Source organism: Brevibacillus brevis (genome assembly GCF_900637055.1).
Taxonomy (GTDB): domain Bacteria; phylum Bacillota; class Bacilli; order Brevibacillales; family Brevibacillaceae; genus Brevibacillus; species Brevibacillus brevis.
This window is the reverse complement of sequence record NZ_LR134338.1, coordinates 6611886-6669064: the sequence shown is the minus strand read 5'-3', so window position 1 is coordinate 6669064 and position 57179 is coordinate 6611886. Positions and strand designations below refer to the sequence as shown.

Below are 57179 nucleotides of genomic sequence, written 5' to 3'. Positions count from 1 at the left end.
CTTCTAAAGCGCATTTTCGCGCAGCATGGCATTCCCGTTGGGGGCATAGGAGCAATGCCTGCCGTGGAAAAACAAGTCATTCGCGGAAAGAGTGTATGGGATGCAGTTGTAGACGTCCTCAATCAAGTGTTTCGCTCTACTGGTGTTCGGTATTGGTGCTGGATTGACCAAGGGAAGATTTATGTGGGAACACAGCGAGGGCAAACAATTCAGTGGAAAGTACAGCAAGGAAGCAATCTATTAAACGCGGAACGTAAACGATCAATTGCAGAAATGAGAACAGTTGTAAGAGTGGTCGGGAGCGACAGTGAATACATTTCTGTTTTACATGATGAAGTTGAAACTACCAACGCTAAACGGTACGGCCATCTTGTTAAGGTGATAGAAATACAAGATGAAGACCGGGGAAACAAAATTGAAGTGGCTAAGCAAGAATTGCAGAATCTAAGCCGGGTCAAAGAGCAGGCTTCCGTTACTTCCTTGGGGATCGATGACGTCATTGCTGGGACGAAAATTGAAGTCTACGAGGAGATCACGAAACTTCAAGGGGTGTTTACTGTTTTCGGCGACAGCCATACGATACGACCTGGTTACCATGAAATGAAACTCGATTTGCAGATGGAGGTGAATGGAAGGTGAATGGCTTTCAAAAGCTTGCTCACGTACTTTCAGGTGCCAATCAAAAACAAGGAACTGGTGGGACAAATCCACCCCCAAAGGATATACGGATAGAGTTGGCAACTGTCATTAAGCCACCACCCGATTTGAAAATCTTGATAGATGGTATGACAGAACCAATTGGGAAAGAGTTTATTACTGTCTTAGAACACTTGACGAGACATACACGAATTGTCACGATTACCCATCAAGAAAAAGCAGAACGTGATCTGGGTGACATGAAAAAGGAAGATTTTTTAGACACGGATGACTTGGCTGCGCCGTTTACCTCGTTCAAACATAACTATTTGTTACTGCAATTTGAGGACGTGCTGAAGGTAAACGATAAAGTACACGTGTTATCTGTGGACTCTGCCTATTACATCCTTGATAGGGTGAAACGCCCATGAGTATTTTTCCGGTTTTCCCAGTGAAAGAGGCTAGTCCCACACAAGAACTACGGCCCATTAAAAATGTTCTCAGAACGTATAAGTTTGATTTCGAAACAGGGCAGTTTACCGTGCGGCCTGACGGCAAGTCAGTAATGATTGATGGAGAAGAAGCATTGCTCCAAAAAGCTACAAAAGCATTACGTACCGATCGCTATATGTTTTCTATTTATTCCTCAGATTATGGGAATGAATTGAAAGAAGTGATTAGGAGTGATGGAACGAGAGCGTGGAAGCAGGCAGAGGCTAAGCGATTAGTCCGCGAGGCTTTGGAATATTTGCATGGGATAGAACGGTGTGAAAAATTCTCCTTTCTGTGGGAAAGTAACATCTTGAAAATTTTCTTTGAAATCATTACTGAGGAAGGGGTGTTGGAGATGGTGATCGATGTCTGAAATTGATCTTAGCTTTTTGGAAAGCTCAACTTTCGAACGAATTTTATATGACATGCTTCTAACTGTCAAAGAAGATGTAGACAGAAGTGAAGGCTCGATTATATACGATGCTCTTGCTCCGATTGCAAAAGCGCTTTTTAAGCATCAGACGGAACGAGGCAAGATTATCGAACAAGCATTTGCTGTAACTGCAACGAGGAAGTACCTAGAGCTCATGGCAATAGATTATGGGTTAGCTCTGGATAAAAACGAGCCTACGGAGGATTTACGCAACCGAATATTGCGCCATAAACGTAATCCTGAGCGTGGTGGAGCGCTAACTGACTATGAGCGCTGGGCGCTGTCAATACCTGGTGTAAACTACGCAAGGGGACTGAACTTGATAAGAGGGATCGGAACTGCTGACCTAGTTGTTGGCGGCACCATTCCTAACTTATTGGAGACAGTTCGAGAATTAATTGATCGCCGTAAAACACCAGGGCTTGATCTTGTCGTTAGACATGTCAGTAGACAAACTGTACCTATTGAAGTTGTGGTAACGGGAATAGACAAAGAAAAAGCCAGACAAACAATATTGGCATATACCAATTCGATTGGAGTCGGAGGAACGCTATTTTTAGCGCAGATATTTGCTGTATTAGTTGGGGCTGGCGCAACGGATGCCAAAATTATAGTACCAACAACGAGCATTACACTAAGGCCAGATGCTCAAATTGATCCGGTGGTGACTATCGTATGAGCGAAGAGCAAGTCAATGCTCTAATGAGTGAACTACCTAGTTACTATAAAAAAAGTCGGCATATGCGCACGATTATGAGTGCCGCTGCCGACTTTTTGCCAATGGATAGCGACATTTGGAAGGCGTTTTTTCTTCATCTGATGCATAAGGACTCACTAGAACTTTGGAGGCGTGAACTTGACGCTGCCGATGATGAGGACCTGCTTGCAAAGCTAAGAGCAACTAATGGAAGAATGACAGTTGAATCCATTCTTTCACAAGGATATGGCTTACAAGAATCTTATCGCCTCATGCCTGAGGATGGTGTTGAACTCTCTGAGTTTGGAGTAATGGCAGATGGCTGGGAATTTGCCCCGTTAACAGCAGTCATCTTTACAACGCCTGAGACACTTGGTGTAGCACAAGGAATTGTCAAATTAATGGGACCAGCAGGCTTTCGATATTTATTTTCGATTGCGTTATCTCACAAGATCGAATATGAACGAGGATCGGCAAGTCAAAGCATGGATAGATATGGGGCAATCCTTACCACTGACCATGGGGATGATGAGCTGAGCGGTAAGGAAAAAATGACAACCCACTCGCGAACCTATTATTCATTTCAAAACAGCAAACATGACCGTAAGAGTTGGTGGTCACCGAATGTATTTTTTACGAATGACGTAACGTTTGCTGACGAAGTGTTCTATATTCAACAATCAAAGGTTACGAAAACAATATAGGGGGTGTAGGAGTTGCCTTCAAAAACAAGTGATGTAAAAAGCATGAAAACGTATCAGACCTTTAATCTGTTCAAGGACAAGAATATATTTATCGCTGTGGGAAAAACGTCTCCGTGGAATCCTGAAAACCCTGAGAAGGTTCCAGATGTCTCCTATGGTCAGACGATGACAGAGATTGTTGCGTTGAAGCGAGCTGACCAAGTGAGGTTTGTAATGCCAGACGATACAAATGGAACGATTATACAACTTGGTCAGAAGTGGCGCATCATCGAGGAAGTTGAAGCGCGGGCAATGGATTGCCGTTGGCTATATGTACAGGCATGGTTGAGGTATGACGAGTTTCCGATATGTAATTATCGTCAAACAGGAGTATATGCGGGTACGATCTTGGTAGATGGGTTACCAGTAAATAAACAAGTCGTCAAACCGGATGAAGTGAAGGATATGGGTTTCCTGTTAGCTGTGACGAATCAGTCGCCACTGCAACGGGAAGTCACCCATCGCGAAAGCATTGAGTATATCTTGGAGCTGTAAGGAGGGTAACGATGGCAAAGGAAGTATACAACCGATTCGATCCTAGGAATAGGTGGAAGTCTGTTGATTTTGTCGGCGGTCGCCGGGTTCAAACTGCTGAGCTGAACGAACTACAAGCCATGTCACTCTATCGGGATAAGCAAATAGGGGACGTAATCTTCGGATCAGGTCACATCTTAGAGGGCGGGCAGTTATTGATTAATAAGGAGAAAACGCTTGTCATCGTATCAGCAGCACGGGTATATCTAGGGGGAATCATTCACGATGTACCGGAAACAACACTGACGATAAAGGGAACGGGAGAGGAAAGCATTGGGTTGCGGGTCAATCCAGAAACAATCACATATGAAGATGACCCAACCCTGTATGATCCTGCGGTTGGGTTTTTTAATTATGGCATGCCTGGTGCTCAGCGAACCATTTTGAATCCGACTTGGGTAGTAGATGATCCAGAAGCAACTCATATGTATCGTCTGGTGAACGGGGATCTCATCACATCCAAATTACCGCCTGAGCTCGAAGGATTTACCCCGATTCTAGCTCGTAGAAGCTACGACACAAATGGTTCATTCTTGGTCTCAGGAATGGATGGATATATAGAGCCAAGGGATGCAGCGAACGTAACGCTCGTAATCGACGCAGGCAGAGCCTATGTTCTTGGATATCAAATTGATAAGCTGGTTCCCCTGCGACTTGCCATTCCCAAAGCACTGGACACCCGTGTGGTTATTAATGAAACGAAGACGTATCTGTCTAATACATCCTTTTACCCGCTAAATTCAAAGCCTGTGAAAGCTTTACAGACGGTTACAGCAACCGTAGAGAAAACACAGACAATTACTCGGGGAAATGTGGCAGGAACCTCAGACCTTTTACCAATGACACCTGTTGTAGATATTGTCTCGATACAGGCGGGCAACACAAGTTATGTCAAAGGGACAGACTTTCAACTCTCAGGCGATGCCGTAGACTGGTCATTGGCAGGTGCTGAACCTTCAGGTGGGACATCGTATACAGTCACGTATCGCTATACAAAAATTATGGTTATTGGGACAGATGTAACGTTGGATAACAACGGGGTAAAGTGGCTTGGTAGTGATCGGCCTGTACCGAACTCGACTTTCCAGACGACCTATGAGTTTTTTCTCGGGCGGAAAGATGTTTACTACCTTACTTACCAAGGCGAGGTTCATGTCATACATGGTCAATCGGACGTGCATCCTTACCCGCCTTCATCTCCACCGGATGTATTGGAATTGGGTGAATTGTATCTCCCACCGAACAGTGATGCTGTGGTCGTAACCAATCGAAAGCCAAAACGATTGACGATGCTCGAGCTGCGTTCTCTCCTTGATCGTTTAGAACGTGCAGAATACAACCAAGCGTTGGCAGACCTGGATCGGGCGGCGCAAAACTCTGATCCGTCACTAGCGAAAAAGGGTGTTTTTACAGACAACTTTACCAATTTTGAACGCTCCGATGTTACTCATCCTGACTTTGATGCCATGATTAACCCGCGTGAAAAAACGGTACAGTTAGCCGTTGAGAACAGTTTTATAGAAATGCAAGTAAATCAGGCTGCATCTACCGTGCGATTCCATGAGCGGTTAATTACCTTGCCATATACCGAAGAGGTGCTCATTGATCAACCTTTTGCAACAGAAACCATGAATGTGAATCCCTATCAAGTCTTCGGGAATTTGGCCACAATTCGTTTGACCCCTTCTCATGATACATGGGTGGAGACGTCAACTGTTACACAATCCGTTTGGGGATGGTGGGCTGACTGGAGATCGACGGGAACGACTCGGACTGAAACAAAGGTCATTTTAGATGAACAAGTTCCATTTATTCGGCAGCGTGAGGTAACAGTGGTCGGGGAAGGTTTTGAACCGAACAGTGACAATATCAAAGCGACATTTGATGGCATCCCAGTAAACCTTACTCCGATAAACGGATCGGCAGCCGGCACGCTGCCCAACACAGTGAGAGCGAATGCCCAAGGACGATTCAGTTGCACATTTATGATCCCAGCGAATGTACGCACAGGAACCCGCGAAGTCTATTTCTGGAACGAGGTGTAAGGATGGTTACCAAACAAAATGAAGCGAAAGCGTCTTATGTAGGGACTGGTAGGAAGCAGGTGGTCGAGCAGACGTTTTGGCAGATTCCATCTTGGCGACTGACTGATCCACTTGCACAAACTTTTATGCTTACAGAAGAACGGTTTGTTACCGCTGTTGATTTGTATTTGGGAACGAAGGACCCTGTTGCAGATTTAACCGTACAACTTCGCACAGTAGTGAATGGTTATCCTTCTATGACGATCTTATCTTCAGTCGCGATCAATTCTTCTCAGGTGAACGTATCCAATGATAGTAGTAGGGCAACAAAGGTAAGGTTTCCTGAGCCGATCTTACTACAGGCGAATACGGAGTATGCGATCGTGCTTCTGACGCCTTCTAGTCAATATAGAGCGTTTGTAGCGCGAATGAGTGCACAAGACCTCCTGTCTAGGAAAACTGTTTCACGCCAGCCATATGACGTGGGTGTCCTGTTTTCAAGCTCCAACGGTTCGGCATGGACAGCACACCAAGACTCCGATTTAAAGTTTAAGCTTTACGGAGCCAAATTTATGAACGATGCAAAGCTCCAATTTAATCCGGTGTCTGCCAACCAAGTGACTCAACTTGTCCTTTCAGCAAGTCAACTTGTACCTCGAAATTCGGCGCTGTTGTGGCAATACTCCATAGATGAGCGAAATTGGTATGCACTTGATGATCTGGATGTGACATGGTTAACGCAGCCAACGAACAAGATACATGTGCGGGCTTTATTTAAGACATCTGGTTCGTCACCAGTCGTCCAGTCGAGTGTAAGTCTAATCCCGATGGCCTATAAAAAGAATGGCGTATATATGAGTCGAGAAATTTCAGCAACAGCCCCATTTACGAAAGTTACTGTATACGTGGAGTTGAGTACACCAAGTGGTACGTCACAAACTGTTGAATACTCCATTGATGGTGGGAAGACGTGGGCGGCTATGGGATCGGCAACCGAACAAACGCCTATTGATGACGAGTTTACGCGATTGAAGTTTGAACGCACTGTTTCATCCTCCACAAAGCTGAGAATTCGAATAAAGCAGAACACGACTGTAATGACAATAACTCCGAAAGCGCGGGCATTGATGGTGCATACCTCATAAGGATGTGACGTAAATGAAGAATCGTATATCTATCGATCCAAGCGCCCCTGACAGTCTTTTGACAGGGGCTAAAAAAATTAACGAAAACTTTGATCAGATAGATTCAAACTTTGATCAGATCGATTCAAAAATAGAGCAATTAGAAACTGTAGCAAAGTCAGAGATAGCTCATCTGCATTGGAGGGCAGATATTAATGAAAAAAACATTTTGGAAATGGCTCTTGAGTTGGAGACGGTAAAAGGGGCAGTTTTAAATGGATTGACAAGCAATATTTATATTGAATCCTTTATAGATGTAGAAGATGTAACCCTATTGAACGGGGCTACAAAGCATGACAGCAAGAATAAGAAAGTGTATCTGGTATAGAAGGGAGGAATAATCTTGTCAATTATTTCAAAAGCCTACGAAGCCCTGGGAGTTGGGGCGGTAATATCAAACGCTGTTTTGAAAAAGGGTGACGTAGTAGTAACCTTTGCTACATCTGGGAGCAGCGGGGTGGACGCAACCGCTACACTAAGTGCAGGAAGTATGACCCAGAAGTATACCCACGCGTACAACACCGCTGGGGCTTCACCCGATTCGGTTTGTGCCAGAGTATATACCGTAGATAATGACGTAACAGCCAACATTACGGTGAGCGGAAACAGCCAGTCGCAAGTTACAGTAGTATTCAGGAATGCCCAAATTGTGGACTGGGATAGTACAGGCTATGCGTCTGGTTCACCCATCCAGTCTATTCCAACAGGGTATTCTACACCTGGTATGGGCGTTCTGCTGGTAAACCGCTATACTTCACCTTCAAATCCGCCCAATTATACGTGGCTGACGAATGGGTCAGCTTCTGTTGGTTACTTGGACAATATTTCTACTCAGTTGGCTCAGCCTCCAGCGTTATCACATGGCGGGGGGGCCTATTCTGCGATTATGGCCCTTATGCTTGCACCAGTAAATGTAGCCCCACACGTGCCTTCAATGAACCCCACAGGGACTCTTGCTGCTCCAGCAGTACTAGCGACGTTGACTCCTACACTGAACTGGTCATTTTCTGACCCAGACGTTGGGAACAGCCAGAAGGCGCGACAACTGAAAATATACGACGGGGCAACACTTATTTATGACAGTGGTAAAGTAACCACAGGCAGCACGACCTTTACGTATCCATCTAGCGGGGTAACAGCTTTGCAGCCTGACAAAGTATACGGTTGGGAAGTTATCGTATGGGACAACCACGACGCCGCAAGCCCTTATGCTACTCGTCAATACTTTAAAACAACAAAAGCACCAACGGTAACGCCTAAGAGCCCGTTAGGGACAAGTGCCTTACCTTTAATGATAAGCCAAACGCCACGCGTACAATGGACATATTCAGACACTGAAAATCATGTGCAAAACGCCTTTCAGGTAAGGATAAAAAGAGCGTCTGATAACGGTATTGTTCACGACAGCGGACCTATCGTTTCTACGAATGTGTATTACGACGTACCAGATGGTGTACTTGCAGCAGGAGTAGCATACTACTGGGAGGTACAAGTAAGCGATTCGACTGGCATGGTTAGTGGATTTTCGAAAGGGCAGTTTTTCGTTATCAACGTACCTCCAGGTAAGCCGATACCCGATCATATTCCAGATATGCTGCGGGTAGGGAAGCGGCCCGTTTTCGAAGCAACAATAAATGACGACGTAGAAAACAACGCCCAGGCGTTCGTGTTGCAGTTGTCGTCCGAAGCCGAAATTTATACATTCACCAGCAACGTAGACGCTACAGGCTGGGAGGTATTCGACGGTACAGCTTGGGAGTGGCAAGGTATTACGACAGGCAAGGTACGGCCTGCACAATTGGTGAAAGATGGGGGATTTGAAAGCCCTGCGGGTACCTATTGGAAGCCAATGCACAGCAATCTTGTTGATGGGGAGTTCGCGGGAACAGACACAGAGGTAAAACGCAAAGGGAACAGCGCTCTAAAATTGGTAAGCAAAACGTCCAAAGCAATAGGTTTTTACCAAGACCTGAAGGGTTGGAAACCCGGTGATGTAATTGTTGTAGAAGGCTATATGAAAATAACGCAACACAACAAGGGAAAATTGCAGATAGATATTATTACCGATACGGGATTAGATACGAGCTCTATGTGGTACGACGCTACAATAAGTGGTTGGCTAAAGTTTACTGAAACCATAACAATTCCAGCGAAAACTACTCTCGTACAAATTCGTGCGTTTACTGACGAAACGGCAGACCTTACGGGGTATATAGACGACATATCAGTAAAAATACAAGGCTTGAAAGAATATACGAAGGTACGCTACACGCCACAAGTTGACCTGGAAGAAGGGAAGACGTACTACTGGCGTATGGCAGCCATTGACGGTACTACGGGTGCGTACTCCGAATGGACAGACCAGCAGACGCTTACGAACCTGTTAGGCGTAGCTGGTAAGATGGAGGACGCCAGCCTATGGGGCGACTATCAAACAACGCACGCCCTGGACGCAGGGAATAAGGTAGAGGGCAGCTACGGTATGAAAGTAACCATAGTAGCAGGTAATACCTTTGGTTCTGCCTTCAAAACAGGGATGAACTGGAAAAAAGGTAAGTATTATCTGCTGCTGGGCTTTATAAAGAATGGTAACAGCAGCGGTGGTGCCCGTTTGAACATTCCAGGTATGGTTAATTCCGACTTTATTACAGACACTACTAAATTTAATTTTATCTGGGTGAAAGTGCAGGCAATGACTGATGGCAATAGTAACGTAGACCTAAACGTAAACGGTGAAGCTGGGCAATACGCCTTCTTTGACCAGGTACGCTGCTACGAAATCACAAAGGCAGAATACGACCTCATTGGCACAGACCCCCGTTATAGCGGGGATATGCTGGCAGTCATGTACCCGTATGTCGATAATACCCAGACCATCCAACGTAAAACACGGATACGCTGCGGAACAACACTGGCACTACAAACAAAGCCAATCAAAACGACAGCACCTGTAGACCGAAGCGTATTTTCAAAATTTGCGACGCTACCTATTCACGTACCAGCAGTGAAACGGGTAGAAAACAACGATCCAAGAATCACGTACAGCAGCGGCGGGCTTGCCTGGAACAACATTAACTATGTAGACGCTGGAAGCAGCCAGGGCACAATTGCATACGTAGCAGGGGTAGCCGGGGCCTGGGCCGAGCTGTCATTTATCGGTACAGGCATTCGTTTCGGAAGTTGGTTAAGCCCTTGGTACGGGCTGGTAGATATTTATATAGACGATGTACTGGTTAAAACCGTAAGTCAGTATGTACCTGCGGGGTACGTAGGCGATACCAAGCAGCAAATCGTTTATGAAAACACGAAATTACCCTATGGGCCGCACAAAATTAAAATCGTCAACCGAAACGAAAAAGTAGACCCCGCAGCACTAGGGATGAGCTGCGCCCTGGACTTCTTCGAAATCTTGGACACAAAGGCTCCAGCCGTCTTAACTGTCCAATCTTCAAATAATGCAAATGACGCAAAACCGACCTGGGAGGATGTAACGGACGTCTTTTTATCTGGAGACTATTTCAGATACAAGAACCTGATTAAAACCGCACCTGACTGGGGCTTGGCGCTAAAAATTACGGTAGATGCAAAAGAACGGCTAGGTCCGATAGAAATTGACGGTTTCGGGATCAGTTACGAATAGGAAGGTGCGAAGCCATGGGCAGACACTTAAAACAAACCGATTTGGCTCAACTCCGTGCAAGTGAGCAAACAAAGGTAAATCCAGAGCTACAATCGGCTTATGAAGCGATAGCTGCATTACATGAGACTGTCGAGGTATTGCAAAAAGAAGTTCAAACATTAAAAGGGGGTGATAAATGATGGTGGTAAAATATATGATTCCGGTTTATGCCTACTTAGTAAAATGCGGCTGGTCACTAGAACCGAATGGGATGGAAGCAGAAAAAGTAATTCCGGAACCCTACCGCTTACCTGTTGCTGAACACTTAGCTACAACACAAACAACTTAACGCCTTCTCTCAAAAGAGCGAAGGTGTTTTTTTATGGGGAGCTGCTCCTTCTCCTTTGAGACTTTCCCGGAACCCAGAGCGTCTTATCTTTTAAGAATGAATCAGGGGAGGACATTACATGAATGGTGATATTGGATTCACATGGGACTGGGGAAGTTTTCTTTGGTTAATCATTTTCGTATGGCTGCCAGTGAGTGTAGTCACTTATCTTCTCATACGAACATGGTTCAAGAAAAAAATGAGCGAACTAGAGAAACGAATCGAGAAACTTGAACAAGAAGGTTCAACAAAATAAGGATTTCATAGGGGAGCTGCTAACGCGGCTCCTTTAATTTTTGCCCCGTGGGGGTGAGGAGAAGATGAGCTGATGAAATTTCTTCAAAGCCTAGAAAACGTAGCAACCCCAGCAAACGCTTGGGCGACAACAGCGGGTGCAATCGTATCGCCCGTTTTTCATTATCTATATGGAACGAACCGCCAAGACATCCTGATTGTGCTCTTTTTCATGATTGTCTTGGATTGGATCACAGGCATTTCCGCAGCAAAAAAAGATCAATCCTACTCATCTGATTATGGGTTGTCCAGAATCCCACGCACAATGTTCCTCTTTGCTCTACCAGCCTTAGCAAATCTCTTAGATCGCGTCATGGGCACGCCAGGTTTTTTGTTTTATGGAGTAACGTTCGGTCTCATTTACCACACGTGGACAAGCCTGACAGCAAATGCACATCGAGCTGGCTGGCCAATGCCAAGGTCGGTTGAAAAATTGGTAGGATCGGAAATCAAAGCGAAAGCAGAGCGAGCTGCAAGAAAGGAGCAGAAATAAAAATGAATATGACTATTAAAGGCGCGCGCGTCGTCGACGTTCGCGCCTCTTTACCACGCCACAAAACACTAAAGTATGGACGGCGTAAGCTGACTGATATCCGATCAGCAGCTATGCATCATTCAGCTACAAAAAGTGGGTCGCCAGAGGCGTTCGCACGCTATCATGTTGGAACTAACGGATGGCCGGGAATTGCCTATCATTTTGTGATTCAAAAAGATGGGGTGATTTACTGGTGTAACGATCCAGAAACAATTTCCTACCACGTAGGCAATAGCAACCGTCATGCACTTGGCATTTGTCTCGTAGGTGATTTCCGGACACAGCAACCAACCGCAGCACAACTTGATGCAGCGAATCGCCTGATCCAGCACTTGCAGGTACAGATTCCTACCATGAAACAGGTGTTTGGTCACCAGGAGTACCCCGGCTACGCGTGGAAAAACTGTCCTGCATTCCCGATGGGCACATTCCGAACAAATTACTCACAATTCTTGCAAAAAGCTGTGGGTAAAGTGGATAAGATCAAGCAAGTCCAGGTTGCAATCAGCCTGAATGGATCGTTGTTATCAGTGACTGGTTTCCTACAGGATGGTGTATCCATGCTACCTGTCAGAGCGGTAGCCAATGCTGCTGGTGGAAAAGTGGATTGGATCGCGGCTACCCAAGATGTGCGTGTTAACGGCAAAGACCTAAACGAAAAGCTCATTTCGGGATCGGCATACGCTCCAGCTCGTGAGCTAGCTACTGCACTTGGCTTACAAGTGGAATGGAATGGTCAGAATAAAATAGTAAAGCTGACAGGGGGCGCATAATCGTGAAAGATTTTTTTTAAAAGCATTTGTTGCTTATCTTAACGGGCACGCTAGCTATCGCTGGCGCGTCTCTTGGTATTGATGAGGAGGCGCAAATGTAGATTCTATATGCAATAGAAATGCTCTTTTAAACTATAGTGGCCTCTGCCCAAATCTACCCGGGTACTTTTGTTTTTGAAATAAAATGGTAAAATCGTGAATAAAGTCATAGAACAAGGTGATGTAATGAATCAAATAAGGTGTGGTCGAAATCTAACATCTATTGAGGATATTCACGATTGGCTTAATAAATGCAGTAGTTTATCTGATAATAATGACCCTGGGGATACTGTGAACATAGATTTAAGTAAGTTAGGCCGTATTTCACCTGCTGGGTGTATCGCACTCCTTACTAGTCTCAAATCGTTAGACCGATACTTTTTTCTAAATGTCACCATCCCTGAACGTGATGGCGTCATAGGATATATGGAAAGAATGGACTTTTTTAAACATTGTCCTGATGATGTGAAAATTGATTTTGAGCTGCAATTAGATATGGAGACTATTTACAATAGGCAACGACATAATACGAAAAATAAACTGTTAGAAATTCACAAAGCTACCAAATATTCGGAAGTAGGGGAATTGTGTAGGTCGATAAAAAGAATAATAGGTAACTCGCTCGTACATGGAAGAGTTTCCGACTTGACAAGCATAGCATCTGAATTAGCAAACAATGCGATAGAACATGGTAAATCTTATTGTTTGTCATGTATTCAATACTATCCATCAAAGAGAACTGTAGAAATTGCTATAGGTGATGAAGGTATCGGTATTTTTAATAGCATTTCAAAAGTTGTTATCGGGGGTAAACATCATGTTATCAAGAGAGCAATACTTACTCGGGATTCCAGACACAAAGACCAAGAAAGAGGTAAGGGGTTACTTGACGTCAAAGCTAGGGCGTTTGACTGGTCAGAGGAGGCTGAAATATATTTACGTACCCATGATAGTGCCTATCGTCTTCATCAGACTCAACTACAACTACTAAGTGAAGGTTCTTATTTCAGAGGAACTTTTTACTATTTAGTAATCTATTTGTAGAAAAAACTTGACAAGCATTTCTTGCTATAATATTCTACCAATAGGTTTCAAAAATCATTTTGAAATCAAAGGGAGGCGAAAGTCATGGACCTGCTGGCGCTATTGGGAAGTACGGTGGTATCAGACTGGCTTCATAGGCCAACCTTAAGACCAATGAGAGACAAGCTTATGAAGGAAATAATTGAAGCACCAAAAGGAACTATTTTCAAACTTGAAATGACCCCAATCGAGCTCCTTAATAGTTCAGGTGTCGATGAAATACTTGTAAAAACGATGCTTTGGTTACGAGAAAATAAAGATCAGGAAAAATTCTTGTACTTACAAAATCTAAGCAGTGAAGAAGAGTACGATCATGCTTATAACATCGGTAAAGGATTATCAGAAACGGATGTTTCTATTTTAGTGCGAGAAGAAAATGGATACCAGTTACTCGGTAGTTTAGGTACCAAGCTCGTAGAAGTTCTTGACATCGTATATAAACACAAGAGCGTAACTGCCCGTGAAGTAGCAGAGCAACTAGACAAAAAGTTAAACCTTGCAAGCACTCAACTATCTGATCTTTATAGCATGCGTTTAATAGAGCGTGTAGAAGAACTGATGCCTGAGGGCGGGAGGCAGTTTGTTTACAAAAGTTTATTCTAAAGGGGGGAGCCTCCCCCTTTAGAAAACGAAAGACTTCAATTTTAAAATTGAAAGCAAAAAGGGGGATTTTATATGTGGATGTGCAAAAAAATATGCCATCGCTCTTGTAGAGAGCCGACGGCAGTGTAGAAATACCTCACTGTCACCAGTGAAGCCGCACTACAATTAACGTACAAAAATAATCGCAACGTAATTGTAGCATACGCTGGTGCTCTCTTCAAGGACAAACCTAGAGGAGAGATTTAGAATGACACATAATGGAAAAGCTTTAAAATGGTCTGAGTATCACCAATCATACGGAATTTTCCGAGCATGGCGCAAGCACCCAAAGTCCCAACAAATTTTATGGGCTAGAGCTTATGGGAAAAAAGCATGGTTTATTCCAATTGAAGAACTAGAAAAAGAAGAAGAGTCCGCATAATAAATGTGGAGACCCGTGCGGCTCGGGTTTCCAATAAATAATCTTGGATGGTGATAACATGAGTTTTCTAGAAACATTCCAGCATCGTGTTGGAATGACAGCATTTGTACTGGTTTCAATTTTTGTAGGTGCATTTACTCAGTTTTACTATCAAGTCGTCAAAGTTCCTACATTGACATCTTTCGTTAACACGATAATTGAAAACAAAAACAATGATGAATTACTACTTACATGGGGACTAAATTTGTTTTCAGGTGCACTTCTTGCGTTAGCAGGTTTTTTGTGGGCAAAAGAGGCAATAACCGGGGATTTCTACTACGATAGCTCAGAAGTAGCTGCTCGGATTACATGCGGTGCAGTAGCAATACTGTGTTTTGTATATGCTACTGTGTTTGTAGGATATGTATTTACCGCTTTGCTTGGGATTGTTATTGCTTGTGTGATAGTGTGGATCTTGATTAATAGCAAAAAATAGACATACTTGAGCAACTAGTATGTCCTTCTTCGGAGCATTGCCTTACCCCTGTCAAGTGGACAATTGTAAGAAATGTAAGATAAGGTAAGCCAAGTAAACATTACACTTAATTACAGAAGTTTACATTGCAGGATTATTAAGCAAACAAACTGGATAGTTTAGTAAAATGGATAGAGTGGTTAGGGACGTGCCAGTGAGAACTGGTGCGTCTATTTTTTTAATAAAGAAACGAACGTATGATCTGGTTTGGGAGTGATGTTGTAGTTGTGATTCTCAACTAATTAGAAAGTAGGTGAGCGTTTGACGAAAGAGGAATGTAGAAAAATACTACGACGCATTGCTTGGAACCTGAACTATCGAGAGAGAAAGCGGCTCCGAAATGAGTGCCCTATCTTGGACGACTTTGGTCAACAACAAAGAACGAAAGATAACGACAATAGTCTTTTTGTTGAGGAACTGTTACAGCAACTATCTAGTGAAAAGGAAAGATACGTAATTCGAAAGGTTGTATTGGAAGGGTTCACAGCAAGAGAAGTCGGAGGAAAACTAAACATGGGAGAAAGAGGCGTGAATCAATGCAAAAGTCGAAGCCTAAAGAAGCTGCACAATTATCTAATCACGCATTCACTTTAATGGTTGATCAGGCAAAAAATGGGGACAACGAGGCGCTACTGATGGTCTTGGAAGAAATGGAACCTGAAATTAACAACTTGGCAAGCTTTCTTAAACTTCCAAAGGAAGAGGGGATTCAAGAGATTACGACGCGGTTTATTGAGAAAATTAGAGGGTGAAGAGCATTAAATATTTTTTTGAGGAAAACTGTTCCGTTTTACCGCTGTTTTTTTCCTAGATAGGTGAAAGCGACAATGACCGGTCAAACACTGTTGCTTATCCATTAAACTAAGAGGAGAATGTATAATGGCACGAAAAACTCACTATGTACCAGGAACAAACATCACCTTCACGATGAAGCCAGGAAGCGTTCATATTGACAATGACTCTTATCTTCGAACTGTACTAGAAAATGAGGTTATGACAGGGAAAGAGATCGCAAGAGAAATTAAAGATATTTACTATGATGTGTATGGTGTAAATCTTGATATTTCTACGAAATCTCTCGGCATTGAAATTTTAGGTCACGTATATCCAGGTGAAATGGCCAAACTTGTTAAGGCAGAGTTCGATCCTCCTAAGTGGGTCACTAGAGAACTCGATAAAATTGTTAGTCGAACAAAAGTAATTGATTGTGGAGAGAATAATGAAGGAAGCGAAGATACCAACCGTAGACTTTGGGATTTTTTAGCTAAACTTTTTGATACCTTGGATTCTATGGTGACGGTCCCATTTCCGGGATTGTAAACAAACACAAAGAACGTTCACTTCTATTGGGAAGTGAACGTTCTTTGTGTTAGGAAAGTATTTTAGATGATATTGCTGTACGTTTAGCATCAAAAAATAAAACCAAAAAAATTGATGCAATACAAATAAATCCGGTGATAGCAATAATGGTATCGTATTCGTGATAGTTGTAGATTAATGATTGAGTCATAGAAAAGCCCCAAAGAAGTGTAGGAAAGAAAAGCAAATAATATAACTTGTTTCCAGGAATTATTTTAACGTAAAAGATAGTAATGGCTGTAGAGACGAGAATGGTAAGAACTACACTTTTCATCTCATCATAAGTAATGTTTATAGGCATATCACTGGAAAGAAGCATCATTTTGCACCAAAGTAAAAAGAACCATATAGCTATGACCCCATTAGCACAGAATATCAAAAATTTTTTCATCATTTTCCCTCCTGATAAAGACGTGTTGTAACCGTGAATTTTTTCAATTAGGTATCCACTTATTTGTTATGACGCAAAAAAACGGAAAAAGTTTCAAGTTAATGGTAATGTAATCCATTTTACGACGGATTGACCTGCTTTATTCAAAAAATCATAAGGAATTTTTTAGATGCCCCGTCTAGGCGGGCAGCGGGAAAGCCAATTTAACTGGACAAAGAGTGGTATGCTTCGTTCACTGTGTTTATTGATTTTATTATTGCTTAGTAAAGAACCCGTCTCCTTAAAAACAGGGACGGGTTCTTTAATGTGAATATGCTTACTCGCATCCTACCAATACATGAATCAACCACTTTATTTGACCGTAACGTACATAGGTTTACTTTGTATCGACCGATTTCATGTCGATCATCTCCAAAATTTCATCGTAAGTCATTTTTTTGATTACATTATAGTCAAGTGCTCTAAGTATAAAGTCACGACGTAATCTTTCTTGTTCATTTTGGGGTTCAGGAAGATTTTCTCCTGTAGCTATCGTGTTAAAACGAGGATTAAAAGTTTCCATGTAGTCGTCTGCGTTAAGTTCAACCCGTACTTCTTTGGTCGTACCGTCTTTTAGTGTTAGAAGGTAACTTGCTTTCACGAGATAACCGTCATTATTGGGGTTTCTCTCAGCCATAATATTTTTAATACTAACTTCTTTTGCGGGAAGTGTGCCTTGTTTCTGCATATCCAAGTATGTTGCGAGCTCTTTGTGGGTTGTAGATAATTCGCTCCTTACTCGTTCTTTTTCGTCTGGACGCAAATTCCAAGTGAGATAAAAATATGTATTCCATAGATCCTCTTCATTCTTTTGTGTAAATAAATGATGCCATTCGATTGCTAGTATTTCTGTCATTCGACTTAAGGTAGAGTCGTGGTTTTCTAACCGATCAAGAATTTCCAGCTTTTTAGTATAGTCTGCTGGCGAAGTGTGAGGACTTTCCTGTTTTGATACTGCATTGCTAGTAGTCGAACAGCCAACTATCGAAACGGCAGAAAGCAAAAGGAATAAATTTAACTTTTTGTACACTCAAATTACCACCTTTTTACATATTTATTATCTAAATTAATTGAAAATTTGACAAATAAACATTATAATCATATTGGCAATAATATACCACAAAATAGAAGGGATGGAAATATGAGAAAAGTAAGGATGAGTATTCTTGGTTTTGCTCTCGCAGTATCAGTTGTAGTTAGTTCTGGGAATGGAACAGCTTACGCAGAAGGGATAAATCCATACGACGATTTTAACTGGCGTTGGGTTACTACTGATAGTGAATTAAGTAGGGGATATTCTAAGAGTCATAAAGGAATGGATATTGCAGTAAATAAAGAGCCAGTATACAGTCCACAAAGAGGAACCGTATTAAGTGCAGGTTATTGGACAAGTGCAGGCAATTATGTGGCAATTGAAACAAGAGACAAGGACCCTGACACGAATACTAAACTAGTAATTAGGTTTCTTCATTTAAAATCCAAATCTGTATCGACAGGTGATTCTGTGAGCAAAGGAGAAGAAATTGCGGTATCAGGAAATACTGGTACAGATAGTACTGGTCCTCATTTGCATATCGATATAAATAATGAAGGGGAGTATGATGGGAAGTACATTGATTATTCAAATTCAATTGATCCTAAATACTTCTGGCCTCACTATTTTGATGGCCCTACTTTTGCGCCACATGAAGAGCATCAAACCGAAGCGCATCAAACGGAAGATGAATTATTACGTAAATTTGATAGTGAAGAATACTTTTTTGAAGACACCCTTATAAATTATGTAGGGGAAGAAGAATTTATGAAGTGGATTAATTCACAACCGTTGGAAGATCAAACAGTACCAAATTTTAAAAAGGCATTTAATATCTCCGATGAAAAAGAAAAGAAATTAAAGCAACAAGCTAGGGAATAGCCGCAGAAATTCGATAACCCAATGTCAAATGACAACCCGTCCCTGTTTTGCGGAGACGGGTTTGCTTATGATTATGAAAAAACCCTCTTCCAACTAATGGAGAGGGTGACTCTAAATGAACGAATCATCAGCAACGAAAGTCGGAATTTCCAAGTATTTACATGTAATTGCTCATTTGGTAAAATATAGGGAGTTCGATGTCTCTTTTGTTATTGCTAAGGAGGAGTAGGTTTAATATGAGGCAAGGCAAGACAGTTCAACGATCGTTACGTTCAGAAGTTGAGCATCACCTAAAAGAGCGTGGTTACACACTGACTAAACTTGGCGAGATAACAGGTATTAATCAGGGAGTACTGAGCGATATTTTAAATCGAACTCCTTCTCGGGCTATGACGATTGGTCATCTGGATGCACTTGCTGTAGCTTTTAATCAAGCCCCTGGATGGCTATATGAGATGTATGTAACGGAATGTATCGTCGAGGGAAGAGTGTCTCGTTCGCGAGTTGTTCCCTATCTGGTTCGATGTGCAGAAATAGGCAGGCAGGATTGTATCGAGTTAATTGTCCCTAAACTTTTGGATAATCAGAAAAACCTGTCCATTCTGTTTTCTGTGGCTGAGAAGCTTTTTACAAATGGGAAACGACAGGAGTCAATCCCGTTTTATCAACTTGTGGTTGAATCGGAAAAAGACAGCCATTGTGATCGTTTTGTAATGTCTCAGTATCGGCTTTTCCGTGCAATCCAGGGGGAAGCTGATTCAGAGAAAAAATGGAAGGCTGTCATCCGTTTTCACCCTTATCGAAATAGGTTGCCTGAAAATTATCAATTAGATGCGTTACTACAGTTAGCAAATGTGTGCTTTACGCTCCATAACTGGAAGGAGGTAGAGCGCTATGCAGATGAACTAAGAGAGTTAGCAACCTTGATCTATAATGAGGAAGTACAAAGATGGGAAATTGATGGAGTGGGGGGAATACTTGAAACAGAGCGCCATCTTGTCGTGTATTATGGACAGGGCTTCTTACTAAAGGGACTCGCATTACAATTACAAGAGCGGTATGAAGAAGCCATTTCTTATGTACAAGCATATGCTGAGCTGGGGTGGTTTGAATTCCGTGATGGTCTGGCTGAAATGGAAATTGAAAAGTTTCGTCGATGGGCGAAAGCGAATAACTACACGTTGAATTTATTAATGGGGCGTACAGAGTTACTTTCTGATTATGTTAATCATCTTGCCAATAACCCATCAGAAATTTTAGCGGGTATGTTTACCATTATGGAGACGGCCAATCGATTCGGACTATCTGTAGATAACATTGTAGAGAGTTTTTCTAAGGAGATTGCTTGCTTTCAAAACTATAAAGATCCTTTTAGTCTTACCCGCCATCTTCATTTTCGGTATCATTTGGCGATATATCAGCTTGATAAGGGGCGAGTTGCAGAAGGTATTACCGAGACACTACGCTGCCTTGCGTTAGCGAGTAGAATGATGGAGCAGGAAAAGTTCCAAAGCTGTGTCGCTATGTTCTGGAAATATAGACATAGTGCTTCTGACCAGCAGATAGATGAATTCCAAAACATTTTGGAAGGGAGAAATATGTAATGCGGAGTATGATACTGCTACTTACTGTTTTGTTCGGACTTTCTCACGGAATCGTTGTACCAGATCATCAGGAGGTGCTTAGTAGTCATCACGTTGTAACCACGTATACCCACGGTGCAGGAGGTTAAGCAGTAGTAGTAAAACACCCGAAAGGGTGTTTTTTTTTATCATTCAAAATTTTTCAGAGGCCGTTTTGCTGAATGTTGGTTTATAGTAATAAATGTACATAATTAATGTACAAAAATGTAAAAAAAGGAGGTAAAAACCATAGGAGCTAGTGCACATGAAAAGGGCGTTCCACCCCTTTGCCAGGTTGAAGGAACGCCCACAGAAGGAGCAGTTACAGCTCCTATAAGTAAATGTACCACGCTACCTTTAGATCGGGAAGGAGGAATTAATCAGGATATAGAACAACTGAAAACCATTGTGGAAAAATTGCGGGAACAACTGGCGGAACTGTTTTTAGAGAAGAATGATTTGTTGCATGAAGACGTCGTGGAATTAAGCCAACGATTGGATCAATACATTCTAGTCATTCAATCAAAAATGATGAAGAAAGAATGTGAGAAAGTGTAGTAAGGGGAAAATCTAGTGTTATCCCCTTAGAACAAGTAGATTCATAGAAGAAAAACATGTAAAAGAACGCACCAAACTAAATGTTAGGAGGATAATTAAGTGAAGAAATACTTACTAACTTTACTCGCTTTCGCTGTGTTCTTAATAAGTCCATCTGGTTCGTATGCGGAAAATTCTAAGGACAGCATCGAAGAAAGAATAGAAAGAGGTGAACTAAAAAAGCTTCCTTCAACGGAAATTGAACTTACTACTGATTCTGGTACAGGTGAACTTTTAAACGCAGAGGAACTTTCTTCAATTCATCTAGCGGCAATAGAAGAACTTGAAGCTGAAACTGGAGAAAAACTAGACAAGAATTTCGAAATATCAGAGCATGAAGTTCAGGAATTACATCTGGAAGAAAATACAGGTGAGGAAGTCTCCCTTCGTTCAAAAACAGGAGGTTCAGGTGTTAAACTTGTAGCTGGTCTGATAATAGATGAACGAAACAAAGAAATCGTTTCATATATAGAAATTGAGAATATCAATGTTGCCAGGGTGGCCATGATTACCGGGAAAGTAACATTGGAGTCTTCAACTAATCGGAAACGATCATACCGTGATGAAGATGTTTTTCACTACACCTTTACAGCTCCCGAAATAAAAAAAAGAGCAATGAAAGTAAGTGATCCAGTCAGCATTGTAGATACAAATTTTTGGCGGACTGTAAGCACGTCATTAGCAACATGGCCCAATGGGAAAACCGATGCAGACCATAAGGTAGGAAAAGAATTTTTGCTTAACAAAAAGGGTATCGAATATCCTAAGTATAGAGACGCTCATAGTAGAATAAAAATGTTTGAGCCTGATGAAGCAGACCTCGCTTGGCTTCCTAAATCCCAGCGAGAACAAAGAGATCCAGGGGTTAGGAAGGAATATATTAAATGGTATGAGAATAAGTATGGTGTACCAAATTTTAATTGGAGCGATGTAGATATCCACCATATTATTCCATTGGCTTATGGTGGGTACAATGACTTCGACAACTTGATTCCATTACCAGAGGATTTTCATAGGCAGGAAGTTACCCCTTGGTGGGCATCTTATGGTAAGTACGTACCAGATGGAGATGACTACTAAAGCTGGAAAGGAGATCTGCTTTTGAAAGGAAATATTTGCTTAATGGCACTAGAGGGATTGAAAAGTCGGCTTGATAAAGACAACACACTGTTGGTGCAAAATCCAGGAGGGGATGTGTTTCAAGCAGTTTTTTCATTTAATACTCCCGCAACTGATTCTGAGATAGAAAAATTTTCAAGAGTTACAGGATGGAGCATACCAGTAGATTTCCAAAAATTCATACAAATACACAATGGAGCTAGGCTCTTCCGGGACATAAAATATGGAGGTGGATATGAGCTATTAAGCTTAGAGAAAATTATACACAATCATCTTGATTATATGCCTAAACATTGGTATCCAATCTCTGTGAGCAATGGTGACTATATCTTTATTGATTCAAATCGTGTAAAAGAAGGAAAAGCGCATTATTTAGTTCGCTTTGATCATGATGATGACGTCATTCCGGAAAATGGATCAACTATGAAGATGAATTTTGAAACTTGGTTGGAAAGATTAATCATTGCTCAAGGAACAGAGTTTTGGACTTGGTAAGTGGAAATAAAGAAGGGGCTGTTTCAAAAGTCGATTTTTTCGACTGAGAGACACCCCCTTTTTAATATCGAAACCCTTAATACATCAACGTTTCTAAGGCACTTCTCTAGTTTTCTAGTTGTTTCGTCATCTGTGACAGCTACGCTGGTTTTGTTAACGTGGGAATTTCGCGTTTTGCTGACGGCACCATAGTTAATTACATGATCGCTAAGGTCTTACCGTACAAGTTTCGCATTTGGCTGGCGGTACCACATTATAGGATAGTGAAATTTTCCGATAGCAGAAATATGCTGATCTTCACCGCCTAGTAGTCAACCCGTTCCTAATTTAAGAAACGGTTATTTACTTTCATTGTTTTCAAGTTAGTGGCTGATTGGACGTATTGAAAGAATGTGATAGACTATTTCAAGTTAGATAACAAAAATGAACGAGGTGTATATATATGGGCTTTGCTACAGGGATTGTAGGTCTTCCTAACGTAGGAAAATCGACATTGTTTAATGCCATTACACAAGCGGGCGCTGAATCGGCTAACTACCCGTTCTGTACGATTGACCCGAACGTAGGGATCGTAGAGGTGCCAGACGAGCGTCTGGAAAAGCTGACACAGATCGTTGTACCGAACAAGGTAGTTCCAACTGCGTTTGAATTCGTTGACATTGCTGGTTTGGTAAAAGGCGCGAGCAGAGGCGAAGGACTTGGCAACCAGTTCCTTGGACACATCCGTGAAGTAGACGCGATTGCCCATGTTGTGCGTTGCTTTGAAGATGAGAACATCACTCACGTAGCAGGTCGTGTCGATCCTTTGAGCGATATCGAAACAATCAACCTGGAGCTGATTTTTGCTGACCTGGACTCTGTTGATCGTCGTATTGACCGCATTGCACGCAAAGTGAAATCCGGCGACAAGGAATCCAAGCAAGAGCTGGACGTACTGGAGAAATTGAAAGCAGCATTTGAAGAGGGTCAATCTGCTCGCAGTGTTGAACTCGATGATGAAGAGCGCAAATGGATTCGCGATTTGCATCTGCTGACAATCAAGCCAATGCTGTACGTGTGCAACGTAGCGGAAGACGGCATTAACGATGCAGACAACAACCCGCATGTGCAGACAGTTCGTCAGCATGCAGCGAATGAAGGCGCAGAAGTGGTTGTCATCAGCGCGAAAGTAGAAGCAGAAATCGCTGAGCTCGAGGGCGAGGACAAAGAAATGTTCTTGGAAGAGCTGGGACTTTCTGAGTCTGGTCTCGACCGTTTGATTCGTGCTGCTTACAAGCTGCTGGGGTTGGTAACATACTTCACAGCTGGTGTACAAGAAGTGCGCGCTTGGACCATCCGTCAGGGGACAAAGGCTCCAGGAGCGGCAGGCGTAATTCATACCGATTTCGAGCGCGGCTTCATTCGTGCGGAAGTGATTGCTTATGATGATCTGGTAGATGCTGGTTCTGTAGCAGCAGCCAGAGATCGCGGGAAGTACCGTCTTGAAGGGAAAGAGTACGTAGTGGCAGATGGAGATGTTATGCATTTCCGCTTCAACGTTTAGAACGAAATTCTTGATTCGGTATAGGCGTTTTGCTATAATACGATAATGCGAGTATTTATGGAGTGCATGTATTGTGCGTTTCGTTTTTAGCACTCGCTCCTTGCCCGTTTAGGGCCGCAAAGTCCATAAGGAGGTGAAAAGGTATGCGTCAATACGAAGTGATGTATGTATTGCGTCCAGACCTTGAAGAAGAGAAAGTAAAATCCAATGTAGCTCGTTACAGCGAAGTTGTAACTAACTATGGTGGAGAAATCTCCAAGCTTCAAGAAATGGGTAAACGTCGTCTTGCGTACGAAATCAACAAGTTCCGTGAAGGTTACTACGTTTTGATGAACTTCAAAGCGAACTCCGATGCTGTTGCGGAAGCTGAGCGTCTGATGAAAATCAATGACGACGTAATCCGCTTTATGTTTGTTCGTGATGAGAAGTAATCATTGTCGCGTTCAGAGGGGGAACCAAGATGAATAAAGTCATTCTCATCGGCAACCTGACGAAAGATCCAGAACTTCGCTACACGCCAAATGGCGTTGCCGTTGCTACTTTTACTGTGGCCGTGAATCGTCCCCGCACCAATCAAGCGGGTGAGAGAGAAACGGATTTCATTAATATTGTCGCTTGGCAAAAACTTGCCGATCTGTGCGCAAGCTACTTGCGTAAAGGTAGACAAGCAGCTATTGAAGGACGTATGCAAACACGCTCCTACGATAATAAAGAAGGTAAAAGAGTATATGTGACGGAAGTTGTTGCGGAGAACGTTCAATTTTTGGGCGGTCGAGGCAATGAAGCTGGCGGAGACAATTCCGGATACGATCCAGGCCCTGGCATGGGTGGCGGTAACAAACCATCCGGTCAAAGAAACAATGACTACGATCCGTTTGGTGATCCCTTCGCGAGTGCAGGCAAGCCGATCAACATTTCAGATGATGACTTGCCGTTCTAAGATCGTATAACTTTCACATTCCTACGAAGGAGGGACTATCATGGCACGCAAAGGACGTCCTAATAAGCGTCGTAAAGTATGCTTCTTTAAAGTGAACAAAATCAAGCACATCGATTATAAAGATGTTGATTTGCTGAAAAAGTTCATCAGCGAACGCGGCAAAATCTTGCCACGTCGTGTAACTGGTACTTCTGCGAAGTATCAACGTGCACTGACTATCGCGATCAAACGCGCTCGTCAAGTAGCACTGTTGCCTTACACGGCTGAATAATTTTTAAAAGCTATAAAAAGGGGGGCACAATTGCGTGGCCCTCTTTTTTCCATAGTTTTTGTACATGAGACATGAATAATGAGGTGCTGACATGCCGTCCAAAACGAAACACTTGGCTGAAAATGCCCTTATGCTGGGTATCGCACTGGTGCTGCTGTTTCTCAGTACATATACCGTACTGGGAGGGCTCGTCAGTTTCTTGATACCGCTGCCTTTTATCCTTTTGGCAGTAAATCGCACAGTACCTAAAATGGTGTGGATCTCTCTTGCCTTTACGTTTCTTGGCTGGATCATTACCGGCCCATTCGCAGCAACACTTGCTTTTTCTAGTGCCGTTTGGGGCTCGGTGATGGGAATCGTCTATACGAAAAAAGGAGCGGCTCTTCCGGCGATTGTGGCAGGGGCAGGCGTTGCCTTTTTGAGTGTCGTTTCCATGCTGGCATTTATGGCATTCGGAATGAACGTTGATTTTAATGCCATCTTGCAAGAAGTGGAAAAGCAGCGTCCGGCAATGATGCCAAAAGAGCAGTTTGATCAGTTCCTTGCACAGGGCAAAATCGTCTTGCCTACAAGTCTCGTCATGTTCAGCTTTTTATCTAGCGCCATTATTCATGGATTAGCGAGTTTGATTGGAAGACGTCTGCGCAGACCGATTCCAGCATTGAAGCCAATTCGGGAATGGAGCTTCCCTCGATCATTGCTTTATTACTACTTCATTGCGATGATCAGTCTTTTGTTGTTTGCCGAGAGCATGCAGGGTACGTTCTGGGAAATCGCCCTGATGAACCTGAAAGTCATGCTGGATGCTATTTTCGTCTTACAGGGCTTGAGTTTTTGTCTATTTGCTGCCTATTTGTACGGGTGGAAGAGATTGACTCCTGTGCTCTGTCTATTTATTTTTACCCCCCTAAGTATTATACTTAGTTTAGTAGGGATATTTGACCTAGGAATGCGCTTGCGTGAAAAACTGGAAACAAGAGTGAAGAGGGGCTGAGGAAATGCCCAAGTTCCTGTTAAAGCGTTGGTACGGGATGCACATGGTCCTGGCACTCAGCTTTAGCTTGCTGTTGTTGGGGATTTTGACCTTGTTCCATTGGATGTACGGGGCGATCGGCATGATTTGCTTGATTGGCTTGGTTCTTTACGCTCTTCAAGCAGAAAAGGGGTTCCAACGAGACTTGCGCCTGTACTTGGCGACGGTCACCCATCGCGTGAAGAAGGCGGGAGAAGGCGTTATCCAGGAACTGCCGATCGGAATTCTTTTATACAACGAGGAAAAGGCAATTGAGTGGGTAAACCCGTATATGATGCATATGTCCGGGGATGAATCCATGATCGGGAAAAGCCTTCAAGAGGTATTCCCCCAACTGGTTTGGAAGCCGGAGCAAAAACGGCTGGAGTTTATTTATAACGAGCGGGTATACGAGGTCATTGTGCGGTCTGATGAGCGCCTTTTGTATTTCAAGGACATTACGGACTTCAAAGAATTGACGACTCGTTACCATCGAGAAAAGGCTGCACTTGCCATCATTCACCTCGACAATTTGGACGAGGTTGGACAAGTCATGGATGATCAGAGCCGTACGCTGCTCTCTACAAGCGTGGCTGGTGTGATTACAGAGTGGGCCAACAAACATGGCATATATCTTCGCCGAATCACGGCCGACAAGTTTTTGGCTCTGATGGAACGGGAAGCACTTGATAAATTGGAAGAATCGCGATTTGACATTCTCGATGTAGTACGGGAAATGACGGCTGACAACAAAATTCCGATTACGCTCAGTATCGGGGTTGGAGCGGCTGCTACCACTTACATTGAGCTGGGACAAATGGCACAATCAAGCTTGGATATCGCATTAGGGCGCGGTGGCGACCAGTGCGCTGTCAAAATTGGCAACAAGCTCACTTTCTACGGTGGGAAATCGAATGCGGTGGAAAAGCGGACACGTGTCCGGGCTCGTGTTATTGCACATGCTTTGCGTGATCTCATTCATGAGGCGGAGCACGTCATTGTCATGGGGCATAAACAGCCTGACATGGATTCCATCGGGGCATCACTTGGTGTATTGAAGGCTGTGCAGCTGCACAACAAAACGGCTTATATCGTCATGGACGAAGGCAATCATTCTGTCGAGCGTCTGATGAAAGAGATTTATGCCAATGAAGAGCTGGCTGAGACCTTTATCACGCCAGAACAGGCAATCCGACTCATCTCCGGCCGCACATTGCTGGTAGTCGTCGATACGCATCGACCATCGCTGGTGATTGAGCCGAAGCTGTTGACGGAAACGAGCCGAATTGTGGTGATTGACCACCATCGACGTTCGGAGGAGTTCATTGAGCCAGTACTCTTGTACCTGGAACCGTATGCTTCTTCGACGGCCGAGCTTGTCACGGAGCTCTTGCAGTATCAGAGCGAGCGATTGAATATCGACAATCTGATTGCAACGGCACTGTTAGCAGGGATTGTGGTGGATACCAAAAGCTTTGCCTTCCGCACAGGTTCGCGGACCTTTGAAGCGGCGTCTTTCCTTCGCCGTAACGGGGCCGATACCGCGGCTGTCCAGCGTCTGTTGAAGGAAGATCTGGGACAGTATGTGAAGCGGGCAAAAATCATTATGAACACGGAGACGTACCGTGACAACATGGCGATTGCCATAGGCGACCCGTCCGAGGATTACACGCAGGTACAGGTGGCGCAAGCTGCTGAGCAGCTACTCACTCTGTCAGGTATCCAGGCGTCGTTTGTTGTGGCAGAGCGATCCGACGATACGATCTTGATCAGTGGACGTTCTCTGGGCGACATCAATGTTCAGTCCATTATGGAACTGCTGGGTGGAGGCGGTCACCTTACTGGTGCTGCGACACAAATTCAAGGCATATCAATTAAAGAAGCTACACGTCGTTTGAAAGAAGCGATTGACTCGGTCGTATAGGCCAAAATATAAAGGGGGAAACGATGATGAAAGTCATTTTTCTTCAAGATGTAAAAGGCCAAGGGAAAAAAGGCGAAATCAAGGATTTGTCAGAGGGCTATGTACGCAACTTCTTGTTGCCAAAGAAACTGGTAAAAGAAGCGACAGATAGCAACGTGAAAACGCTCGACGCTCAAAAGCGCAGCGAAGATAAGCGCAAGGAGCAAGAAAAGCTGGATGCTCAGGAGCTCGGCAAAAAGCTGGAAGAGCTGACAGTGAAAGTAGCAGGAAAAGCAGGCGAAGGTGGTCGCTTGTTCGGTGCCATTTCCAGCAAACAAGTAGCGCAAGCGCTGGAAGATCAGTTTAAAATCAAAGTAGACAAGCGTAAGCTCGAAATGGATGCCATCCGTGCTTTGGGCGTGACGCAAATCAAAGTGAAACTGCACAACGAAGTAACCGTGACGCTGAAAGTACACGTTGTGGAAGAATAATGTCTCAATTGTGGGGGGTGTGACGTGAGCGACCTGTTTTTGGATCGTGTGCCGCCACAGAACAAGGAAGCGGAACAATCGGTACTGGGTGCCGTGTTCTTGTCTAAGGAAGCTTTAATCACGGCCATTGAGATTCTCCGTCCGGAGGATTTTTACAAGACAGCGCATCAGCGCATCTTTCAAACGATGGTGGACCTGTATGAAAAAGGCGAACCTGTCGATCTGGTTACTGTTACAGCAGATCTTCAGGACCACAAGCTGCTGGATGAAGTCGGCGGCGTTACGTATCTCACGGAAATCGCCAGCTCAGTTCCAACGGCTGCCAACATCGAATACTACGCAAAAATTGTAGAAGAAAAATCGCTGCTTCGGCGATTGATTCATACAGCTACCAAGATTGCCAATGACGGATACTCCCGTGAAGATGATGTCACGCAGATCATCGCGGATGCGGAGAAGTACATCATGGAGATCGGTCAAAATCGCAACAGTGGCGGTTTTACACCGATTCGGGATGCCCTTCTGGAAACGTACGAGCGGATTGAGTTTTTGAGTCAGCGACGCGGTGATATTACGGGGATTTCTACGGGATATACCGATTTGGACAAGATGACAGCTGGATTGCAGCGCAGTGACCTGATTATCTTGGCAGCCCGTCCTTCCGTAGGGAAGACGGCTTTTGCCTTGAATCTCGCGCAAAACGTAGCAGCCCGTGCAGGTGAGACCGTAGCTATCTTCTCCTTGGAGATGGGTGCTTCTCAGCTGGTTCAGCGTATGATTTGTGCGGAGGGCAATCTGGATGCGTCCCGGATGCGTTCCGGTACACTGGAGGAAGACGATTGGCAAAAGCTGACAATGGCAATCGGTACGCTGGCGAAAGCGCCGATTTACATCGACGATTCACCCGGGGTTACGGTACAGGACATTCGGGCGAAATGTCGTCGTCTTCAAACCGAGAAGGGCTTGGGCCTGATCCTGATCGATTACCTTCAGCTGATTCATGGACGAGGCAAAGGAGATAACCGTCAGCAGGAAGTATCTGAGATCTCTCGTACGCTAAAAGGGATCGCGCGTGAGCTGAACGTGCCGGTTATCGCTTTGTCGCAGTTGAGCCGTGGTGTAGAGCAACGGCAGGACAAGCGACCGATGATGTCCGATATCCGTGAGTCCGGGTCGATTGAGCAGGATGCCGATATCGTTGCCTTCTTGTACCGTGATGACTACTATGACAAGGAAACAGAAAACAAGAATGTCATCGAAGTCATTATCGCCAAACAGCGTAACGGCCCGACCGGAACGGTGGAGTTGGCGTTCCTGAAAGAATTCAACAAATTCGTCAACTTGGATCATCGCTTTCGAAATCAAGCAGGTTAATAGTTGGAATGGAAGAAAAGCCGGAGAAATTCCGGCTTTTTTTTCTATATTGAATTGCCGAACATATTAAGTATTCACTATATGAATGTTCGTATTTAGCGTTGACATGGGGAGTCTCGTTTAGTAAACTTAGATTGTTTCAGGCCCGAAAAGACATGATAATATCAGGAGGTGTTTTTCGATGTCAACTGTCGTTGTCGTCGGAACCCAGTGGGGCGATGAAGGTAAAGGTAAAATTACAGACTATCTAGCTGAAAGTGCAGAGGTAGTGGCTCGTTATCAAGGCGGTAACAACGCAGGCCATACCATTATTTTTGATGGTAATAAGTATAAGCTGCATTTGATTCCATCCGGAATTTTTTATAGTGACAAGACCTGCGTAATCGGAAACGGTATGGTAATCGATCCGAAGGCATTGGTAAAAGAGCTGGAGTACATTCACAGCTTCGGTTTTTCTACAAGCAATTTGAAAATCAGTGATCGCGCGCATGTGATTCTGCCGTACCACATCAAGCTGGATGGCGTAGAGGAAGATAGCCGCGGTGCTAACAAAATTGGTACGACCCGTAAAGGTATCGGACCTGCATACATGGATAAAGCTGCGCGTATCGGTATTCGTATCGCTGATTTGTTGGATCGCGATGAGTTTGCTCGCAAGCTCGAGCGCAACCTGGCAGAGAAGAACTTGCTGCTGGAGAAGCTGTACAACACAACTGGCTTTGAGCTTCAAGAAATTCTGGATGAATACTTGGCTCTGGCAGAAATCATTCGTCCTTACGTAACCGATACATCTGTTGTCCTCAATGATTCCATTGATAACGGCAACCGCGTATTGTTTGAGGGCGCACAAGGCGTATTGCTCGATATTGACCAAGGTACGTATCCGTACGTAACGTCCTCCAACCCGATTGCGGGTGGCGTGACTATCGGTTCCGGTGTAGGACCAACCAAGATCCACCAAGTAATCGGGGTTGCAAAAGCTTACACGACGCGTGTAGGTGACGGTCCGTTCCTGACTGAGCTGAATGATGTAACTGGCGACCATATTCGTGAGGTTGGTTTTGAATATGGTACAACAACAGGGCGTCCACGTCGTGTAGGCTGGTTCGACAGTGTAGTCGTTCGTCATGCTCGTCGTGTCAGCGGTATCACCGGTTTGGCGATCACCAAGCTGGATACATTGTCTGGCATCGAGACACTGCGTATTTGCACAGCGTACAAATACAATGGAGAAATCATCGAGTCGTTCCCGGCAAACCTCAACCTGCTGGCGAAATGCGAGCCAGTTTATGAGGAGCTGCCAGGTTGGACAGAGGATATCACAGGCGTTCGCAATCTGAACGACTTGCCAGAAAACGCTCGTCACTACATTGAGCGCATCACGCAACTGACTGGTATTCCAATGTCGATCTTCTCCGTAGGACCAGATCGTGAACAAACCGTCGTTGTTCGTGGCATTTACGGATAAGCTACCGACTATATAATAGAAGAAAGCTGTCGAGTATTCGGCAGCTTTTCTTTTTTTTCAAAGGACAGACACGAAACGACTCCCTCTGGGCATATGGATAGACATAGGGAGAAATGGAGAGGTGATCATGATGATGGGTTTTGGATTTGACCAAAAGGCCATGAAGCTGCTGGGCAAAAATGTACAGGTGAAAATGATCAATGGCGTCGTCATCAAGGGAACCATGACTCATTTCAACAATGGCTACCTATGCTTTATCACCACATACAAACAACAAAACGACGCCGAGAAAACGAAAATACGCAGACTTGCGTTAAAAGACGTTACCTCGATGCAAGAGGTGTGAGTCCCCGATGCCCATAACGAAATAAGCCATCTTTCCTAGTCATTTAGGAAGATGGCTATATTTATTTTAGATCATGCCTCCATACGAACGGATGATCTCAGTCGCAAGATCACCTTGTTCCTCTGGTACGACTGCCGTTAACAAGACACTGCGATTCAAATTGTCATCGCCCCGGTCTGCCATGCCGCTGGCGTCAGGATCTACTGCTGCCATGACACTTGCATCCCTGCCGCTTGGGAAGTCAGCTGCCAGTGTAAGGTTACCCAAGCTGGGAAAATCTCCGGATATGGGATTCAGGATCTGTTCATTCCCGTCACCAGGGAATTGTCCGATTCTGTCGATCTGAATGATGGAAAAACCAGCTTGTCGAAGTGCTTTTTCTGCCTTTTTGGCATCCTCTTCGGTGTGAAATCCTGCAAGAATGTTACGTTCCTTCACGCATATCAGCCTCCAGATATGATAAATGCTACCAATTGTTTGTACATATAGTGACTCTACGTCTATTTTTTTATTCGACAGCAATTTACACTTGATGTTGTCGTTAATCTTATGGTAAAGTCGACATAGTTGGTTTCTTTAGGCAATTTGGCAGATAAATGGAAACTAAATTATGGGTTATTCGACCTAGTCAATATATTAAAAATTTTCAGGAAATGGAACGAGCAAGTTGTATCTGTTTTCAGGAGGGACAAGTTATGCATTGGTCAGAATGGAAGGCCAAGCTGCAGGAACGGTCATCACGAATCGTTCGAGATTGCAGTGATCTGGCGAAACGTACAATGAAACGTACAAGCTCTTACATCCAGTCGCATAAAAAACAATCGCTATCAGTTGCGGCAGGTCTAGTTTTGACGATTGCTGCTGGAGCTTCTGCACAATACTATTACACAAGCAATGTCAATTCTGTCTACCATGTCAGTGTGAACGGCAAAGAGATTGGCGTGGTAAACGATCCAAATGTGATTCATAACTGGACAGCAGCCAAGCTGGAAGAGGAAAAGGCAAAAACAGGCCTTAACTTGCAAATGGCTGACTATATCACATTTGAAGAAGAGCGTGAATTCAAGGCACCGTTCAATAACGATGCCGCTGTGCAAGCTCTGGCATCCGTAGCGGATCTCAAGGTTCAGGGCGTTAAGCTGACGATTGACGGCAAAGTAGTAGGGTACCTGCCAGACCAGCAAGCGGCTGATCAAGTACTGGCTGAAGTGAAGCAAAAATATTCCGGAGTTCCTGCAACGACAGGGAAAAAGGCTGTTGTAGCAGCAGCATCCACAGTCCCAGTCAAACCGAATCCGGTAAAAGAAGTCGCATTTAAAGAAAACGTAGAGATGCAAACCGAAACAGTCGATGCATCTCAAATTTTGTCTGCCGATAAACTCGAGGAGTTGCTGGTAAAAGGCACCTTCAAGGATATGAAGCACACGGTCGTAGAAGGCGATTGCATCGGTTGCATCGCGAAGAAATACGGCATTACATCAAAGGATATTTACGCCAACAACCCAGGTGTTACGGAAAATACCGTCCTTCAATTGGGACAAGAAATCAATGTAACCGCAGTGCGTCCGCTGGTTACTGTACAAGTCAAAGAAGAAGTGGATCAGCAAGAGGTTATTGCTTTTAATACCCAAATTAATAACAATGACAAGATTCCTAAAGGCGAAACAAAAGTCGTACAAGAAGGTAAAAACGGCAGTAAAACAGTTAAGTACGAAGTTTTGAAAGAAAATGGACAAGTAGTCAATCGCAAAGTCATCAAACAAGATGTAACTGTGCAGCCTGTAACCAAAATTATGGAGCGCGGTACAAAAGTTATCCCATCGCGCGGTACAGGCCGTTTGAGCTGGCCTGCTAGCGGATATATCAGCAGCGGCTTCGGCAAGCGCTGGGGCAGCATGCATAAAGGAATTGATATTGCCGGTTCTGGTTCTGTCATGGCGGCAGACAATGGACGTGTCACATTCGCTGGTTGGAATGGTGACTATGGAAAATCGGTTATCATCGACCACGGCAATGGAATGAAGACATTGTACGGTCACATGAGCACAATTAGTGTGAAAGTCGGCGATGTCGTTAGCCAAGGAAAGAAAATCGGCGTAAAGGGTTCGACTGGACAATCGACCGGCGTCCACCTGCATTTTGAGGTTATACAAAATGGACGAAACCAGAACCCGATTCGTTACTTAAATTAGACTAGTAATTTCTGGATGAGAAAGGGCAACTCTTAGGAGGGGCCCTTTTTTTGCTGGCAGGGATTGAATGCCAAGCCCTTCTTTACATGGCGTACATGGTGTATTGTAGAGGAATAGTGATAGTCGAAGTGGAATCCTTGAAGAGGCAGTTTAAGAGGAAACAGGCGACTGTTGGAACACGTACTTTTAGAAAAAGGAGGGCGCAGGATGGCAAAACTCCTCGTAGTTGACGATGAAAAACCGATTGCAGATATTTTGAAATTCACGTTTGAAAAAGAAGGATATCAGGTCGTATGCGCCTACGATGGTGATGAGGCACTTGTCGTGGTCAAGGATGAACGACCGGATCTGATTTTATTGGATGTTATGCTTCCAGGCAGAGACGGAATGGACGTATGCCGAACCGTTCGTCAAACGTATGATGTTCCGATCATCATGCTGACCGCCAAAGACTCTGAATTGGATAAAGTACTCGGACTGGAATTGGGCGCGGACGATTACGTGACGAAGCCATTTAGTACGCGTGAGCTGGTAGCCCGTGTAAAGGCCCATTTGCGTCGTAACCGCCCGAAAGTGGAAGAGAAGGATAGCCAGCATGTACTGCGTGTGCATGAGCTGGAAATCGATTTGAACTCGTATACCGTCGAAAAGGTGGGAGAAGCATTAGAGCTGACGCACCGTGAGTTTGAGCTGCTGGTGTACCTCGCTCGCCATCAGGGCCAAGTATTGACGCGAGAGCATCTCCTGCAGTCGGTCTGGGGATTTGACTATTTTGGCGATGTGCGGACGGTAGATGTGACCATCCGTCGTTTGCGGGAAAAAATCGAGGATGATCCAAGCCAGCCGAAGTACATTATCACGCGGCGTGGTTTGGGCTATACATTACGCAATCCCGGCATGGGAGGCCAGCCTGGATGAGGCGGCTGTTCAAAACCGTTCAGTGGAAAATGGTCATCATTTACATGCTGTTGATTTTGCTTGCGATGCAATTTATTAGCGCCTATTTTGCCCGGGAAGTCGAGAGCTACTACATCAACAACTTTTCCGAGGCCTTGAATGGACAAGCCAGTTTGTTAGCGAGTTTGCTGGAAAACGATTTACGTCCGCATGACGGGAAGGAATCAAACGCCGAACAAAACCGCCTGGACATCGATAACCTGATCAACAACCTGGTAAAAATCAATGGAGCGAATGTACAGGTCATCGATCAGACAAGAACGGTGGTTGCGACGACGGAGGACAAAAGTACAATTGGACAGCGGACCTCGCAGCCTGAAGTGACGGTTGCCCTGCTCGGGACGCGCAGTGAATCGATGCGGATCGACCCGAAGACGGGGGCGCGGGTGAAAGTATTGGCACTACCTGTTAAGGGCGATCAGATCGTATACGGTGCCGTCTACATGATCGCTTCGATGGAAGGCACTTATGCGACGATTGGTAAAATGAACGGCATCTTGGGGACAGGTACGATGATCGCAATGGTCATTACGGCGGTGCTCGGGGTCGTGTTGGCGCGCACCATCACCAAGCCTGTGAAGGAGATGACCCGTCAGGCACGATTGGTAGCAGATGGGGATTTTAACAGTAGTGTACGTGTCTATAGCGATGATGAAATAGGCCAGCTCGGTATGGCCTTTAATCATATGACCTTGCGTTTGCAGGAAGCCATCTTGCAGCAAGAGGAAGAACGTGAGAAGCTCGCGGGAATCTTGAGCAACATGACGGACGGTGTCATTGCCGCTAACCGCAATGGACAGATCATCCTGTTTAATCGGGCGGCAGAAGATATGTTGCAGGTGACGATGGCTGACGTCCTTCTCAAGAGACGTACCTTGTACGATCTATTGGGTCTGCCGCCAGAGGATGAGATGTCGCTCTATGCGCAGGAAGAACCGCTTATCATTGAGATGACGCTGCCGAATAAGGAAGAAGTGATCCTGCGTGTGACGTTTACGCCCTTACAGCACGATAGCAAAAAAATGGGTGGGATCATCGCTGTCGTAGCAGATGTGACAGAGCAGCAGCGACTGGAGCAGCAGCGTCGCGAATTCGTAGCGAATGTATCGCATGAGCTGCGGACACCGCTGACGACCATTAAAAGCTACGTGGAAGCGCTGCTGGATGGCGCAGTGGAAGAGCCAGAGCTGTCCCAACGGTTCTTGAAGGTTACTTCGTCGGAGACAGAGCGCATGATTCGCTTGGTAAACGATTTGTTGCAGCTATCGCGTTTTGATTCACAGGGAGTTCGACTGCATTGCAAGGAAGCGGACATCAATCGATTGTTGCGTTATGCTGCCGATCGTTTTTCCATGTTCAGTGAGCAACAGGAGGTTCAGCTTAGTCTGGATATGCCGAGCAAGCTTCCGCCGGTTTATATTGATTTGGATGCGATCAATCAAGTACTGGATAATCTTTTGTCCAATGCGATCAAGTATACGCCTCAAGGAGGCACCGTGGTTCTCATGGCAAAAGAGAACCACAAGCAAAAGCGAGTGCAAATCTCCATTACCGACACAGGAATCGGTATTCCCAGCCGCGATTTGAAGCGAATCTTTGAGCGCTTCTACCGCGTAGACAAGGCGCGTTCGCGCGGTCAGGGTGGAACAGGCCTGGGATTGGCGATTGCCCGCGAATTAGTACAGGCACACGGTGCAGATATCGAGATTACGAGCGAATGGAACGTGGGAACGACAGTCACGTTCTGGGTGCCATTTGCCCAAGGAGGAAAAACGGGATGAAGCGGATGCTAGAGCCTGCCAAGACCGTCTTACTCAATCTGCTAGTGCTAGCCAGCTTTGTTTTGACAGCGATGTTGTGGTCGAATCAACCCAACCTTCAATTTATTGAGCCGGCAGAGTATACGCAGTCAAAGCCCGTTCAGGAAAAACAACTCGAACAGCTCGTTACGCCGGAATCCGTTGTTTTTCACTATGGGGAAGATCGCCATACGAAAGCATCCGCAACCGATGCTCCTTACAGTTTGATCGTGCGAGAAATGTCGAAATGGATCTTCCTCGATTTTTCTCCGCTCACCATCTCCAATGAGAAATGGGAAGATATTGCCCGGGAAAAGATGGGTTTGGAAGTGCGCTTTCGGAGCACGGTTCCCTTGTCAATTGTAGGTCGGCTGGTAACCTTTCGGGATGAGTTTGACAACCGAATGAAAGGGATTGACCGATTGTGGTTGTACTACGAGAAGGACGAGGATGTCGTCTACGCGTTATTTTTGTCGACTGAGGAAGGTCGAATGATGCGTTCTCGAACGTCGATCAGCCCCAAGGATTTGCGTGAATCGTATTTGGCTTCTGGTGATTTAATGCCTGAGCAAATCATGAAAATCGTCAAACCAGAGCGAAGTTTCGTAGATATGGAAGGGCCTGTACCGATATGGAACACCTATTATTTGCCCAAGAATCAGATGCGCATGCAGCAATTCCGTTACAGCTATTTACCTGTTACGAACGATAGACTGATCGAGTCCTACTTTATCGATCAATCGCTCGTCAGACAAATCATGGAGCGGGACAAAACGGTTATTTTTACAGATGGCAGCAGATCGATTCAATTAAGATCGGAGCAGCAGGCGTTCACGTTTACTGATCCGGCGTATCAACAGCGGGATCAGGAGCTGTCTGATGAAGAAAAAGTGCAGAGTGCCGTTACCTTCATGAATAAGCACTTGGGCTGGCTTGATGACTACCATTTTGAACGAATCAAGAAGAGCTACAATGAAAAAGACTTGATCACGTTCCGCCAGTACTTGGGGGCGTATCCCTTGATCAGTGTCGGGGAGGACAAGCAAATCGATACGATCCAAATTACCTCAGAAGCAGGTCAGGTTGTGACGATGAGCCGATCGCTGCTGGATTTGGACAAGTATATCGATAACAAAGAGTGGACGGTTATGTCTGGCCCGGAGCTGTATCAATATATCCGCGACAAAAAGCTGGCGGACACAGAAAAAATCACCAACGCTTATTTGGCTTACCAGACCAAAGTAGGCGAAGGATACGTGGATCTGATGCCAATCTGGGTTGTGGAATTGGCGAATCAGGCGAACCTGTATATTTCTGCGCACACCAAACAGGGAGGAGGGAAGGCGCATGGATTGGAGTAGGACGAAGACGATTCTGATCTGGGCCTTTCTACTCCTCGATTTGTTTCTCCTGTATCAGGTGTACGTGACGCGCATTAGCCTGTGGAATGACAAGGAAGTCGCGCAGAGCGAGAAATGGAATACAGAGCTGTACTTGAATCAGCAAAATATCACATTGGATACAGAAGTGCCGCAGGATACACCGGAAATGTCCAATTTGGATGCGGAGTATATCGGAATTAATCCGATTTCCTTGCATGAGATATCAGGACTTCAGGCGACGGTAGAAAAGATGGCACTGGCTGCCAAGCTGGACCCACCGATGCAGATTCGTGGTCAACTGAATCCTCAGGAGCTCTTGCGTCAAATTGGGCCGAGGCTGATTTATTCCGATCAATACGTAGCCGATCCGTATCAATCGAATCAAGCGCGGCTCTTGTATTGGCAGGTCTATGATAAAATGCCAGTATTCGTCGCGCCGTTGGAAATGTATTTGGACAACGGAACAATACTTGGCTACAGGCAGACCTTTTTCCACCTTCGCAAGCAGCAGGGGGAACGACAGGTGATCTCTGGTTATGCGGCACTACGCTCTCTGGTGGACAAGCAAATCATTTCACCAGGAGAAAGGATTGAGAATGTGAGCCTGGGTTATTACGGTTCTTACGATGCGGATATTCAGACGCTGGTGCCTGTATGGCGCGTGGTTCACGATGGCAAATGGCATTTTGTCAACGCGATTACAGGAGCGCTGGAGCGTCCGATGGTAACGCAGCGCTGAATAAATAGATAGACAGCCTGGAAAGATACGGGAAGAGGGATGTTCGGTGAGATTTAGTGTGTTGGCAAGCGGGAGTACGGGCAACGCCATTTACGTGGCAACAGACCGTATTTCTGTATTGATCGATGTAGGCATTACAGGAAAGCAGGCAGAAGCGGCACTGGAGACCATTGGCGTCAATCCAGCGGAGCTGAGTGCCATTCTCGTCACCCATGAGCACGTCGACCATATTAAAGGAGTCGGCGTCATGGCGCGGCGATATGGATTGCCGATTTACGCCAATGAAAAGACATGGTCGGAGCTGGATGGGCAAATCGGGACGATCAAAGAAGATCAGCGACGCTTCTTTTCTGTGGGGGAAAAGAAAGAGTTGGAGGACTTGGGCATCGAGTCATTCGGAATCTCGCATGATGCCGCCGAGCCGATGGGCTTCTGTTTTTATCACGGCAAGAAAAAGCTCAGTGTCGCGACTGACCTGGGGTATGTCAGCGATCGGATCAAGGAGACGATCCGTGGAGCAGATGCGTATGTGTTCGAGTCCAATCATGACGTTGAGCTGCTGCGCATGTCCCAGTATCCATGGAGCATCAAGCGACGTATCTTGAGTGATGTCGGGCACTTGTCCAATGAAGCGGCGGGCGATGCTTTGCTCGATTGTTTGACAGGGGGGGCAGAACGCGTATACCTCGCCCACTTGAGTAAGGAAAACAACATGATTGATTTGGCTCGACTGACGGTCAAAAACATCTTGGAGGAGCGGGGGCTGTCTGTTGGTGACGATGTGCATCTGCGCGATACGTACCCGGATCGACCTACCAAGCTGGAAGAGCTATAAGATTGGTTTGATCCCCGCTTGACGACTGGCGATGCGCTCTGTGAGCTTAGAGTACGTATCGAGTTGAAAGGTCAATTGTGTATCGAGCTCATTCACTTTGGCAGTCAGCTCGTCATGTGTCAGCAGTCCTTTGGCTACTAGCAGCTCGATAAGGGCATGCAGGACAAGCGTATTGTGGTAGTCTACTTCCTGTAGGTCGGCAAGCTTGGCGATGAGGTGGACTTCTTTCAAGTCTATCAATCCTTTCTATTTGGTTTGTCAGGAAAAGCTTTTAATCTATCATATCCGTGCTCTCGGAGAAATATTCCGGGAGCTTTTTTCTATTCCACAACCTTTCCATAATTCTCACGCCATTTTGCCGAAAGCGGGTCGTATACTAAGGGTGTCAAAAGGAAACAGACATCAACGAATCCATCATGCAAACCAATTACGGCGCATGTCATTGTGTATACGAGCATGAAAAACCTGCAAAGCTAGTAATGGTAGAAGTTAGAAAGGAGAGTATGAATCATGGGTTTTTATGATGATTTAACTCACGTGGAGCGAAAAAAACAACGCGGTTCTAACATTGGACGTATGGTCGTGACGTCGGTAACGTCCGCGGTAATTGGGGGGATGGTCGTCCTGCTCACGCTGCCGACTCTCTCCAATGCGGGATATATTAATATGGTTGAGCCTGGAACAGAAAATGCGCTAAGCAGCAGCAATTCCTCCGCTTCTAGCCTGTTTGCTAAGCCAGTATCTGTAAGTGTGGGATCGGGTACAGTAGAAGCCGTGAAACAGGTAGAAAATGCGATTGTTGGTGTCATCAACATCGGTCAGCGCAGAAACAGTTGGATGCAGAATACGATGGATGTCGAGCAGGGCCAAGGTTCTGGTGTCATCTTTGAGAAAAAGGGCGGAAAAGCCTACATCGTTACCAACTACCACGTAATCGATAAGGCGCAAAAGCTGGAGGTTGCCCTGCCAACAGGTGAAAAAGTATCGGCGAAAGTGGTCGGCGCCGATGGTTACAACGATCTGGCCGTACTGGAAATCGACGCCTCCAAGGTTACGGACGTTGCTGAGTTTGGTGATTCTTCTACCTTGCAGGTGGGCGAACCGGCCATTGCCATCGGGAACCCGCTGGGCATGCAGTTCTCCCGGACCGTAACTCAAGGCATCATCAGTTCCAAGGAACGCTCCATGCCAATGGACTTTAACGAAGATGGTCAGGATGACTGGGAGCTGGATGTCATTCAAACAGACGCAGCGATCAACCCTGGTAACAGCGGTGGTGCTCTCGTGAACATCGAGGGTCAGGTCATCGGGATTAACACCCTGAAAATTTCCAAAGCAGGTGTCGAAGGGTTAGGCTTTGCCCTCCCGATCAATGATGTCAAAGTGATCGTGGATCAGCTGATGGAAAAAGGCACACTGGAACGTTCTTACCTCGGTGTGCAGCCACTCGACTTGGCCAATGTGCCGCGCTACGAATGGAAAGAAACCTTGAATCTGCCTGACAGCGTGAAAGCCGGCGTCGTCGTGCAAACAGAGGTAGGCAAATTCTCTCCTGCGGGTGAAGCAGGCTTGAGACAATTCGATGTCATCGTCAAGCTGGACAACAAGGACATTTCCAACAGCGCTCAGCTGCGCAAGTATTTGATGATGAACAAAAAGCCGGGCGATACGATGGACGTTACGTACTATCGTGACGGTATCCAGAAGACTGCCAAAGTGAAGCTGACCGCACCGCCACAGCAGTAAGAAGTACTGACCATTTTGTGGGCAGGCATGTGAAGGAAACAAACTTTGACGGGCAATTCCGGGATGCATTTTGTCCCGTTTGCATATATGCAGTATCTGAAGTTCCCCCCTCTATCTATTTTTAAATAGATCCCTTCTTAAGAGCGCCGAGCTGATACGGCGCTCTCTTTTTTATGTTGGTCGACCGGACTTTGATGGAGGAGAGAAAAAAGAAGAAAACGCTCAAGTTCTTGGGCTACCTGCCGGGAGGCGGTTCTGCCCAGCTCCATGTAAAAAAAGAAACCCGCGTCCAAAGTCGCGCAGCTGCGCAGTATCTCAGAGGTGGACGCTAAAGGCAGTTTCACTTTTTCCATTACGCTTCGGTTGGTATCCCAAAGACTTTCGCTTTTTTCTTCTTTTTTCTCTCTAAAGCTTTAACTGTCCGTCGAAGGTTAAAAAACAAAAGCTATAAAATACAGAGGATTATGTTTGGAAACTCATCGAGGCCTTTTTGGTGGATTCATTTGTTTTGTTGCTGTTCTGGGGTAGAATAGGAAGCGACATTATTGAACGGAAAAGAGGAAATTTGATATGGACATGAAGATGAAAAGCTTACAAATAGAAGGCAAAGAAGTTGAGTTATTGGTGGAGTATCCGGTGCGGTTTGCTTGCATGGAGCATTTGGAGCAGGAGTTGGATGATTACGTAAATGATTTTGAGGCGGCGCCGGATACGTATGCGGTACAGGCGATTGAGGGTGATGGAGTAGACAAGCGTTGTCGGGAATGTGGAGAGCCTGGGCAGATTGCGCTTTTGAAAGAGAAGGGAATGTAGGATCATGCAAATTTCGATTGTTACGGTAGGGAAGCTGAAGGAGAAGTATTTGCGTGAGGGCATTGATGAATACAGCAAGCGCCTGTCTGCTTACTGCAAGCTGCAAGTGATAGAGGTCAATGATGAAAAGGCGCCGGAAGAGATGAGCGCGGCGGAGATGGAGCAGGTGAAGCGCAAGGAAGGCGAGCGCATCCTGGCGCAGATCAAGCAGGATCAGTATGTGATTGCGCTGGCGATTGATGGACAAATGTGGTCGTCGGAGAAGCTGTCTGCGGAGATGGACAAGCTGGCTTTGCATGGACGCAGTCAGGTGGCGTTTGTGATAGGTGGGTCGTTGGGGTTGGCTGATCAGGTGTTGAAGCGGGCGGATGCGTTGCTGTCGTTTTCGAAGATGACGTTTCCGCATCAGTTGGTGAGGTTGGTGCTGCTGGAGCAGGTTTATCGGGCGTTTCGGATTAGTCGGGGGGAACCGTACCATAAGTGACGGATAATTTTTTTCGAATAACGGGCCAGTTAATTAGATTAAATACGGGAGAAGCTGAAGATGAGTGTTCAAGACAATAATAAAAACCCAGGTAAAAGACAATTTAAACGACCTAATAAAGGGATGATTACTTATTCAAAGATAGCCAAGAAGGTACACAATAAATTAATTGATGAATCACAAGACGGGAAGGCATTGTCTTCTCGTCAGTTAGAACGCTTGTTTGAAAGTCTCCTATACTATATTGGATTGGGAGAAGGCAAAGCAAAAGATGAAAATGAGCAATATGCATTTGAAGTAGAAAAAGAAGCGATTGTGAGTGCAATTTCTCTAGAATTGAGTCGTAAAGACAGCTATCTAAAGAAAATAGCTCAGGGGAAAGAAGACACAATTGAAGTTGAGGATATGTTTATATTCTTTAATCAGATGATGAAGCATACATCAGGAGAAATGAATGAAGAAGAAAGGAGATCATTCCTTTTAGAACTAGACGAGAACTTAAGTTATTCTCTATTGGTATGCTACTACAACATTAGTTCGACATTACATACTATTGTGAAGATGATACACGATTATCCATATATACATCAATTACATATTTTAAATGAAATACAACAAGAAGTTTTCGCTAAATATGAAAAACAAATACGTACAGAATTGGATGAAATACAGCAACATCGTAATGAGCTTGAAGAATTGCTAGCAGATATAGAAGGACCGGACACCCCCGATGAGTGATCTCATCGGGGGTATTTTTTTGCAAATTGACGACATAATTTATGATTTTATGTCGTCGAGCAGGTTCACCACATGAAGGCATAATGAAAAGCGTAGACAACAATAAACGAAAGGATGGTTGCTCGTTATGCCGACCTCAACTACATTTGTAGGCTACAAGGCTACGTTCCATGAAGGCAATATCAGATTTGAAAAAGGATTACTCGAAAGAGAGGATCCGAAAGTCATTCAGGCTTACATCTATCACAAGATGCTAAAAGATGTAAAAAAACTAAAGCCGAAACCAAACCTGGTTTGCCTTACATCCAGAGGTGTACAAGCCGAATGGGTATTGCCGAAGCCGATTATGTTTCAAACACAGGATGAGGTAGATCGGTGTGTAGATCAGATCAATAAGGGCTTCAAGAAGAACTGGTTTGCACGATATTACTCACTCGACTTGATTCCGATGTGTAATTGCCACTAGAAGGATCAAGCAATACCGCCAGAAAACATAAGGAGCGAATTTACAATGAAACTCAGAGTTCTTCTTAAACAGTATGGTGTGCAGGCCACAGAAAATATTATCAATGTTCTACTTGGTAGTCATAAAGCAAAATTTCACTTCGGCTTGGGTTTTGAGTACATCGACGAGTTCTCGTTTTTTATGCCGTATTACAATGTGATTGTGCCGAACCCAGATAATGAAAGTGAACGTGAGATCCTTTTTGAGAACATAAAGCAGTCAACAACTGGGGTTACTGGGGTAAAGAGAGTCGATGGTCAAGTCATTTTTGGATGTGAGGCTGATGAGGGCCCGTTCGTCGTAACAGTAGACGATGTTGCCTATATAGCTAACAGTTTTTTGGGACCGGAGATTGCTGCCAGATTAACAGAGTTGGGAGTTTCAAATTTCCAAATAGAGTTTCTAATCGACCAGCTTGATACGCCCCTTGTAGAATAGTAAGCCAATGTAGCAGGAAAAAAGTCCAAAATTTTTTCTACTAAAATGCTGGTCACAGCGGGGAGTGCCTAACCTAGGTGAGGTAGATCTCGTAAACAGTTGCGAAGCTTTCAATACTTATGTTGGAGGAGAATCCAAATAATGATGAATGCAAAGAAACCAGAAAACAATCAGCAGACATCCGTAGAGCAAGCAGACTACAGTGCGTTAAACTTCCGAGCAACAAAAAGCAAGCCCTCACCAAAAGCTGTTGGCAGTACTAGTAAGCTCACGATCGTAAACACAGCCAAGAACGGCAAGCGCCTCATGATTGCAGACGAGCTGCTCGAAGTGATCGGTGCGGATGACGCAGTGCAGATTGCAATCAACGATGAAGGTATTGCCATCGGCAACGGACTTCCTGACGATATAACAGCCTTTAACTTACGAAAAAATGGTAAAAAAGGCGTAATTTATTCCACAGAGCTGGTCGAAGAGCTAACCGATCTTTTCGCCCTTGATTTTAGCGACAAGAGCAGCGTTTCTTTTCCAGAAACGACATACTTAAACATTGGCGATCAATTGGTAGCTTTTATCGCTCTCAAAAAGCAGGAACATTCTAACGGTATCGACACCGAACTGGACAACCATGACCAAGCTGAGTAAACCCGTACAGGGGAGACCATATATGACATTTCTAAAGCAGGTGGTTTGAATGACTAAAAAATCCATACTTCCATACAGCAATGTTCCAGAAGCAATGAAAGCTTACGCTAGGCTAGGTTGGCCAGTTATCCCGCTTTGTTCGAACGACCACAGTGGTATGAGCGAACATCATCGCAAGAATTGCAGCAAACCTGGCAAAACACCGCTCATCCAAGACTGGCCAAACGCATTAGTACCTGATGACGAAAAGATAGAAGAATGGGCACGGATTTGGCCTTCCATGAACGTCGGGCTGGTTCTTGGTTCCCGTTCCGGCATCGTCGCAATCGACGTGGATGGAGAGTACGGAGAAGATCTGTTGAAGGAGTGGAGTGAAGGCGATCTGCCCGAGACCTGCGAGTTCTCGACTCCTGGCGGGGGAAGACGGCTCATGTACGCCGTCCTCTCAGACAACAAGGTTTCCAAATACTCAAAAAGCCATCCTGAAAAGCTACACGAGGAATGTGCTTTGCTCGGGGACGGGAATCAAACGGTACTGCCTCCTTCCCGACACGCTAACGGGGACTTATACGAGTGGAAAGGAGGGCATACTCCATGGGAGTTTTGATGCCAGCAGCGCCCAATTGGATGCTAAAACGCATGTCAAAGAACAATCCAGTGCGAAACGCTAACCAATCGGATAGCTCCCTTTTCAATAAACTCGGGGAACACTGTGCCCGATTTGCAGAAGCCTTGGAAAAGCAGCGTTCAGTAGGACTCGACGAGGAATCGTGGTTCCGCTGGGTTGCGTTGTTGGCTAACGCAGGTTTTCAGGATGAAGCCTTGGAGTTCTCACGAGCTTCTTCCAAGCACGACGAGCGGAGCGAACAGCGAATCCATCAAATGAGAGCTACTGGTGAGGATGCAAACAGTGGGCCAACCAGGTGCACCACTTTTGGTTGCGATGCAAAGCAGATACAGCAATGTTGCGGTGCTATTCGTAAAAATGTGAACGGTGAGATTATCAATTCTCCGGCGTCGTTTGTTTCAAATCGTAGTGTGAAACGTTTTACTCAACTGTCTGCGAAGATTATGGAGAAGGTGAATCTTCTTCCGGAGCGGTACGTCGTACAGGAAAATAACCTGAGCCTTTTCTATGTTGATAAGAGCGGCAACAGAGACGACATTCCTCTTGCTAACTTTTTTGCCTGGATCAATAAGAATACCAAAAAGGACGACGGAGCAGAAAGTCAGAGGTTCTACGAAATAGAAGGTGTCATCTTGTCCAGCGGCAAAAAACTACCTCCTATTCTCGTGGCCGCCAGCGAATTCGAAAATATGAAATGGCTGGCTTTGTGGGGACCGGAACCGAACATTCTGCCCGGACCCAAAGTGAGGGATACCGTTCGCCACGCCATCCAATCGACGGCGAAAGGAGCGACAGAGGAGCGCATTTTTGCCCATCTCGGTTGGGTGAAGCTCGACGAAGGTTGGAAATATCTGCACGCTGGAGGGGCGGTCGGAGCATCGAATGTCAAGGTGGAGTTGGATCCGAGGCTGAAAAACTACGTCTTACCAGAACTCTCTGGCGATAAGACAGAGGCGATGAAGGCAAGTCTGAAACTCTTGGATATTGCCCCGAAAAGGACAACGCTTGCACTATGGGGGTTAGTATTTCTTTCTCCACTATGCGAATGGCTACGGCAAGTTCACTTAGAACCAAAGTTTCTTATCTGGCTTCACGGTTACACCGGATCGCGTAAAACGACTCTCTCTAAACTGTACCTAAGCCATTTCGGTAACCTTTTGGAACATCCTCCTGCCAGCTTTAAGGACACTATCAATTCAATGGAGAAACGTACTTTCGCAACAAAAGACTCTTTGCTCCTAATCGACGATTACCATCCTACAGGATCACCCAAGGAAGCCAAAGCGATGGAGCAGTTGGCACAGCAGCTTTTAAGAGCATACGGCGATCGAATAGGGCGGGGACGCATGCGGCAGGACACCACATTGAGGCAAGATTTTCCACCACGCGGAATGGCGATCATCACAGCCGAGGATGTTCTCGATGGAGGCTCCAGCGTTGCCCGACTTTTCCCCGTACAGCTAGGTCCCACCGACGTCGATCTCGGCAAGCTGACAGAAGCCCAGCACCAAACACAAAAGCTGAGCCAAGCCATGGTTGGCTACCTTGAGTGGCTCGGGCAAGCCATGGCTGAAGGGAACGACCGACGACTGACTGAGATTTTCAGCGAGAAAAGAAATGAAGCATCTCGTCTTGCAGTTCATGGCAGACTGATGGAAGCTGCAGCGTGGTTATACCTCGGTCTTTTTTTTGGACTTGAGTACGCCGTAAGCGTAAAAGCAATCGAGCCGGAGGGAAAAGAAGAACTGTTAAGTGAAGCATGGGAAATGTTCCTTGGTACGGCAAGCGAGCAAGGTCAGCAAGTGGCGGAGGTCAAGGCCACTACCCGTTTTGTCAACATCGTGGCGGAACTGCTGGCGAATCGTACGATCTATACCATGAGTGTAAAAACCTCAGTTCATGGTGAGGTGCCTAAAAATGGGACTCACGTGGGTTGGCATGATAGCAACCACTTCTACTTCCTGCCGGACGTACTTTACAACGCTGTCAGCCGCTTTCTCACACAACAAGGAACACACTTCCCTGTTACAAGCCTAACTTTGTGGAAACAGTTGGCCGAGGAAGAGATAAGCGTGACGGAAACCTGCAAGGAAAACGGGAAGGAACGTAAGCATAATCTCCGTAAGAAAGTGATTGAAGGAAACCGATCGCGAAAACTTTGGGTGAAAGCGGAATTTCTGCGGGGGTCAGACGAATCGGAAGCCCGAATACGAAAACGGCCCGAGCCGAAGCCACAGGTGTTCGAGCTGGATCTTGACCCCGAAAACGGGGGAAGCACCCCCTAAAAATCGTGATTCGGGTGCACTGCTCTCTCCAAGCGGGACAAGGGTTGCGGCGAACGCTGCCCCCTTTGCCCCCGTGAGAAAAAGAATAAAAATAAAATTCTCCCCCACCTGCCTTCTGTCTCCCAGACACAAAAAAACGGCCTTCTCTACGCCAAGACAGGGGGAAGCGGGGGCTTTCCATACAAGGGCATGTGCGACAAGAAGTTGTGGGGTCACTTGCGGGGGATTGAGCCACCGGCTAAGGGGAAGTTTGTGGGGGCGCGATGGACTGTTCAAAAAGCCAGTGGAATAAAGTGATTTATCAATTAGACATATTCGGTGGAAATCGAAACGAAAGAAAATTCAAATATTTAATATTTCCTTGAATCTGGTTCTAACACCGGAACAGGGGGGATTTCATTGAAAATCATCATGACAAATGCTGACATCACCATTTTGCGTCAGTCAAATGCATTGCCACTCGACTACATGAACTACTTGGAAGAGGAATTTCTCGGCCTTTATCATGCACTTGGATGTGACGAAGCACTAGATGACTGGTCTCTTGCCAAAGATGGCTACATGGTCGTCGTTGAAGCGGGTGATAACAACCTGCAGCCAGTCGGTCTCCGCTATGGCTTACGCCAAACCATGCCAGAGTTTGTGGAACTGGTTGAAGCAGGCAACCAGATCATCTACCGGATCGGTGTCCTTTACGACCATGATTTTATGATGTTGTTTTATTCGCTGGTCGGAATCCATGACGTAGAAACGGAAGCATGGCTGCAAGCACATGTCAGTCAGAACGAGAGGATGGTGACGGCTGTTGAAATGCAATAGGGCTACCAAAGAACACTGCTACTCTCAACTGCGCGATGACCAACTGCTTGCATCCATTGTTTCCGAGACATCGGCACAATACCTGCTCGAAAAGTACGGCAATCTAAAAGAAGTGTTTCTAAACACCTATCAGCAGGAACTCGAACAAATTCCAGGGATCGGGAAGACAAAGGCATTCCAGCTAAAGGCAATTGCTGAACTGGTATTCCGAATCATACAAGGAGAACAGAAGACAAAAATCTTTGTACGATCACCCAAAGACATTATGGATCTCGTTTCAGATATGCAACTGCTACGAGTTGAGCAATTTCGTGTAATGTATTTCAATACCAAAAACAGACTCTTGCACATGGAGACCATTACACAAGGAACGATAAACGCAACGGTAATCACACCAAGAGAAATCTTTTCGCCTGCTGTTCGGCTCCTGGCTAGTTCTGTTGCTCTGATTCATAATCATCGGAGAAAGAAAATGTTTATATCTTAAAACATCTCTGTTATATTAAGTGTTGGTTAATAATATTAACTAGCACTTAATTGGAGAGGTTGCCAGATGATAGACAGACCATATTTAGCCGTGACCAATTTTGCTAAAGAAGATATTAAGGCAATAACTTATGAGGAATCAGTGATTTATCAAGCCAAATTAATAGGTATGTGGGAGCAACAACAAAAAGTGTTAGGTTACACTGAGGCATCTATTGCTCTTAACATACGGAACATTAACGAATTTGTTGATGGCGCTGGTAAATTCATATGGGAAGTCACTGCTAAAGATGTTGATCACTTTTATTTGGGGTTAGTAGGTCGAGGGCTGGCATATTCAACGAGAAGAAAATACCAATCGAACATAACAACGTTTCTCGACTATCTGAGGTCAAGACATAGTCATGAGATTTGGGAAAAATATAGGGTGCCCGTACCAACGGTACTCGATAAATTTAACCGTCATCACCATAGAAAGGATGATAATGAAGGGAAGGTAATCCCTCCTGATCCAATTATCCTTTTACGCTTTTGGGATGGCTTAAAAGAAAAAATGCAAACAGCAAGAAAGTATTCTACTTATGCAAGAGACTATGTCCTTTTTAGGATGCTGGAACTGACTGGTCTTAGAATATTTGAAGCTGTGATGTTAGATGTAAAAGACTGTCGTTTTGACCTCGGGGATAAAGGGAAGTTACATGTTCGTTTTGGCAAAGGATCTAAAGGTACTGGTTACAAACATAGATGGGTTCCTTTACTCGACGGTGTTGAAGAATTACTCAAGTGGTACTTGGTCAGAGTACGCCCTTTATTTGCAGATGGACCTGGCCCATTATTTCTCTCTGAAAACGGTAGAAGATTAGGTCGTGATTCAGCTCGTGGTAATTTAAGAAGACGACAAATCGAATTGGGCTTTAACGAAGATGAGATTTTTAGTCCACACCAGCTGCGTCATTCATTTGCGACTCGCCAAACAGAACTGGGCGTTGACCTTATTACGTTAAAAACATTGCTTGGTCATGTAGATATCGCAACTACATTTACCTATTCAACACCAGGATCTAATTTTCTTGAAACAAGAGTAAGAATGGCACAAGAAAAGTGGCGGAAACAACTTGCTGATTATGGAAAAGAAAAAGGGGGTGTAGCTGATGGCTCTGGAATGGAGACTGAGGAAGGTAATGGCTGATCGGGGTATTTGGTCAGGGTCTGAACTCGGAAGATTATTGAAGGCAAAAACGGGATATAGTCTTTCTGCTCCAGCAATTAGTGGCCTTATGACTGGCGAACCAAAGCAGGTAAAGGCTGAGACAATGGACGCACTATGTACAGTTTTGGAGTGCTCGCCGAGCGATCTGTGGAAGCACACCCCGACTTTCATTAAATCAGAAGGTACCAAAATCACTTTATCCAAAGCTGTGAACGATTCAATGATAGATAAGCTTCCGCCAATTTAAGGTGATGAAAATGGACTGTAATCTAAACGCTTTTCATCAAAAATGGGCTGAAGACTTGTTTTTTAGCTATGTTGACTTCGTACGGGGTTCTGGAGTTGGATCTGATACGGTCAAACGATATACCTCTAAGGCCAGAATCGTTTTTCAGAGGGTTGATAATGAGTTAGGAAAACCCGGTGAGCTGACAGAGGAATGGTTTGCCCGAACTCTTAGTGAACTGGCACATCAAAGAGGTATAGGAAAGAGCTTACGAATTTTTCTGGAGCAACAAAATATCCTTTCAGTCGTTACACAAGATGCTCAACTCGAAAAGCAAATTAGTAGCGCATTAGATAGATGCCCGAAGGGATATCGCCGCCTCTTAGAAGTGTACTGTAATGATCGGAAGAAGCTAAGGCAAAGGCAGATAAGTAACAACGAGAGGAAGCCACTATCTCTTAAAACAATTCTGAGTGACCTTACTATATTCAATCGTTTTGTATATTGGGTAGTTGAATTTTACCCAGAGGTTAGTTCTTGGGACCTTGTACAGGAGCATCATGTCCACACATTCTTGTTAACACTTACTCAGAGGCACCGGGAGATAGTTCGAAAAGATCTCCACATGCTGTTCAGGTTTGCGAAAAAGAAGAGACTGATCGTTCATGTACCAATCATGGATTTCCCTGCAAGAGAGCTGCCTGCAAACGAGGCACATTTTTTAACGTTAGAAGAGCAGGTTCATATTGCTCAGACCATAAGTTCAAAGGCAATTGAAGATCCGGTGGGTAGTATACTGAGCAGCTTTTGCTTATTTCATGGCTTAAGTAGTGAACAGATAAGAATGATCACTATTGCTGATGTTGATTTGGATTGTAAGAAGATCAATATACTTGGAAGGCCGGCTTTGTTCTTAGCGGCCGAAGATTTAGGCCTCTTAAACGAATATGCTAAGTACCGTGCTGAGATAAGAAACTCATCGCAAAAAAAGTATCTATTTCTTAGCAAGGATAATAGCGGGTTATATGAGGACAAACCAGTAAGTAAAAAATTCGTATTGGATAAGGTCAGGACCCTCACGGGTTACACTCCTAAAACACTGCGGATAACCTGTTTCAATGCAATTGCAGCTGAATTTGGATCACAAATGTTAATCGATGCATTCGGGTTGTCGATGACCCAATCAGCACGCTATGGAAAGTTTGAGGAATATTTGCTGGAAGAAGAAATAGGAAATCAGCGGAAATAGGAACGGGGTGTACATATGAGTGATGGTGACCAGCTAAAAGATTTAATTAACAAGTTGCCCTTTCAAAAATTAGATGTGAAACCACCGAAGTTCGAGATAAACATCGATCCGCTCAGGCATTTTAATCAGGGCGAGATGTTAAAGCCAATTCAGGAGGCAGCCAGGGAAATACAATTGCAGCATGATAGAAAAATGGCTTTGTTGGAACAGATGGTAGAAAAACCTAAACCGGTTCAACAGATTAACACTCTCATCCAAAACAGTGGTACCATCCAGAACTTACAAAATAACTATGATAGCTCAACGGGTATCCAAAATGTCACTAATAATAGTGGCTTAACTCCTGAAGAATACACCAAGTTATTTCAGGGAATGAGGGAATTGGTCTCGCTTCTTAATGTTGAGAAAGCAAAAGATGCAGAAGAGATCATCGACCAATTAGATGACGAACTTTCTAAGGATGAGCCCAGAAGAGGTATTGTAAAGGCTTCTGCATCATACTTAACATCGCTGTTCAAAGAAGTCATTGCAGATCCGTTAAAATCAGTCGCAAAGGGTCAATTTACTGATTACGCAAAAGTAAAGGCACCCGAAGTTTTGAATGGATTGGATGAGTTGGTTTCAAACATGTTATGAGCCTTGCACTATTAGTCACTGACGAGACTATTTAGTAACTCTTGGGAGAGACTAAATGCGTATAAGTTTAAGTGATGTTTAACATAGACAAAGCAAACTTACCCATTTCCATCCATCAGGTGATCCAGCACCTTCTTTTGAAGATAAAGAGGTTACCCAACGGATTGTAGAGTCAGGTGAAGCGCTTGGTATCTCCGTACTCGACCACGTCATTGTCGGTACCGGCTCCTACTATAGCTTCAAGGAACAAGGATTGGTGCTGTAAAGATGCGAGAGAAAAAACGTTACGCGACTGTTGCTATTGTTGAAGAAGTAGGGGTAGATATCCAACGCCTTCTATGGGAGATGCTCGATGACCGTATCGAGCAAGGCCATACCTTGGATTACCTGCAGGTGTTCGATTTAAGCGTTATTTCTATTAATGGACAGGCCATGCAGCGCGTGTGCAACTGGCAAGAGCAGCCCTGCCTGCAAATCGAAAGCGTTACTACTCAGATCGATACTACTCAGATCGAATCTCCTATTCAAACTACGATATGGATCATTGATGATGGAGATTGCTACACGATGCTGTACCCATATGAATACTAGGACGGTGAGTATATGTTTTGCTTGATCATGCGAATTGTGCTGTTGGTAGTGAAGATCATCATTCAGGTGGTATGCAAAGAGAAAGTAGCATCATTTAAACCTGTAACAGTGTAACTAGCTGTCGCTACCCTTCTGCTAACTATGGGAGGGTAGCGCTTACCGAAAGGAGAATGAACCTTGATTACTCATACGCAAAGCCCAAATCAGCGATATGCTCTCATGCTGGATATCCTCTCTGACATAATTTTGAACCATGCAAACAAACTTGTACCAAAAGACAAAGTCATAGAGAATACGCAACCAGACTGGAGTTTCTTTCTCCAGAAGCTAGATCAAGAGGCAGACGATGAAATGAACCGAGAGCTAACGGCTCAATTGCTCGGTACTCACGACTATGAGGAGGTTGCCTGATGGAGATGATATTGCCAAATCAACCAGACCGTGTTGCCCTCTATGTCAGAGTAAGTACAGAAGAACAAGCAGAGCATGGATATAGCATCGAGGCTCAATTGGAGCTATTGCGTGAATATTGCAAGCATCATCGAAAAATCATTTACAAAGAGTATATCGATGCAGGTGTATCCGGTAAGTCCGTTCAAGGCAGAAAAGCGATGCAGTCACTTCTAAGTGATGTCAAAGCCGGTTGTTTCACGGAAGTGATTGTTTGGAAAGTCAACCGCCTTGCCCGTAATGCTGTGGATTTGCTAGGTATTGTGGAAGCTCTTCATTCCAACGGAGGCACGTTACATTCCATCAGCGAGAGCTTTGACAGCCGGACTCCTATTGGATCATTTATTTTGCATATGCTTGGCGCGACAGCGGAATTAGAGCGAAATACCATTATCGAAAATACGAAGCTAGGAATGTTGCAAAGAGCGAAAGATGGATTTTACTGTAATTCGCAGATTCTGGGGTATGACATTATTCAAGAGGGAACAGGTCAGACACGCTTTTGTGTCCAGCAGGAGGAGGCAAGCATTGTTCGCTACTTGTTTCAACTGTATGACGAAGGTAAAGGGTTAAAGGCCATTGTAAATCAGGTGAATCGGGAAGGATACACCACGAAAAGAGGAAAACTATTTTCCGTTTCTACAATAAGGTCCATCCTCCGAAATCCCGTCTACGTTGGCAAGGTGCGATATACCTCACTGGAGGGGCAGACTGTTACCAGTGACGGTCTGCACGAGGCAATCATTCCGCTTGAACTGTGGGAACGCGTTCAAAACAAGTATTCCGGCACAGCGAGGAAGCGCGAAAAGGCTGTGAAGCGGGATTATCCACTTACGGGTATATTAAAGTGTCCTGCTTGCGGTGGCAGCATGGTTGCTACACACATCAAAAAACGGATGAGAAATCGAATCGAATTTTATCATTACTACAGTTGTAATCGGTACACCAACAAAGGCAGCAGTGTATGCAAGCCAAACAACATTCGGGCAGATGTGATTGAACAAGTAGTTTTGCAAAGGATCGGTGAGCTTCTCTCCAATCCTGTACTGATCCGCGACATTGTTGAGAATACGAACCGCAAACAGGAACAAATGATAGCCCCTTTACGGCTTGAACTGGAAAAAGCAGAAAAAGAGTTGCAGCAAGTGAAGTTGCGTCGTCAAAAATATCTTGTCCTGTTTGAAGAAGATGATCTTGAAAAAAGCGAGTTGATCACTCGTTTACGGGAACTGAAAGAGCAGCTACAAGTGCTTTCGGATCAACAACATGAGATCGTCCAACAAATCCGTGAAAAAGAGAGCAAGCTCCTGCCCGTAAATACTATTCACGATGTACTGAACCAACTGAAAGTCCACTTGTTGGCATCGGATCAGACCCAAACGACTACACTGTTACGTTCTTTGGTCGATAAAATCACCATCAACATTCGACGGGAAATGGAGAGTGTCACACTTCATATCGGGGATGCATTACGAAAGCAACTGGAGCAGCCAGCTTAGAAGGGAGATATCAGCATGATTGAAAAAAATGTTCGTGTCGCCATTTATGCCCGCGTAAGTACGGAAGAACAGGCGGAACATGGCTATAGTATAGATGCACAGCTCGAAACACTCCGAAATTATTGCAAGCTGAACAACAAGATCGTATACAAGGAATACGTAGACCGCGGCGTTTCCGGTAAGTCAATTGAGGGTCGCTTTGAATTGCAGCGTCTGCTCAAAGATGTGGAAGACGGACATATTGATGAAATTGTCGTATGGAAAATAAACCGGCTTGCGCGTAAAATGATAGACCTTTTGAAAATGGTCGATCACTTTAGCAAACACAAGGCAGTCTTTCGCAGCTTCACCGAGAATTTTGAAACAGAAACTGCGATGGGCAAGTTTGCCTTGCAAATGCTGGGGGCTGTCGGCGAGCTGGAACGGAATACAATTGTCGAGAACGTAAAAATGGGCATGAAGCAACGGGCAAGAACGGGCAGCCATAATGGAGGTGTAGCCCTGGGTTACCGAAGCGTGTCCAAAGGGGACAAACGAAGCCGAGACACAAGTTTGGAGATCGTACCAGAGGAAGCGACTTTGGTTCGCAGGATATTTGACTTGTACGCTTCTGGCAAAGGACTCCGAGCCATCGCCAATCAACTTAACCACGATGGATATAAAACCAAAAGGGGAAATCCATTCAGTACGACCGCGATCAAGGAGATTGTGACTAACCCACTCTATACGGGGATTATCCGATACAACCGTTTCGAGAACTGGAATGAACATAGGCGGAAGGGCAAAAGTGACAATACCATTATTGCGGAAGGTAATCATGAAGCCATTATCCCGCGAGAGCTGTGGGAGAAGGTTCAGATTCTACATGCGGAAAAATCCAAGGTAAATCCTCGTGTATTTGATGGCCAATACCTACTAACGGGTCTTATTCGGTGCCCAGAGTGTGGAGCACCAATGGTAGCGAATCGCACCAAGAACAAGTTGAAGAATGGAACGGTGATCATACGCAGGTACTATTCATGCAGCAATTTCCGAAACAAAGGGACGGCTGTATGCCATGCGAACAGTGTAGGAGCGGACTATGCAGAGCAACACGTATTGGATCGTATCCGTTACGTGATTTTGAACCCGCAATTTCTCCAAAATCTTGTTGACGCCATTAACAATCGAAAAACGTACTCGATAGTACCGCTTCAAAAAGAGAAATGCAGCATCGAGGCAAGCCTCGCCGCAATTGAGGACAAGCGAAAGAAATACTTTGCCTTATATGAAGAATATGCAATCGACCGCGAGATGTTTGTGACCCGCTTGGATCAGCTCACGACTGAGACGGAAATGCTGCAACGTCGTCAATCAGAAATCGAATATGAGTTGGGAACAGACAGTGCCGAGCCAATTTCTGCGGATTATATTTTGCAGATATTGAAGCAATTTGACGCCCTTGTGGAGCTAGCGACCCTTGAACAGAAAAAGACCTTGCTCCGGCTAATGATTAACGAGATTCATATCAACGAGAAACGAGAGATAATGTCGATCGAACTGGCTTTTGATGAACAAATGCATACGCTTTTTTTAAAGGTAGACCCTTCCGCACGCAAAGTGGAAGGGTCGTTATTTTTGCCGAAACAGCAAGCTGCGTTTACATCAAAGCCAAAACGGTTCACCCTTTTGCTTTAAGTGTTAGGAGGTGAGAACAGGAGGAATGTACTTCTTCATTTGGACGGACAAGAGCGTTTTTTCAATCCTCGTGCGCAACAAATTACCGCGCAGTTTACCCTCCGTTTGGTGAATCGCTTCAATGGCCTCACGAATGATTTCAGCCTGACAATCCTGATTTTGCGCATAAATGAAATCGACCAATAGAGTAATGACCTCCTCGCATGTTTGAATGCTTCGTATCAGTTGATCTTCTTCGGATACTGTTTGCTCG

General features: G+C 44.8%; 67 protein-coding genes and 1 pseudogene (2 of these 68 cut by a window edge). 63 read left to right on the top strand and 5 right to left on the bottom strand.

Annotated elements, in window-relative coordinates; all coding sequences use genetic code 11:
- The 21 genes from EL268_RS32215 to EL268_RS32130 all read left to right on the top strand — a co-directional run.
- Nucleotides 1-639: the 3' portion of an XkdQ/YqbQ family protein gene (locus EL268_RS32215; RefSeq protein ID WP_106656872.1), read on the top strand. It extends 354 nt beyond the left edge of the window; 639 of the gene's 993 nt are visible here — the last part of the coding sequence; its start codon lies beyond the left edge, outside the window; its stop codon occupies nt 637-639.
- Nucleotides 636-1067, top strand: a complete 432-nt coding sequence (locus EL268_RS32210; protein ID WP_106656871.1) for a DUF2577 domain-containing protein — start codon at nt 636-638, stop codon at nt 1065-1067. Before EL268_RS32215 ends, EL268_RS32210 begins: the two co-directional genes overlap by 4 nt.
- A complete protein-coding gene (locus EL268_RS32205) occupies nt 1064-1501 on the top strand; it encodes a DUF2634 domain-containing protein (protein WP_106656870.1) in 438 nt (145 codons plus the stop codon). Before EL268_RS32210 ends, EL268_RS32205 begins: the two co-directional genes overlap by 4 nt.
- A complete protein-coding gene (locus EL268_RS32200) occupies nt 1494-2240 on the top strand; it encodes a baseplate J/gp47 family protein (RefSeq protein ID WP_106656869.1) in 747 nt (248 codons plus the stop codon). Before EL268_RS32205 ends, EL268_RS32200 begins: the two co-directional genes overlap by 8 nt.
- Nucleotides 2237-2962 (top strand): hypothetical protein, encoded by a 726-nt coding sequence (locus EL268_RS32195; protein WP_106656868.1) that lies wholly within the window; start codon nt 2237-2239, stop codon nt 2960-2962. The genes EL268_RS32200 and EL268_RS32195 overlap by 4 nt, the downstream gene beginning before the upstream one ends.
- Nucleotides 2963-2974: 12 nt before the next feature.
- A complete protein-coding gene (locus EL268_RS32190; protein WP_232030194.1) occupies nt 2975-3496 on the top strand; it encodes a hypothetical protein in 522 nt (173 codons plus the stop codon).
- An 11-nt stretch (nt 3497-3507) separates the two neighbouring features.
- On the top strand, nt 3508-5580 hold the full coding sequence (locus EL268_RS32185; RefSeq protein ID WP_106656867.1) for a DUF4815 domain-containing protein: 2073 nt from the start codon (nt 3508-3510) through the stop codon (nt 5578-5580).
- Between the two features lie 2 nt (nt 5581-5582).
- The gene (locus EL268_RS32180) at nt 5583-6704 is read left to right on the top strand and encodes a hypothetical protein (RefSeq protein ID WP_106656866.1); all 1122 of its coding nucleotides are present in this window, start codon (nt 5583-5585) and stop codon (nt 6702-6704) included.
- A 13-nt stretch (nt 6705-6717) separates the two neighbouring features.
- Entirely contained in the window at nt 6718-7071 is a 354-nt protein-coding gene (locus EL268_RS32175; protein WP_106656865.1) for a hypothetical protein, read from the top strand.
- A gap of 15 nt (nt 7072-7086) precedes the next feature.
- Entirely contained in the window at nt 7087-10383 is a 3297-nt protein-coding gene (locus tag EL268_RS32170) for a glycoside hydrolase family 78 protein (RefSeq protein WP_106656864.1), read from the top strand.
- 14 nt (nt 10384-10397) lie between these two features.
- The gene (locus EL268_RS33070; protein ID WP_164724556.1) at nt 10398-10562 is read left to right on the top strand and encodes a hypothetical protein; all 165 of its coding nucleotides are present in this window, start codon (nt 10398-10400) and stop codon (nt 10560-10562) included.
- Nucleotides 10559-10711 carry a CD1375 family protein gene (locus EL268_RS33065; RefSeq protein WP_164724555.1) on the top strand — a complete coding sequence of 51 codons (153 nt, stop codon included), beginning with the start codon at nt 10559-10561 and terminating at the stop codon, nt 10709-10711. Before EL268_RS33070 ends, EL268_RS33065 begins: the two co-directional genes overlap by 4 nt.
- 118 nt (nt 10712-10829) lie before the next feature.
- On the top strand, nt 10830-11006 hold the full coding sequence (locus EL268_RS33060; RefSeq protein WP_164724554.1) for a hypothetical protein: 177 nt from the start codon (nt 10830-10832) through the stop codon (nt 11004-11006).
- Nucleotides 11007-11078: 72 nt separating this feature from the next.
- Nucleotides 11079-11537, top strand: coding sequence for a phage holin family protein (locus EL268_RS32165; RefSeq protein WP_106656863.1), 459 nt, complete (start codon nt 11079-11081; stop codon nt 11535-11537).
- A gap of 2 nt (nt 11538-11539) precedes the next feature.
- A complete protein-coding gene (locus tag EL268_RS32160) occupies nt 11540-12352 on the top strand; it encodes an N-acetylmuramoyl-L-alanine amidase (RefSeq protein WP_106656862.1) in 813 nt (270 codons plus the stop codon).
- A 195-nt stretch (nt 12353-12547) separates the two neighbouring features.
- Nucleotides 12548-13435, top strand: coding sequence for a hypothetical protein (locus EL268_RS32155; protein WP_126435509.1), 888 nt, complete (start codon nt 12548-12550; stop codon nt 13433-13435).
- A gap of 84 nt (nt 13436-13519) precedes the next feature.
- Nucleotides 13520-14077: a hypothetical protein gene (locus EL268_RS32150; RefSeq protein WP_106656860.1), complete on the top strand. Its 558-nt coding sequence runs from the start codon at nt 13520-13522 to the stop codon at nt 14075-14077.
- A gap of 247 nt (nt 14078-14324) precedes the next feature.
- A complete protein-coding gene (locus EL268_RS33055; RefSeq protein WP_164724553.1) occupies nt 14325-14498 on the top strand; it encodes a hypothetical protein in 174 nt (57 codons plus the stop codon).
- 58 nt (nt 14499-14556) lie between these two features.
- Nucleotides 14557-14973, top strand: coding sequence for a hypothetical protein (locus tag EL268_RS32145; RefSeq protein ID WP_106656859.1), 417 nt, complete (start codon nt 14557-14559; stop codon nt 14971-14973).
- 575 nt (nt 14974-15548) lie between these two features.
- The gene (locus EL268_RS32135; RefSeq protein WP_106656858.1) at nt 15549-15764 is read left to right on the top strand and encodes a helix-turn-helix domain-containing protein; all 216 of its coding nucleotides are present in this window, start codon (nt 15549-15551) and stop codon (nt 15762-15764) included.
- A gap of 127 nt (nt 15765-15891) precedes the next feature.
- Entirely contained in the window at nt 15892-16332 is a 441-nt protein-coding gene (locus EL268_RS32130) for a hypothetical protein (protein WP_106656857.1), read from the top strand.
- 49 nt (nt 16333-16381) lie between these two features.
- Here the strand turns inward: EL268_RS32130 and EL268_RS32125 are convergent, their stop codons facing one another.
- Together EL268_RS32125 and EL268_RS32120 are read right to left on the bottom strand one after the other, a co-directional pair.
- The gene (locus EL268_RS32125; protein WP_106656856.1) at nt 16382-16765 is read right to left on the bottom strand and encodes a hypothetical protein; all 384 of its coding nucleotides are present in this window, start codon (nt 16763-16765) and stop codon (nt 16382-16384) included.
- 373 nt (nt 16766-17138) lie between these two features.
- Nucleotides 17139-17831 (bottom strand): hypothetical protein, encoded by a 693-nt coding sequence (locus EL268_RS32120; protein WP_106656855.1) that lies wholly within the window; start codon nt 17829-17831, stop codon nt 17139-17141.
- A gap of 111 nt (nt 17832-17942) precedes the next feature.
- Between EL268_RS32120 and EL268_RS32115 the strand changes: the two genes are divergently transcribed.
- From EL268_RS32115 to EL268_RS32045, 16 genes are all read left to right on the top strand, one after another.
- Nucleotides 17943-18716 (top strand): M23 family metallopeptidase, encoded by a 774-nt coding sequence (locus tag EL268_RS32115; protein WP_106656854.1) that lies wholly within the window; start codon nt 17943-17945, stop codon nt 18714-18716.
- Nucleotides 18717-18952: 236 nt separating this feature from the next.
- A complete protein-coding gene (locus EL268_RS32110) occupies nt 18953-20320 on the top strand; it encodes a helix-turn-helix domain-containing protein (protein ID WP_106656853.1) in 1368 nt (455 codons plus the stop codon).
- Nucleotides 20320-20448, top strand: coding sequence for a hypothetical protein (locus EL268_RS33805; RefSeq protein ID WP_269149381.1), 129 nt, complete (start codon nt 20320-20322; stop codon nt 20446-20448). Before EL268_RS32110 ends, EL268_RS33805 begins: the two co-directional genes overlap by 1 nt.
- Before the next feature lie 298 nt (nt 20449-20746).
- A complete protein-coding gene (locus EL268_RS33620; protein WP_232030193.1) occupies nt 20747-20896 on the top strand; it encodes an aspartyl-phosphate phosphatase Spo0E family protein in 150 nt (49 codons plus the stop codon).
- Between the two features lie 99 nt (nt 20897-20995).
- Nucleotides 20996-22015 (top strand): HNH endonuclease, encoded by a 1020-nt coding sequence (locus EL268_RS32100; protein WP_106656851.1) that lies wholly within the window; start codon nt 20996-20998, stop codon nt 22013-22015.
- 21 nt (nt 22016-22036) lie between these two features.
- Nucleotides 22037-22549 carry an SMI1/KNR4 family protein gene (locus tag EL268_RS32095; protein ID WP_106656850.1) on the top strand — a complete coding sequence of 171 codons (513 nt, stop codon included), beginning with the start codon at nt 22037-22039 and terminating at the stop codon, nt 22547-22549.
- 442 nt (nt 22550-22991) lie between these two features.
- Nucleotides 22992-24092: a redox-regulated ATPase YchF gene (ychF, locus tag EL268_RS32090; protein WP_106656849.1), complete on the top strand. Its 1101-nt coding sequence runs from the start codon at nt 22992-22994 to the stop codon at nt 24090-24092.
- Between the two features lie 143 nt (nt 24093-24235).
- A complete protein-coding gene (gene rpsF / locus EL268_RS32085) occupies nt 24236-24523 on the top strand; it encodes a 30S ribosomal protein S6 (protein ID WP_047070274.1) in 288 nt (95 codons plus the stop codon).
- A gap of 29 nt (nt 24524-24552) precedes the next feature.
- Nucleotides 24553-25032, top strand: coding sequence for a single-stranded DNA-binding protein (locus EL268_RS32080; RefSeq protein ID WP_047070273.1), 480 nt, complete (start codon nt 24553-24555; stop codon nt 25030-25032).
- Nucleotides 25033-25072: 40 nt separating this feature from the next.
- Nucleotides 25073-25303 (top strand): 30S ribosomal protein S18, encoded by a 231-nt coding sequence (gene rpsR, locus EL268_RS32075; RefSeq protein WP_005831740.1) that lies wholly within the window; start codon nt 25073-25075, stop codon nt 25301-25303.
- A 91-nt stretch (nt 25304-25394) separates the two neighbouring features.
- Nucleotides 25395-26297, top strand: coding sequence for a DUF2232 domain-containing protein (locus EL268_RS32070; RefSeq protein WP_106656848.1), 903 nt, complete (start codon nt 25395-25397; stop codon nt 26295-26297).
- 4 nt (nt 26298-26301) lie between these two features.
- Nucleotides 26302-28239 carry a DHH family phosphoesterase gene (locus tag EL268_RS32065; protein WP_106656847.1) on the top strand — a complete coding sequence of 646 codons (1938 nt, stop codon included), beginning with the start codon at nt 26302-26304 and terminating at the stop codon, nt 28237-28239.
- 26 nt (nt 28240-28265) lie between these two features.
- Entirely contained in the window at nt 28266-28709 is a 444-nt protein-coding gene (rplI, locus tag EL268_RS32060) for a 50S ribosomal protein L9 (protein ID WP_047070270.1), read from the top strand.
- Between the two features lie 24 nt (nt 28710-28733).
- Nucleotides 28734-30083, top strand: a complete 1350-nt coding sequence (gene dnaB, locus EL268_RS32055; protein ID WP_047070269.1) for a replicative DNA helicase — start codon at nt 28734-28736, stop codon at nt 30081-30083.
- Nucleotides 30084-30264: 181 nt separating this feature from the next.
- Complete coding sequence (locus EL268_RS32050) at nt 30265-31551, top strand: adenylosuccinate synthase (protein ID WP_106656846.1); 1287 nt, start codon at nt 30265-30267, stop codon at nt 31549-31551.
- A gap of 130 nt (nt 31552-31681) precedes the next feature.
- Complete coding sequence (locus EL268_RS32045) at nt 31682-31897, top strand: hypothetical protein (protein ID WP_020477510.1); 216 nt, start codon at nt 31682-31684, stop codon at nt 31895-31897.
- Between the two features lie 66 nt (nt 31898-31963).
- On the opposite strand, the gene EL268_RS32040 is transcribed toward EL268_RS32045, so the two are convergent.
- Nucleotides 31964-32419 (bottom strand): hypothetical protein, encoded by a 456-nt coding sequence (locus EL268_RS32040; RefSeq protein ID WP_106656845.1) that lies wholly within the window; start codon nt 32417-32419, stop codon nt 31964-31966.
- A gap of 173 nt (nt 32420-32592) precedes the next feature.
- On the opposite strand from EL268_RS32040, the gene EL268_RS32035 reads away from it, so the two are divergent.
- The 6 genes from EL268_RS32035 (at nt 32593) to EL268_RS32010 (ending at nt 39801) form a co-directional block, all read left to right on the top strand.
- The gene (locus tag EL268_RS32035) at nt 32593-34089 is read left to right on the top strand and encodes a LysM peptidoglycan-binding domain-containing M23 family metallopeptidase (RefSeq protein ID WP_106656844.1); all 1497 of its coding nucleotides are present in this window, start codon (nt 32593-32595) and stop codon (nt 34087-34089) included.
- A 207-nt stretch (nt 34090-34296) separates the two neighbouring features.
- A complete protein-coding gene (gene yycF / locus EL268_RS32030) occupies nt 34297-35007 on the top strand; it encodes a response regulator YycF (RefSeq protein ID WP_047070265.1) in 711 nt (236 codons plus the stop codon).
- Complete coding sequence (gene walK, locus EL268_RS32025) at nt 35004-36827, top strand: cell wall metabolism sensor histidine kinase WalK (RefSeq protein WP_106656842.1); 1824 nt, start codon at nt 35004-35006, stop codon at nt 36825-36827. Before yycF ends, walK begins: the two co-directional genes overlap by 4 nt.
- Entirely contained in the window at nt 36824-38206 is a 1383-nt protein-coding gene (locus EL268_RS32020) for a YycH family regulatory protein (protein ID WP_106656841.1), read from the top strand. Before walK ends, EL268_RS32020 begins: the two co-directional genes overlap by 4 nt.
- A complete protein-coding gene (locus EL268_RS32015; protein ID WP_106656840.1) occupies nt 38193-38966 on the top strand; it encodes a two-component system regulatory protein YycI in 774 nt (257 codons plus the stop codon). Before EL268_RS32020 ends, EL268_RS32015 begins: the two co-directional genes overlap by 14 nt.
- A 46-nt stretch (nt 38967-39012) precedes the next feature.
- Entirely contained in the window at nt 39013-39801 is a 789-nt protein-coding gene (locus tag EL268_RS32010) for an MBL fold metallo-hydrolase (protein ID WP_047070261.1), read from the top strand.
- Here the strand turns inward: EL268_RS32010 and EL268_RS32005 are convergent.
- A complete protein-coding gene (locus tag EL268_RS32005; protein WP_106656839.1) occupies nt 39796-40032 on the bottom strand; it encodes a hypothetical protein in 237 nt (78 codons plus the stop codon). The genes EL268_RS32010 and EL268_RS32005 overlap by 6 nt on opposite strands.
- A gap of 279 nt (nt 40033-40311) precedes the next feature.
- Between EL268_RS32005 and EL268_RS32000 the strand changes: the two genes are divergently transcribed.
- The 20 genes and pseudogenes from EL268_RS32000 (at nt 40312) to EL268_RS31905 (ending at nt 56926) form a co-directional block, all read left to right on the top strand.
- Entirely contained in the window at nt 40312-41547 is a 1236-nt protein-coding gene (locus EL268_RS32000) for a S1C family serine protease (protein ID WP_106656838.1), read from the top strand.
- Between the two features lie 570 nt (nt 41548-42117).
- A complete protein-coding gene (locus EL268_RS31995; RefSeq protein WP_106656837.1) occupies nt 42118-42360 on the top strand; it encodes a CxxH/CxxC protein in 243 nt (80 codons plus the stop codon).
- Nucleotides 42361-42364: 4 nt separating this feature from the next.
- Nucleotides 42365-42844, top strand: coding sequence for a 23S rRNA (pseudouridine(1915)-N(3))-methyltransferase RlmH (gene rlmH / locus EL268_RS31990; protein ID WP_106656836.1), 480 nt, complete (start codon nt 42365-42367; stop codon nt 42842-42844).
- A 60-nt stretch (nt 42845-42904) separates the two neighbouring features.
- Entirely contained in the window at nt 42905-43582 is a 678-nt protein-coding gene (locus tag EL268_RS31985) for a hypothetical protein (protein ID WP_106656835.1), read from the top strand.
- Between the two features lie 127 nt (nt 43583-43709).
- The gene (locus tag EL268_RS31980) at nt 43710-44048 is read left to right on the top strand and encodes a hypothetical protein (RefSeq protein ID WP_106656834.1); all 339 of its coding nucleotides are present in this window, start codon (nt 43710-43712) and stop codon (nt 44046-44048) included.
- A gap of 45 nt (nt 44049-44093) precedes the next feature.
- On the top strand, nt 44094-44525 hold the full coding sequence (locus EL268_RS31975; RefSeq protein WP_106656833.1) for a hypothetical protein: 432 nt from the start codon (nt 44094-44096) through the stop codon (nt 44523-44525).
- 141 nt (nt 44526-44666) lie between these two features.
- Nucleotides 44667-45170: a hypothetical protein gene (locus EL268_RS31970; RefSeq protein ID WP_106656832.1), complete on the top strand. Its 504-nt coding sequence runs from the start codon at nt 44667-44669 to the stop codon at nt 45168-45170.
- A gap of 49 nt (nt 45171-45219) precedes the next feature.
- Nucleotides 45220-45777 carry a bifunctional DNA primase/polymerase gene (locus EL268_RS31965; protein ID WP_106656831.1) on the top strand — a complete coding sequence of 186 codons (558 nt, stop codon included), beginning with the start codon at nt 45220-45222 and terminating at the stop codon, nt 45775-45777.
- Nucleotides 45765-48083 carry a hypothetical protein gene (locus EL268_RS31960; RefSeq protein ID WP_106656830.1) on the top strand — a complete coding sequence of 773 codons (2319 nt, stop codon included), beginning with the start codon at nt 45765-45767 and terminating at the stop codon, nt 48081-48083. The genes EL268_RS31965 and EL268_RS31960 overlap by 13 nt, the downstream gene beginning before the upstream one ends.
- A 399-nt stretch (nt 48084-48482) precedes the next feature.
- Nucleotides 48483-48902 carry a hypothetical protein gene (locus EL268_RS31955; RefSeq protein ID WP_106656829.1) on the top strand — a complete coding sequence of 140 codons (420 nt, stop codon included), beginning with the start codon at nt 48483-48485 and terminating at the stop codon, nt 48900-48902.
- The gene (locus tag EL268_RS31950; RefSeq protein WP_115984519.1) at nt 48889-49389 is read left to right on the top strand and encodes a JAB domain-containing protein; all 501 of its coding nucleotides are present in this window, start codon (nt 48889-48891) and stop codon (nt 49387-49389) included. The genes EL268_RS31955 and EL268_RS31950 overlap by 14 nt, the downstream gene beginning before the upstream one ends.
- A 66-nt stretch (nt 49390-49455) precedes the next feature.
- Nucleotides 49456-50577 (top strand): tyrosine-type recombinase/integrase, encoded by a 1122-nt coding sequence (locus tag EL268_RS31945; protein ID WP_106657694.1) that lies wholly within the window; start codon nt 49456-49458, stop codon nt 50575-50577.
- A complete protein-coding gene (locus EL268_RS31940) occupies nt 50540-50845 on the top strand; it encodes a helix-turn-helix domain-containing protein (RefSeq protein ID WP_106657695.1) in 306 nt (101 codons plus the stop codon). The genes EL268_RS31945 and EL268_RS31940 overlap by 38 nt, the downstream gene beginning before the upstream one ends.
- Nucleotides 50846-50855: 10 nt before the next feature.
- Nucleotides 50856-52073, top strand: coding sequence for an integrase (locus EL268_RS31935; protein ID WP_106657696.1), 1218 nt, complete (start codon nt 50856-50858; stop codon nt 52071-52073).
- A gap of 15 nt (nt 52074-52088) precedes the next feature.
- The gene (locus EL268_RS31930; protein WP_106657697.1) at nt 52089-52709 is read left to right on the top strand and encodes a hypothetical protein; all 621 of its coding nucleotides are present in this window, start codon (nt 52089-52091) and stop codon (nt 52707-52709) included.
- 109 nt (nt 52710-52818) lie between these two features.
- Nucleotides 52819-52974: pseudogene (locus tag EL268_RS33615) on the top strand (JAB domain-containing protein); the annotation flags it as partial.
- A 2-nt stretch (nt 52975-52976) separates the two neighbouring features.
- On the top strand, nt 52977-53300 hold the full coding sequence (locus tag EL268_RS31920) for a DUF960 family protein (protein ID WP_106657651.1): 324 nt from the start codon (nt 52977-52979) through the stop codon (nt 53298-53300).
- Nucleotides 53301-53477: 177 nt separating this feature from the next.
- The gene (locus EL268_RS31915; protein WP_106657650.1) at nt 53478-53711 is read left to right on the top strand and encodes a hypothetical protein; all 234 of its coding nucleotides are present in this window, start codon (nt 53478-53480) and stop codon (nt 53709-53711) included.
- The gene (locus EL268_RS31910) at nt 53711-55249 is read left to right on the top strand and encodes a recombinase family protein (RefSeq protein ID WP_106657649.1); all 1539 of its coding nucleotides are present in this window, start codon (nt 53711-53713) and stop codon (nt 55247-55249) included. The genes EL268_RS31915 and EL268_RS31910 overlap by 1 nt, the downstream gene beginning before the upstream one ends.
- A 15-nt stretch (nt 55250-55264) precedes the next feature.
- A complete protein-coding gene (locus EL268_RS31905) occupies nt 55265-56926 on the top strand; it encodes a recombinase family protein (protein ID WP_106657648.1) in 1662 nt (553 codons plus the stop codon).
- 3 nt (nt 56927-56929) lie between these two features.
- On the opposite strand, the gene EL268_RS31900 is transcribed toward EL268_RS31905, so the two are convergent.
- On the bottom strand, nt 56930-57179 hold the 3' portion of the coding sequence (locus tag EL268_RS31900; RefSeq protein ID WP_106657647.1) for a hypothetical protein. 23 nt of this gene lie beyond the right edge of the window; only the last 250 of its 273 coding nucleotides appear in the window; its start codon lies off the right edge, out of view — the gene reads right to left on this strand; its stop codon occupies nt 56930-56932.

Bases quoted from the DNA above. Each gene is read 5' to 3' on its own strand.
- EL268_RS32135 (WP_106656858.1), top strand. From the start codon at position 15,549: ATGCAAAAGTCGAAGCCTAAAGAAGCTGCACAATTATCTAATCACGCA.
- EL268_RS32020 (WP_106656841.1), top strand. From the start codon at position 36,824: ATGAAGCGGATGCTAGAGCCTGCCAAGACCGTCTTACTCAATCTGCTA.
- EL268_RS31995 (WP_106656837.1), top strand. From the start codon at position 42,118: ATGGACATGAAGATGAAAAGCTTACAAATAGAAGGCAAAGAAGTTGAG.
- EL268_RS32130 (WP_106656857.1), top strand. From the start codon at position 15,892: ATGGCACGAAAAACTCACTATGTACCAGGAACAAACATCACCTTCACG.
- EL268_RS32115 (WP_106656854.1), top strand. From the start codon at position 17,943: ATGAGAAAAGTAAGGATGAGTATTCTTGGTTTTGCTCTCGCAGTATCA.
- EL268_RS31985 (WP_106656835.1), top strand. From the start codon at position 42,905: ATGAGTGTTCAAGACAATAATAAAAACCCAGGTAAAAGACAATTTAAA.
- EL268_RS32000 (WP_106656838.1), top strand. From the start codon at position 40,312: ATGGGTTTTTATGATGATTTAACTCACGTGGAGCGAAAAAAACAACGC.
- EL268_RS32015 (WP_106656840.1), top strand. From the start codon at position 38,193: ATGGATTGGAGTAGGACGAAGACGATTCTGATCTGGGCCTTTCTACTC.
- EL268_RS31920 (WP_106657651.1), top strand. From the start codon at position 52,977: ATGCGAGAGAAAAAACGTTACGCGACTGTTGCTATTGTTGAAGAAGTA.
- EL268_RS32205 (WP_106656870.1), top strand. From the start codon at position 1,064: ATGAGTATTTTTCCGGTTTTCCCAGTGAAAGAGGCTAGTCCCACACAA.
- EL268_RS31945 (WP_106657694.1), top strand. From the start codon at position 49,456: ATGATAGACAGACCATATTTAGCCGTGACCAATTTTGCTAAAGAAGAT.
- EL268_RS33070 (WP_164724556.1), top strand. From the start codon at position 10,398: ATGGGCAGACACTTAAAACAAACCGATTTGGCTCAACTCCGTGCAAGT.
- EL268_RS33805 (WP_269149381.1), top strand. From the start codon at position 20,320: ATGCGGAGTATGATACTGCTACTTACTGTTTTGTTCGGACTTTCTCAC.
- EL268_RS31960 (WP_106656830.1), top strand. From the start codon at position 45,765: ATGGGAGTTTTGATGCCAGCAGCGCCCAATTGGATGCTAAAACGCATG.
- yycF (WP_047070265.1), top strand. From the start codon at position 34,297: ATGGCAAAACTCCTCGTAGTTGACGATGAAAAACCGATTGCAGATATT.
- EL268_RS32185 (WP_106656867.1), top strand. From the start codon at position 3,508: ATGGCAAAGGAAGTATACAACCGATTCGATCCTAGGAATAGGTGGAAG.
- EL268_RS32125 (WP_106656856.1), bottom strand. From the start codon at position 16,765: ATGATGAAAAAATTTTTGATATTCTGTGCTAATGGGGTCATAGCTATA.
- EL268_RS33060 (WP_164724554.1), top strand. From the start codon at position 10,830: ATGAATGGTGATATTGGATTCACATGGGACTGGGGAAGTTTTCTTTGG.
- EL268_RS32050 (WP_106656846.1), top strand. From the start codon at position 30,265: ATGTCAACTGTCGTTGTCGTCGGAACCCAGTGGGGCGATGAAGGTAAA.
- EL268_RS32045 (WP_020477510.1), top strand. From the start codon at position 31,682: ATGATGGGTTTTGGATTTGACCAAAAGGCCATGAAGCTGCTGGGCAAA.
- EL268_RS33065 (WP_164724555.1), top strand. From the start codon at position 10,559: ATGATGGTGGTAAAATATATGATTCCGGTTTATGCCTACTTAGTAAAA.
- EL268_RS33055 (WP_164724553.1), top strand. From the start codon at position 14,325: ATGACACATAATGGAAAAGCTTTAAAATGGTCTGAGTATCACCAATCA.
- EL268_RS32065 (WP_106656847.1), top strand. From the start codon at position 26,302: ATGCCCAAGTTCCTGTTAAAGCGTTGGTACGGGATGCACATGGTCCTG.
- EL268_RS31980 (WP_106656834.1), top strand. From the start codon at position 43,710: ATGCCGACCTCAACTACATTTGTAGGCTACAAGGCTACGTTCCATGAA.
- EL268_RS32200 (WP_106656869.1), top strand. From the start codon at position 1,494: ATGTCTGAAATTGATCTTAGCTTTTTGGAAAGCTCAACTTTCGAACGA.
- EL268_RS31910 (WP_106657649.1), top strand. From the start codon at position 53,711: ATGGAGATGATATTGCCAAATCAACCAGACCGTGTTGCCCTCTATGTC.
- EL268_RS32080 (WP_047070273.1), top strand. From the start codon at position 24,553: ATGAATAAAGTCATTCTCATCGGCAACCTGACGAAAGATCCAGAACTT.
- EL268_RS31905 (WP_106657648.1), top strand. From the start codon at position 55,265: ATGATTGAAAAAAATGTTCGTGTCGCCATTTATGCCCGCGTAAGTACG.
- EL268_RS32150 (WP_106656860.1), top strand. From the start codon at position 13,520: ATGGACCTGCTGGCGCTATTGGGAAGTACGGTGGTATCAGACTGGCTT.
- EL268_RS32165 (WP_106656863.1), top strand. From the start codon at position 11,079: ATGAAATTTCTTCAAAGCCTAGAAAACGTAGCAACCCCAGCAAACGCT.
- rlmH (WP_106656836.1), top strand. From the start codon at position 42,365: ATGCAAATTTCGATTGTTACGGTAGGGAAGCTGAAGGAGAAGTATTTG.
- EL268_RS31940 (WP_106657695.1), top strand. From the start codon at position 50,540: ATGGCTCTGGAATGGAGACTGAGGAAGGTAATGGCTGATCGGGGTATT.
- EL268_RS31965 (WP_106656831.1), top strand. From the start codon at position 45,220: ATGACTAAAAAATCCATACTTCCATACAGCAATGTTCCAGAAGCAATG.
- EL268_RS31975 (WP_106656833.1), top strand. From the start codon at position 44,094: ATGAAACTCAGAGTTCTTCTTAAACAGTATGGTGTGCAGGCCACAGAA.
- EL268_RS32035 (WP_106656844.1), top strand. From the start codon at position 32,593: ATGCATTGGTCAGAATGGAAGGCCAAGCTGCAGGAACGGTCATCACGA.
- rplI (WP_047070270.1), top strand. From the start codon at position 28,266: ATGAAAGTCATTTTTCTTCAAGATGTAAAAGGCCAAGGGAAAAAAGGC.
- EL268_RS31935 (WP_106657696.1), top strand. From the start codon at position 50,856: ATGGACTGTAATCTAAACGCTTTTCATCAAAAATGGGCTGAAGACTTG.
- EL268_RS32160 (WP_106656862.1), top strand. From the start codon at position 11,540: ATGAATATGACTATTAAAGGCGCGCGCGTCGTCGACGTTCGCGCCTCT.
- walK (WP_106656842.1), top strand. From the start codon at position 35,004: ATGAGGCGGCTGTTCAAAACCGTTCAGTGGAAAATGGTCATCATTTAC.
- EL268_RS31970 (WP_106656832.1), top strand. From the start codon at position 44,667: ATGATGAATGCAAAGAAACCAGAAAACAATCAGCAGACATCCGTAGAG.
- EL268_RS32175 (WP_106656865.1), top strand. From the start codon at position 6,718: ATGAAGAATCGTATATCTATCGATCCAAGCGCCCCTGACAGTCTTTTG.
- rpsR (WP_005831740.1), top strand. From the start codon at position 25,073: ATGGCACGCAAAGGACGTCCTAATAAGCGTCGTAAAGTATGCTTCTTT.
- EL268_RS31930 (WP_106657697.1), top strand. From the start codon at position 52,089: ATGAGTGATGGTGACCAGCTAAAAGATTTAATTAACAAGTTGCCCTTT.
- EL268_RS32145 (WP_106656859.1), top strand. From the start codon at position 14,557: ATGAGTTTTCTAGAAACATTCCAGCATCGTGTTGGAATGACAGCATTT.
- rpsF (WP_047070274.1), top strand. From the start codon at position 24,236: ATGCGTCAATACGAAGTGATGTATGTATTGCGTCCAGACCTTGAAGAA.
- ychF (WP_106656849.1), top strand. From the start codon at position 22,992: ATGGGCTTTGCTACAGGGATTGTAGGTCTTCCTAACGTAGGAAAATCG.
- EL268_RS32180 (WP_106656866.1), top strand. From the start codon at position 5,583: ATGGTTACCAAACAAAATGAAGCGAAAGCGTCTTATGTAGGGACTGGT.
- EL268_RS32070 (WP_106656848.1), top strand. From the start codon at position 25,395: ATGCCGTCCAAAACGAAACACTTGGCTGAAAATGCCCTTATGCTGGGT.
- EL268_RS32195 (WP_106656868.1), top strand. From the start codon at position 2,237: ATGAGCGAAGAGCAAGTCAATGCTCTAATGAGTGAACTACCTAGTTAC.
- EL268_RS32110 (WP_106656853.1), top strand. From the start codon at position 18,953: ATGAGGCAAGGCAAGACAGTTCAACGATCGTTACGTTCAGAAGTTGAG.